General features: G+C 66.8%; 55 protein-coding genes (2 of these 55 only partly in view). 31 read left to right on the top strand and 24 right to left on the bottom strand.

The window, feature by feature from the left end; genetic code table 11:
• Positions 1-59, bottom strand: the 5' end (the start) of a protein-coding gene (locus AB4Z55_RS23565; protein ID WP_369520268.1) for an IS481 family transposase. The gene continues 961 nt to the left of window position 1, outside the view; only the first 59 of its 1,020 coding nucleotides appear in the window; it begins with the start codon at positions 57-59; its stop codon lies off the left edge, out of view.
• A 241-nt stretch (positions 60-300) separates the two neighbouring features.
• Between AB4Z55_RS23565 and AB4Z55_RS23560 the strand changes: the two genes are divergently transcribed.
• The 6 genes from AB4Z55_RS23560 (at position 301) to AB4Z55_RS23535 (ending at position 7,130) form a co-directional block, all read left to right on the top strand.
• Positions 301-1,440 (top strand): acyl-CoA dehydrogenase family protein, encoded by a 1,140-nt coding sequence (locus tag AB4Z55_RS23560; protein WP_369520689.1) that lies wholly within the window; start codon positions 301-303, stop codon positions 1,438-1,440.
• Positions 1,430-2,593, top strand: a complete 1,164-nt coding sequence (locus AB4Z55_RS23555) for an acyl-CoA dehydrogenase family protein (protein ID WP_369520688.1) — start codon at positions 1,430-1,432, stop codon at positions 2,591-2,593. The genes AB4Z55_RS23560 and AB4Z55_RS23555 overlap by 11 nt, the downstream gene beginning before the upstream one ends.
• Positions 2,590-3,654, top strand: coding sequence for a bifunctional MaoC family dehydratase N-terminal/OB-fold nucleic acid binding domain-containing protein (locus AB4Z55_RS23550; RefSeq protein WP_369520687.1), 1,065 nt, complete (start codon positions 2,590-2,592; stop codon positions 3,652-3,654). The genes AB4Z55_RS23555 and AB4Z55_RS23550 overlap by 4 nt, the downstream gene beginning before the upstream one ends.
• On the top strand, positions 3,651-4,124 hold the full coding sequence (locus AB4Z55_RS23545; RefSeq protein ID WP_369520686.1) for a MaoC family dehydratase: 474 nt from the start codon (positions 3,651-3,653) through the stop codon (positions 4,122-4,124). Before AB4Z55_RS23550 ends, AB4Z55_RS23545 begins: the two co-directional genes overlap by 4 nt.
• Positions 4,124-5,296 (top strand): lipid-transfer protein, encoded by a 1,173-nt coding sequence (locus AB4Z55_RS23540; protein ID WP_101820886.1) that lies wholly within the window; start codon positions 4,124-4,126, stop codon positions 5,294-5,296. The genes AB4Z55_RS23545 and AB4Z55_RS23540 overlap by 1 nt, the downstream gene beginning before the upstream one ends.
• Positions 5,297-5,495: 199 nt before the next feature.
• On the top strand, positions 5,496-7,130 hold the full coding sequence (locus AB4Z55_RS23535) for an acyl-CoA synthetase (RefSeq protein ID WP_369520685.1): 1,635 nt from the start codon (positions 5,496-5,498) through the stop codon (positions 7,128-7,130).
• Here AB4Z55_RS23535 and AB4Z55_RS23530 read toward each other — a convergent pair whose 3' ends face one another.
• The 3 genes from AB4Z55_RS23530 to AB4Z55_RS23520 form a co-directional block, all read right to left on the bottom strand.
• Entirely contained in the window at positions 7,131-7,772 is a 642-nt protein-coding gene (locus AB4Z55_RS23530; RefSeq protein ID WP_369520684.1) for a LysE family translocator, read from the bottom strand. It abuts the gene before it with no gap.
• A 158-nt stretch (positions 7,773-7,930) separates the two neighbouring features.
• Positions 7,931-9,235 carry an SLC13 family permease gene (locus AB4Z55_RS23525; RefSeq protein ID WP_369520683.1) on the bottom strand — a complete coding sequence of 435 codons (1,305 nt, stop codon included), beginning with the start codon at positions 9,233-9,235 and terminating at the stop codon, positions 7,931-7,933.
• Positions 9,236-9,248: 13 nt separating this feature from the next.
• Positions 9,249-10,910 (bottom strand): MFS transporter, encoded by a 1,662-nt coding sequence (locus tag AB4Z55_RS23520; protein WP_369520682.1) that lies wholly within the window; start codon positions 10,908-10,910, stop codon positions 9,249-9,251.
• A 213-nt stretch (positions 10,911-11,123) separates the two neighbouring features.
• On the opposite strand from AB4Z55_RS23520, the gene AB4Z55_RS23515 reads away from it, so the two are divergent.
• Positions 11,124-11,321, top strand: coding sequence for a hypothetical protein (locus AB4Z55_RS23515; RefSeq protein ID WP_004020703.1), 198 nt, complete (start codon positions 11,124-11,126; stop codon positions 11,319-11,321).
• A gap of 52 nt (positions 11,322-11,373) precedes the next feature.
• On the opposite strand, the gene AB4Z55_RS23510 is transcribed toward AB4Z55_RS23515, so the two are convergent.
• The 3 genes from AB4Z55_RS23510 to kstD all read right to left on the bottom strand — a co-directional run bounded on the left by AB4Z55_RS23510 (position 11,374) and on the right by kstD (position 14,528).
• Complete coding sequence (locus AB4Z55_RS23510; RefSeq protein WP_004020702.1) at positions 11,374-11,805, bottom strand: hypothetical protein; 432 nt, start codon at positions 11,803-11,805, stop codon at positions 11,374-11,376.
• A 122-nt stretch (positions 11,806-11,927) separates the two neighbouring features.
• Positions 11,928-12,791, bottom strand: coding sequence for a MaoC/PaaZ C-terminal domain-containing protein (locus AB4Z55_RS23505; protein ID WP_369520681.1), 864 nt, complete (start codon positions 12,789-12,791; stop codon positions 11,928-11,930).
• A gap of 3 nt (positions 12,792-12,794) precedes the next feature.
• Positions 12,795-14,528: a 3-oxosteroid 1-dehydrogenase gene (gene kstD / locus AB4Z55_RS23500; protein ID WP_369520680.1), complete on the bottom strand. Its 1,734-nt coding sequence runs from the start codon at positions 14,526-14,528 to the stop codon at positions 12,795-12,797.
• A gap of 327 nt (positions 14,529-14,855) precedes the next feature.
• On the opposite strand from kstD, the gene AB4Z55_RS23495 reads away from it, so the two are divergent.
• Positions 14,856-15,236: a nuclear transport factor 2 family protein gene (locus AB4Z55_RS23495; protein ID WP_354560750.1), complete on the top strand. Its 381-nt coding sequence runs from the start codon at positions 14,856-14,858 to the stop codon at positions 15,234-15,236.
• Between the two features lie 140 nt (positions 15,237-15,376).
• Here the strand turns inward: AB4Z55_RS23495 and AB4Z55_RS23490 are convergent, their stop codons facing one another.
• The 3 genes from AB4Z55_RS23490 to AB4Z55_RS23480 are packed head-to-tail and all read right to left on the bottom strand — an operon-like array spanning position 15,377 to position 18,081.
• Entirely contained in the window at positions 15,377-16,180 is an 804-nt protein-coding gene (locus tag AB4Z55_RS23490) for a MaoC/PaaZ C-terminal domain-containing protein (RefSeq protein ID WP_369520679.1), read from the bottom strand.
• Between the two features lie 56 nt (positions 16,181-16,236).
• Positions 16,237-16,689 carry a MaoC family dehydratase gene (locus AB4Z55_RS23485; RefSeq protein WP_369520678.1) on the bottom strand — a complete coding sequence of 151 codons (453 nt, stop codon included), beginning with the start codon at positions 16,687-16,689 and terminating at the stop codon, positions 16,237-16,239.
• A 36-nt stretch (positions 16,690-16,725) separates the two neighbouring features.
• Positions 16,726-18,081, bottom strand: a complete 1,356-nt coding sequence (locus AB4Z55_RS23480) for an MFS transporter (protein ID WP_354560745.1) — start codon at positions 18,079-18,081, stop codon at positions 16,726-16,728.
• 359 nt (positions 18,082-18,440) lie between these two features.
• Here AB4Z55_RS23480 and AB4Z55_RS23475 point away from each other — a divergent pair, with 359 nt between their 5' ends.
• From AB4Z55_RS23475 to AB4Z55_RS23450, 6 genes are all read left to right on the top strand, one after another.
• Positions 18,441-18,956 carry a nuclear transport factor 2 family protein gene (locus AB4Z55_RS23475; RefSeq protein ID WP_369520677.1) on the top strand — a complete coding sequence of 172 codons (516 nt, stop codon included), beginning with the start codon at positions 18,441-18,443 and terminating at the stop codon, positions 18,954-18,956.
• Between the two features lie 289 nt (positions 18,957-19,245).
• The gene (locus AB4Z55_RS23470; protein ID WP_369520676.1) at positions 19,246-20,193 is read left to right on the top strand and encodes an SMP-30/gluconolactonase/LRE family protein; all 948 of its coding nucleotides are present in this window, start codon (positions 19,246-19,248) and stop codon (positions 20,191-20,193) included.
• Between the two features lie 70 nt (positions 20,194-20,263).
• Positions 20,264-21,172, top strand: a complete 909-nt coding sequence (locus AB4Z55_RS23465) for an SDR family NAD(P)-dependent oxidoreductase (RefSeq protein WP_369520675.1) — start codon at positions 20,264-20,266, stop codon at positions 21,170-21,172.
• A 34-nt stretch (positions 21,173-21,206) separates the two neighbouring features.
• On the top strand, positions 21,207-22,457 hold the full coding sequence (locus AB4Z55_RS23460; protein ID WP_369520674.1) for a cytochrome P450: 1,251 nt from the start codon (positions 21,207-21,209) through the stop codon (positions 22,455-22,457).
• 9 nt (positions 22,458-22,466) lie between these two features.
• Positions 22,467-22,787: a 2Fe-2S iron-sulfur cluster-binding protein gene (locus AB4Z55_RS23455; protein ID WP_369520673.1), complete on the top strand. Its 321-nt coding sequence runs from the start codon at positions 22,467-22,469 to the stop codon at positions 22,785-22,787.
• 1 nt (position 22,788) lies between these two features.
• Positions 22,789-24,075: an NAD(P)/FAD-dependent oxidoreductase gene (locus AB4Z55_RS23450; RefSeq protein WP_369520672.1), complete on the top strand. Its 1,287-nt coding sequence runs from the start codon at positions 22,789-22,791 to the stop codon at positions 24,073-24,075.
• Between the two features lie 52 nt (positions 24,076-24,127).
• Here AB4Z55_RS23450 and AB4Z55_RS23445 read toward each other — a convergent pair whose 3' ends face one another.
• The 6 genes from AB4Z55_RS23445 to AB4Z55_RS23420 form a co-directional block, all read right to left on the bottom strand.
• Positions 24,128-25,099, bottom strand: a complete 972-nt coding sequence (locus AB4Z55_RS23445) for an alpha/beta hydrolase (protein ID WP_369520671.1) — start codon at positions 25,097-25,099, stop codon at positions 24,128-24,130.
• Positions 25,100-25,178: 79 nt separating this feature from the next.
• On the bottom strand, positions 25,179-25,889 hold the full coding sequence (locus tag AB4Z55_RS23440) for a GntR family transcriptional regulator (protein ID WP_369520670.1): 711 nt from the start codon (positions 25,887-25,889) through the stop codon (positions 25,179-25,181).
• A complete protein-coding gene (locus AB4Z55_RS23435) occupies positions 25,886-27,169 on the bottom strand; it encodes a CaiB/BaiF CoA transferase family protein (protein WP_369520669.1) in 1,284 nt (427 codons plus the stop codon). The genes AB4Z55_RS23440 and AB4Z55_RS23435 overlap by 4 nt, the downstream gene beginning before the upstream one ends.
• A complete protein-coding gene (locus AB4Z55_RS23430; RefSeq protein WP_369520668.1) occupies positions 27,166-28,266 on the bottom strand; it encodes an acyl-CoA dehydrogenase family protein in 1,101 nt (366 codons plus the stop codon). Before AB4Z55_RS23430 ends, AB4Z55_RS23435 begins: the two co-directional genes overlap by 4 nt.
• Entirely contained in the window at positions 28,263-29,420 is a 1,158-nt protein-coding gene (locus AB4Z55_RS23425) for an acyl-CoA dehydrogenase family protein (protein ID WP_369520667.1), read from the bottom strand. Before AB4Z55_RS23425 ends, AB4Z55_RS23430 begins: the two co-directional genes overlap by 4 nt.
• Positions 29,417-30,223, bottom strand: coding sequence for an enoyl-CoA hydratase-related protein (locus AB4Z55_RS23420; RefSeq protein ID WP_369520666.1), 807 nt, complete (start codon positions 30,221-30,223; stop codon positions 29,417-29,419). Before AB4Z55_RS23420 ends, AB4Z55_RS23425 begins: the two co-directional genes overlap by 4 nt.
• 198 nt (positions 30,224-30,421) lie before the next feature.
• Between AB4Z55_RS23420 and AB4Z55_RS23415 the strand changes: the two genes are divergently transcribed.
• From AB4Z55_RS23415 to AB4Z55_RS23405, 3 genes are all read left to right on the top strand, one after another.
• A complete protein-coding gene (locus AB4Z55_RS23415) occupies positions 30,422-31,180 on the top strand; it encodes an SDR family NAD(P)-dependent oxidoreductase (RefSeq protein WP_369520665.1) in 759 nt (252 codons plus the stop codon).
• Entirely contained in the window at positions 31,177-31,578 is a 402-nt protein-coding gene (locus tag AB4Z55_RS23410; RefSeq protein WP_369520664.1) for a VOC family protein, read from the top strand. The genes AB4Z55_RS23415 and AB4Z55_RS23410 overlap by 4 nt, the downstream gene beginning before the upstream one ends.
• Positions 31,579-31,728: 150 nt before the next feature.
• Entirely contained in the window at positions 31,729-33,300 is a 1,572-nt protein-coding gene (locus AB4Z55_RS23405; RefSeq protein WP_369520663.1) for an FAD-dependent oxidoreductase, read from the top strand.
• A gap of 110 nt (positions 33,301-33,410) precedes the next feature.
• Here the strand turns inward: AB4Z55_RS23405 and AB4Z55_RS23400 are convergent, their stop codons facing one another.
• Complete coding sequence (locus AB4Z55_RS23400) at positions 33,411-34,208, bottom strand: SDR family NAD(P)-dependent oxidoreductase (RefSeq protein WP_369520662.1); 798 nt, start codon at positions 34,206-34,208, stop codon at positions 33,411-33,413.
• A gap of 128 nt (positions 34,209-34,336) precedes the next feature.
• A complete protein-coding gene (locus AB4Z55_RS23395; protein WP_369520661.1) occupies positions 34,337-35,137 on the bottom strand; it encodes an IclR family transcriptional regulator in 801 nt (266 codons plus the stop codon).
• A gap of 247 nt (positions 35,138-35,384) precedes the next feature.
• Between AB4Z55_RS23395 and AB4Z55_RS23390 the strand changes: the two genes are divergently transcribed.
• The 10 genes from AB4Z55_RS23390 to AB4Z55_RS23345 all read left to right on the top strand — a co-directional run bounded on the left by AB4Z55_RS23390 (position 35,385) and on the right by AB4Z55_RS23345 (position 48,208).
• Complete coding sequence (locus tag AB4Z55_RS23390) at positions 35,385-36,482, top strand: 2Fe-2S iron-sulfur cluster-binding protein (RefSeq protein WP_369520660.1); 1,098 nt, start codon at positions 35,385-35,387, stop codon at positions 36,480-36,482.
• A 132-nt stretch (positions 36,483-36,614) separates the two neighbouring features.
• The gene (locus AB4Z55_RS23385) at positions 36,615-37,805 is read left to right on the top strand and encodes a Rieske 2Fe-2S domain-containing protein (protein ID WP_354560711.1); all 1,191 of its coding nucleotides are present in this window, start codon (positions 36,615-36,617) and stop codon (positions 37,803-37,805) included.
• A 38-nt stretch (positions 37,806-37,843) separates the two neighbouring features.
• Complete coding sequence (locus AB4Z55_RS23380) at positions 37,844-39,028, top strand: acyl-CoA dehydrogenase family protein (protein WP_369520659.1); 1,185 nt, start codon at positions 37,844-37,846, stop codon at positions 39,026-39,028.
• Between the two features lie 28 nt (positions 39,029-39,056).
• Entirely contained in the window at positions 39,057-40,016 is a 960-nt protein-coding gene (locus AB4Z55_RS23375; RefSeq protein WP_369520658.1) for a VOC family protein, read from the top strand.
• Complete coding sequence (locus AB4Z55_RS23370; protein WP_369520657.1) at positions 40,013-41,614, top strand: flavin-containing monooxygenase; 1,602 nt, start codon at positions 40,013-40,015, stop codon at positions 41,612-41,614. Before AB4Z55_RS23375 ends, AB4Z55_RS23370 begins: the two co-directional genes overlap by 4 nt.
• A gap of 18 nt (positions 41,615-41,632) precedes the next feature.
• Positions 41,633-42,610, top strand: coding sequence for an alpha/beta hydrolase (locus AB4Z55_RS23365; RefSeq protein WP_369520656.1), 978 nt, complete (start codon positions 41,633-41,635; stop codon positions 42,608-42,610).
• 87 nt (positions 42,611-42,697) lie between these two features.
• A complete protein-coding gene (locus AB4Z55_RS23360) occupies positions 42,698-43,600 on the top strand; it encodes an SDR family NAD(P)-dependent oxidoreductase (protein WP_369520655.1) in 903 nt (300 codons plus the stop codon).
• A 20-nt stretch (positions 43,601-43,620) separates the two neighbouring features.
• Positions 43,621-44,505 carry an SDR family NAD(P)-dependent oxidoreductase gene (locus AB4Z55_RS23355; RefSeq protein ID WP_369520654.1) on the top strand — a complete coding sequence of 295 codons (885 nt, stop codon included), beginning with the start codon at positions 43,621-43,623 and terminating at the stop codon, positions 44,503-44,505.
• Positions 44,502-46,508 carry a flavin-containing monooxygenase gene (locus AB4Z55_RS23350; RefSeq protein WP_369520653.1) on the top strand — a complete coding sequence of 669 codons (2,007 nt, stop codon included), beginning with the start codon at positions 44,502-44,504 and terminating at the stop codon, positions 46,506-46,508. Before AB4Z55_RS23355 ends, AB4Z55_RS23350 begins: the two co-directional genes overlap by 4 nt.
• A complete protein-coding gene (locus tag AB4Z55_RS23345) occupies positions 46,505-48,208 on the top strand; it encodes a 3-ketosteroid-delta-1-dehydrogenase (RefSeq protein WP_369520652.1) in 1,704 nt (567 codons plus the stop codon). The genes AB4Z55_RS23350 and AB4Z55_RS23345 overlap by 4 nt, the downstream gene beginning before the upstream one ends.
• 56 nt (positions 48,209-48,264) lie before the next feature.
• Here the strand turns inward: AB4Z55_RS23345 and AB4Z55_RS23340 are convergent, their stop codons facing one another.
• Positions 48,265-49,080: a mycofactocin-coupled SDR family oxidoreductase gene (locus AB4Z55_RS23340; protein WP_369520651.1), complete on the bottom strand. Its 816-nt coding sequence runs from the start codon at positions 49,078-49,080 to the stop codon at positions 48,265-48,267.
• A 292-nt stretch (positions 49,081-49,372) separates the two neighbouring features.
• On the opposite strand from AB4Z55_RS23340, the gene AB4Z55_RS23335 reads away from it, so the two are divergent.
• Together AB4Z55_RS23335 and AB4Z55_RS23330 are read left to right on the top strand one after the other, a co-directional pair.
• Complete coding sequence (locus tag AB4Z55_RS23335; RefSeq protein WP_369520650.1) at positions 49,373-49,921, top strand: flavin reductase family protein; 549 nt, start codon at positions 49,373-49,375, stop codon at positions 49,919-49,921.
• Between the two features lie 391 nt (positions 49,922-50,312).
• A complete protein-coding gene (locus tag AB4Z55_RS23330) occupies positions 50,313-51,191 on the top strand; it encodes an alpha/beta fold hydrolase (RefSeq protein ID WP_369520649.1) in 879 nt (292 codons plus the stop codon).
• Between the two features lie 66 nt (positions 51,192-51,257).
• Here AB4Z55_RS23330 and AB4Z55_RS23325 read toward each other — a convergent pair whose 3' ends face one another.
• A complete protein-coding gene (locus tag AB4Z55_RS23325) occupies positions 51,258-51,956 on the bottom strand; it encodes a Dabb family protein (RefSeq protein WP_369520648.1) in 699 nt (232 codons plus the stop codon).
• Positions 51,949-52,296: a hypothetical protein gene (locus AB4Z55_RS23320; RefSeq protein WP_369520647.1), complete on the bottom strand. Its 348-nt coding sequence runs from the start codon at positions 52,294-52,296 to the stop codon at positions 51,949-51,951. Before AB4Z55_RS23320 ends, AB4Z55_RS23325 begins: the two co-directional genes overlap by 8 nt.
• A gap of 196 nt (positions 52,297-52,492) precedes the next feature.
• Between AB4Z55_RS23320 and AB4Z55_RS23315 the strand changes: the two genes are divergently transcribed.
• The gene (locus tag AB4Z55_RS23315) at positions 52,493-53,110 is read left to right on the top strand and encodes a PadR family transcriptional regulator (protein WP_369521054.1); all 618 of its coding nucleotides are present in this window, start codon (positions 52,493-52,495) and stop codon (positions 53,108-53,110) included.
• Between the two features lie 27 nt (positions 53,111-53,137).
• Here the strand turns inward: AB4Z55_RS23315 and AB4Z55_RS23310 are convergent, their stop codons facing one another.
• From AB4Z55_RS23310 to AB4Z55_RS23300, 3 genes are all read right to left on the bottom strand, one after another.
• Positions 53,138-53,914 (bottom strand): IclR family transcriptional regulator, encoded by a 777-nt coding sequence (locus tag AB4Z55_RS23310; protein ID WP_369520646.1) that lies wholly within the window; start codon positions 53,912-53,914, stop codon positions 53,138-53,140.
• A 132-nt stretch (positions 53,915-54,046) separates the two neighbouring features.
• On the bottom strand, positions 54,047-55,255 hold the full coding sequence (locus AB4Z55_RS23305) for an NADH:flavin oxidoreductase (protein ID WP_354560689.1): 1,209 nt from the start codon (positions 55,253-55,255) through the stop codon (positions 54,047-54,049).
• 44 nt (positions 55,256-55,299) lie between these two features.
• Positions 55,300-55,938 carry a TetR/AcrR family transcriptional regulator gene (locus tag AB4Z55_RS23300; protein ID WP_354560687.1) on the bottom strand — a complete coding sequence of 213 codons (639 nt, stop codon included), beginning with the start codon at positions 55,936-55,938 and terminating at the stop codon, positions 55,300-55,302.
• 84 nt (positions 55,939-56,022) lie between these two features.
• Here AB4Z55_RS23300 and AB4Z55_RS23295 point away from each other — a divergent pair, with 84 nt between their 5' ends.
• Positions 56,023-56,386 carry the beginning of an SDR family oxidoreductase gene (locus AB4Z55_RS23295; RefSeq protein ID WP_354560685.1) on the top strand. It continues 506 nt past the right edge of the window, so the window shows 364 of its 870 coding nt (coding positions 1-364); it begins with the start codon at positions 56,023-56,025; its stop codon lies off the right edge, out of view.

Here is a 56,386-nt window from a genome sequence, read left to right as displayed (position 1 = left end):
ACGCACCGAGCCAGACGCAACCGACCAGTCGGGGACAACGGTGAATTACGGTGAGACACGAAGACCTCCGGGTTGAGGAGCGGTTCCTAGACAGCTCCACACCTCACTCGGAGGTCTTCCCTATGTCACGCCGACTCGCCGAACGCCGTACCTAACGTCCCGGGTCAGTACAGCTAGCCGACTGCGGCGAAAGTGCCGAAAGCGCAGATAAACGCCGATTCCGACACCCTTGCGCGCGGACTCTGATACAACTAGAACAGGTTCTAGTTCTTGACGGGTTCATGGTGAGGGAGGCACAGGGTGGACTTTGCCCTGGACGGCACGGCGATCGCGGTTCGCGACGTCGCCGAAGACGTGTTCGCGCGGCGACAGCCCGACTGGGAGTCGAGATTCGGTGGGCAAGATCCCGAGACGACCGGAGCGACCCGCGGCGGGTTCGAGGCCGACGGCTGGCAGGCCCTCGTGGACGCCGGACTGCTCGCGCTGCCGCTGCCGGCCGCGCTCGACGGTGACGAGGTCGACGAGTCGGGTCTGCTCCCGCTGTTCCGCCGGATGGGACGCGCCGCGGCCGTGACCCCCGCTCTCGGCTCGCTGACCGCGGCGCTCGTGTTCGCGAAGGCGGACCCCCAGACGGGCGAGGGATCGGTGTGGTCGCGGTTCGGGAGCTCGCTCACCGGCGGCAGCTGGGTCTCGATCGCGATCGGCGAGCACGGCGACGCTCTGACCGCCACCCCACGGACGTCCGTCCGCGACGGACGACTGACCGGGACGAAGGTCGGTGTGCTGCACGCCGACGGTGCCTCGCTGTTCCTCGTCACCGCCGATGCGGGCGTCGTCGCCGTGTCCCCCGACGCCGAGGGGGTCGCCATCGCGCGCACGCCGACCTCGAGCGGCTGGGGCGAGTACACGGTGACCTTCGACGACGTACCCGTCGACGATGCCGACATCGTGGTCCGCGACCTCGCGGTGCTCCGCGACCGGTATCGCCTGGCCCTGTGCGCCTACGCGGACGGCCTGGTCGCCGGCGCCACCCGCCTGACCGCCGACCACGTCTCGACGCGTGAACAGTTCGGCAAACCGATCGCCCTGTTCCAGGCGGTGGGTCAGCAACTGGCGGACATCTACGTCGTCGGCCGGTCGATGGAACTGGCGACCACCGCGGCGGCCTGGCGACTGTCCGAGGGGCTCGACGCCGCAACCGATCTCGCGATCGCCGCCTACTGGCTGGCCGAGGAGATCCCGCCGACCACGCGGACGATGACCCACCTGCACGGCGGCATCGGAGTCGACATCACCTATCCGCTGCACCGCTACTTCTCGCTCACCAAGGACCTGGCGCGCCTGGTGGGCGGAGCGCACGTGCGGCTCGACGAGCTCGCCGACATCACCGACGTCCCCGCCGACGACACCCGTATCGCAGAGGTGCCCGATGTTCATTGACCTGACCCCCGAACAGCGCGCGCTGCGCGCCGAACTGCGCGAGTACTTCGCCGATCTGGTCACCCCCGACGAGGCGGCGGTGATGCTCACCGAACGCCACGGACCGACCTACCGCAAGGTCATCAAGCGGATGGGCGACGACGGCTGGCTGGGCGTCGGCTGGCCGAAGGAGTTCGGCGGCAAAGGCTTCGGCGAGATCGAACAGCAGATCTTCACCAACGAGGCGGTGCGTGCCGACGTCCCGCTGCCGTCGGTGACGCTGCAGACCGTCGGGCCGACCCTCCAGGTGCACGGCACCGACGAGCAGAAGCAGAAGTTCCTGCCCGCGATCCTGGCCGGTGACGTGCACTTCGCGATCGGCTACACCGAGCCCGAGGCGGGCACCGACCTGGCCTCGCTGACCACCACCGCGGTCCGCGACGGCGACCACTACGTGGTCAACGGGCAGAAGATCTTCACCACGGGTGGGCACGACGCCGATTACATCTGGCTCGCTGTTCGCACCGACAAGGACGCGCCGAAGCACAAGGGGATCTCGATCCTCATCGTCGACACGTCCGATCCGGGCTTCACCTGGACGCCGATCATCACCGCCGACGGTGCGCATCACGTCAATGCCACCTACTACCAGGATGTTCGGGTTCCGGTGTCGATGCGCGTCGGCGACGAGGGCGGCGGCTGGAAACTGATCACCACCCAGCTCAATCACGAACGCGTCATGCTGGGCCCGGCCGGCCGGATCGACGGACTCGCCGCGCGGGTGCGTGCCTGGGCGCAGCGGCCCGGTCCGGACGGGACGGTCATCGCGAAGCATCCGGACGTCCGCCGCGCGCTCGCCACCATCGACGCGTACGGCCGTATCAACGAGTTGCTCAACTGGCAGGTGGCCGCGACGGGAGAGGCCATCTCGATGGCCGACGCGGCGGCCACCAAGGTGTTCTCGACCGAACGCATCCAGATCGTTTGCCGGATGGTCGACGAGATCGTCGGGCGCTACGGCGATTTCACCGATCCGGAGACCGCGGCGCTGGTGAACTGGCTCGACGTCCAGCAGAAGCGCCACGTGGTCATCACCTTCGGCGGTGGAGTCAACGAGGTCATGCGCGACATGATCGCGACCGCCGGTCTCGGACTACCGCGAGCCAAGCGATGAGCGCGCCCGAACTCGCCCGCGACGGCGTCACCGGCGACGAGGCGATCCGTGCCGCCGCGCAGGAGATCATCGACGCCGGCCCGAGCGCGCCGGTCACCGGTCGGGACCCGATCAACCAGCCCATGATCAACAACTGGGTCGAGGCGATGGGGGACACGAACCCCGTCTACACCGACGCCGACGCCGCTCGGGACGCCGGACATCCCGGCATCGTCGCGCCGCCCGCGATGGCGCAGGTGTGGACGATGCGCGGCCTCCACGGCGTGCGGACGGCAGATGACCCATTGGGCCGCGCGAGCGAACTCTTCGACGAGGCCGGCTTCACCTCGGTGGTGGCGACCAACTGCGACACCGTCTATCACCGCTACACCCGCCCGGGCGAAGAGGTCGCGCTGTCGGCCGAGCTCGTGGAGGTGGTGGGCCCGAAGAACACCGCCCTCGGTGAGGGCTGGTTCTTCACGACCAAGAACGTCTGGTCGGTCGGGGACGACAGCGGGACGCGGGAGGTCGTCGCCGAGATGCGGTTCCGCATCCTCAAATTCCGGCCCGCGGCCAGGACCACGGCGACCGAGCAGGCGCCGGTTGCCGACGTACCTGCCGACCTGGACCCGGCGCGATTGCTGAAGCCCAGCGCATCCCGGGACACCGCCTTCTTCTGGGAGGGGGTGGCCGCGCATGAGCTGCGGATCCAGCGTGACGGCGACGGCGTGCTGCGTCACCCGCCCGTGCCTGCGACCTGGAAACCGCGTGCAGCCGACGGAACGGTCCCGCCGACGGAGTACGTGGTCGCGGCCGGTACCGGAACCATCTACAGCTACGTCGTCCACCGCGCGCCGAAGGTCCCCGGACGGCAGCTGCCGTTCGTGGTGGCGCTCGTCGAACTCGACGAAGGGGTTCGCATGCTCGGCGAACTCCGGGGCGTCGAACCGGACGAGGTGTCGATCGGCATGCGCGTGCGGGCAACCTATCTGGACTTCCCGGCCGACGAGGAGACCGGGGCCGACCCGTGGACACTACACGCGTGGGAAGCGGCCACGACGACGGAAGGTGCTCCGGCATGACGAGCGTTGCAGCTTACCCCGCGGCGGTCGGAATGACGCTGCCGCCGTTGACGATCGAGGCGACGCCGACGTTCGTGGTGGCGACTGCGCTGGCCACGCGCGACTTCCAGGACGTGCACCACGATCGCGATCTCGCACAGGCCAAGGGGTCCAAGGACATCTTCGTCAACATCCTCACCGACACCGGACTGGTGGAACGGTTCATCACCGACTGGGCCGGTCCGTCCGCCCGGATCGGCTCGATCGCACTGAAACTCGGCGTCCCCTGGTATGCCTACGACACCGTCACCTTCACCGGCGAGGTCACCGCCGTCGACGACGGGGTGATCACGGTCGCCGTGACCGGCACCAATTCGCTGGGCAAGCACGTCATCTCGACGGTCACACTCACGATCGGCGCGGCCGAGCCCGCCGCCGTGGGTTCGGGGTCGGAGCATCGAGGCCCGGCCGGTCGAGGGGAGGAACTCTGATGGGGTCACTGTCCGGCCAGGCGGTGATCGCCGGAATCGGCGCCACCGAGTTCTCCAAGGATTCCGGTCGCAGCGAGCTGCGGCTCGCCGCGGAGGCGGTGTCGGCGGCGATCGCCGACGCCGGTCTCACACCCGCCGACGTCGACGGTCTCGTCACCTTCACGATGGACACCAACAGCGAGATCTCCGTCGCGCGAGCAGTGGGTATCGGAGACCTGACGTACTTCTCGCGGATCCACTACGGCGGTGGTGCCGCGTGTGCCACGGTCCAGCAGGCCGCGATGGCGGTGGCCACCGGCGTCGCCGACGTCGTGGTGGCCTACCGTGCCTTCAACGAGCGATCCGGTCTGCGCTTCGGACAGGTGAATTCGGCGGTGGCGAACCAGGAGAACTCCTCGGGTACCGAGAACGCCTTCACCTACCCGCACGGTCTGTCCACCCCGGCCGCCTTCGTCGCGATGATCGCGCAACGCTACATGCACGACTTCGGGGCCACCAGCGAGGATTTCGGGCGTATCGCCGTCGTCGACCGCAAGCATGCGGCGGTCAACCCGGACGCGTTCTTCTACGACAAGCCGATCACCCTGGAAGATCACCAGAACTCGCGGTACATCGCCGAACCCCTGCATCTGCTCGACTGCTGCCAGGAGTCCGACGGTGGCGTCGCACTCGTCATCGTGTCCCCGGAACGGGCGAAAGACCTGCCGCACAAGCCCGCCGTGATCGCCGCCGCCGCCGCCGGTAGCGCGGCCGATCAGTACATCATGACCAGCTACTACCGGGATGAGCTCGCCGGTCTGCCGGAGATGGGGCTCGTCGGCCGCCAGCTCTGGTCGCAGTCGGGGTTGCGTCCCGACGACATGGACATGGCGATCCTCTACGACCACTTCACCCCGTACACGCTCCTCCAACTCGAGGAGCTGGGGTTCTGCGGACGCGGCGAGGCCAAGGACTTCGTCCGCGAACCGGGGGCTCTCGAGGTCGGTGGCCGGTTGCCGTTGAACACGCACGGCGGCCAGCTGGGCGAGGCCTACATCCACGGGATGAACGGGATCGCCGAAGGGGTCCGACAGATCCGCGGGACCTCGGTCAACCAGGTCGAGAGCGCCGAGAAGGTCGTCGTCACGGCCGGGACCGGCGTTCCCACAAGCGGATTGGTGCTGACCGCATGACGCGCACCGATTCGAGAACCCCAGACGACCCTTCGAGGCTCGTCGCTATCGCTCCTCGCACCTCAGGGAGCAGATGGTCGACCGCTATCGCTCCTCGCACCTCAGGGAGCAGATGGTCGACCGCTATCGCTCCTCGCACCTCAGGGAGCAGATGGCGAACCCCCACCAACCCACTCCGTATGACCAAGGAGCGCGCACGATGAAGTTCAACCTCGCCGATGTCTTCGAGACCGTCGCCGACTCGGTGCCCGAGCGGATCGCGCTCAGCTACCAGGGCAGGCAGATCAGCTACGCCGAACTCGACACCCTGTCGAACCAGGTGGCACATCTGTTCGCCGGGTCGGGGATCGGTGCGTTCGACAACGTCGCCCTGTTCCTGAAGAACAGCATCGAACACGTGACGAGCCTGTTGGGTCTGCTCAAGGTGCGTGCGGTTCCGGTCAACGTGAACTACCGCTACACCAACGCCGAACTGCAGTACATCTTCGACAACTCCGACTCCCGCGCGATCATCGTCGAACTGCCCGAACACCAGCGCAGTGTCGCCGAACTCCTGGCCGAGATCCCCACCGTGCGAACGGTGTTCGTGATCGGTGAGATCGTCGAGGAGCTCGCGACGGCGGCCGCCGCACTCCCCGATGGACGCACCGTGGAGATCGTGTCCTTCGCCGACGCCGAGTCCAAGCCGGACGGCCGCGACTTCGAGCCGCGCAACGGCGAAGAGTTGTACCTGCTCTACACCGGCGGCACCACCGGGTACCCGAAGGGTGTCATGTGGCAGCACGACGACTTCTTCCGCAAGCCGCTTTCCGGCGGCAATCCGTACGGGGAGGCCCGTAAGGACCTCGACGAGATCGGCACGGCGGTCAAGGATTTCCCGCCCATCGCCTTCCTGCTCGCGGCGCCGCTCATGCACGGCGCGGCGTCGTACTCGCTGTTCACCTTCTTCACCCTCGGCGGGCGACTGGTCATCCAGCGGGACTTCGATCCCGAGGCCATCGTCACCGAGATCGAGAAGGAGAAGGTGAACATCGTCCTCATCGTCGGCGACGCCATGGGCATGCCACTCGTCGAAGAACTCGAGAAGCGCAAGGATGCCGTCGACCTGTCGTCGATGTTCTCGATCACCTCCGGCGGCGCGATCTGGTCCCAGCACGTGCGCGACCGAATGCTCGCGGTGAAGCCGGATCTGGTGCTGCGCGACAACTTCGGCGCGTCGGAGTCCGGCAACGACGGCGAGATCATGATGGATGACAACGGCAATCTGAAGGTGCCGCCGACCGACCGGATGATGGTGGTCGACGATCGGCACAACAAGATCGAGCCCGGCTCGGGGGAGGTCGGCTACATCGCGCGCATCGGCAACGTCCCGCTCGGTTACTACAAGGACGAGGAGAAGACGGCGAAGACCTTCCCGACGCTGGCCGACGGCACCCGGATCTCGATCCTGGGCGACATGGGCACCGTGGAGGCCGACGGGTCGATCGTGTTCCTCGGACGCGGTTCGCAGTGCATCAACACCGGCGGTGAGAAGGTCTACGCCGAGGAGGTCGAGGCGGTTCTGCATGCGCATCCGGCGATCGCCGACGCTCTCGTCGTCCCGGTTCCCGACGAGAAGTACGGGCAGCGTGTCGCCGCCGTGGTGAAGGTCGCCGACGGCGCCGTCGAACCGTCGCTCGAGACGATCCAGGACCACTGCCGCGAGACCCTGGCCCGCTACAAGGTCCCGCGGACCGTCGTCTTCGTCGACGAGGTCAAGCGCACCCCGGCGGGCAAGGCCGACTACCGCTGGGCCAAGGCCGCCGCCGCGGCCCAGGAGACCGCCCCGGTCTGATCAACCCTCGAGTGCGAGACGCACTCCGAACCCGATCAACGCGACTCCGCCGATCGCTTCGACGCGACGGCGGAGTCGTGTGTTCTGGAGCCAGCCCGCGATGCGGCCGGCGGCGCCCACCAACACGGTGAAGTACGCCGCGGTCAGCGCGATGTAGATGGCCCCCAGCCCGAGGGTCGTCCATCCCGTCGAGGACCCGTCCGGCACGAAGCCGGGCAGCAGGCTGATGAACAGGATGCCGATCTTCGGGTTGAGGATGTTGGTGAGCAGTCCGGCGACGAAGCCGGAGAACAGCATTCCGAGTTCACGACCCGCGGCCGGTTTGTCACCGTGTGCCGCGGCGAGATCGGGGCCGGCCCGAAGCAATGCGCGGACCGAACTGATGCCCATCCACACGAGGTAGCAGGCTCCGACGATCTTGAGGATCTCGTAGCCGGTCTCGCTGGCCTGCAGCAAGGCCGACAGTCCCAGCACGGCGGCGGTGACCCAGACCATCAGGCCGCACAGGATCCCGGCGGCGGTACGCAGGGCTTCCCCGCGTCCGCCGCGTACCACCGCGCGCAGGATCACCAGGGTGTCCGGACCCGGCAGCAGCACGATCAGTGTCGCGGTGACAACGAAGGACAACAGCGCGGCGAGCATGGGGTCATGGTAAGAACCAGCGCGCGGATGGGTGCGCCGGGGCGGCCACCGCCGGCCGAGCAGCGTCGACTGAGCGAAGCGAGGACGCCGCGTCCCCTGCTGGCCGAGCAGCGTCGACCGAGCGTAGCGAGGACGCCGCGTCCGTCGAGGTCACCATCTCAACCGGCCGAACTGAACTGCAGCACACCCCAGAGCGCGACCACCGCGACGACGAGAGTCGCCGGCACGGTGAGTGCGCCGAGGCGTAGGTACTCGCGGGAGGTCGGGGCGCTCGTGCCCTCACCGGAGCCGTCGCGGTGCATGATGTCGCGCCACAGCAGGTTGGCCAGCGACCCGAAGTAGGCGAGGTTGGGTCCGAGGTTGACGCCGAGGAGCATCGCCAGGACCAGGCCGGGTTCGTGGGCGACGAGCGGGATCAGCAGCAGGGTCGCGGGCAGGTTGTTGACCAGGTTGGCGAGGACGGCGGCCAGCGCCGCGACCGCGAGCAGCGCGAGGAGCGAGGACTCGTCCGGGATCAGCCCGCCGATCCAGTCGCCGATCGGGCCGGTTCGCACCGGGAGGATGACGACGCCCAGGACGGCGACGAACCCGAGGAACGGGATGTTCAGGGCGTGCAGCGTGTCCCGCAGGGTGGGCAGCGGGGCGTCGAGCAGCCGCGGCACCGTGAAGGCGGCCGCGCCCACGCCGGCCACCGCGGCCAGCGGGATGCCCAGCGGTTCGGTCACGACGAAGGCGACCAGCAGCAGGCCGAGCATCACCAGCATCAGGGTGGGGCGGGGTGGATCGTCGACCGGAGCCGGATCGCCGACCGTCGAACCGGCTGCGGGCGCGGTGCGCGCGAGCGAGTCGGCGAAGTACATCCGGAAGACCAGGTATTCGACGACGATCGCGGCCACCCACGGGGCCAGCATGACCCCGGTGAAACCGAGGAAGCTCAGTCCGGTCGCGGAGAACGCGAGCAGGTTGGTCAGGTTCGACACCGGCATGAGGGTCGACGCGGTGTTCGCCAGGTGTGCGTTCGCGAACGCGATCGGGGTCACCGGCGCCCCGATCCGCCGTGCGGTGGCGACGGCGACCGGTGTCAGCAAGACGATCGTGGTGTCGAGGCTGAGGACGGCGGTCGTCGTCGCCGCGGCCAGGAAGACGATGCGCAACAGACGATGTGGCGAGGCCCGACTCCAGCGGGCCAGGAGCGAACCGATCCAGGTGAAGACGCCCGCGCGGGCACAGGCGTCGGCGACCACCAGCATCGCGGCCAGGAAACCGATGGTCGGCGCCATCGTGGCGATCTCGTCAGCGGCCTGCCCGAGGTCGGCCAGGCCGAGCGCGATCAGCAGCGCGGCCACCGGCGCGGCCACGACAACGGCCGGAACACGCTGGGCGACAACGGTCGCGACGATCACCACGAGCAGGGCGGCGACTCCGACCAGGGTGCCGGCGACGCTGTCCGCGGTGAGTACCACCGGGACAGGCTACTCAGTCGCGGGCGTAGGTGTCGTCGCGGTCCTGATCGGGATCGGACGCGGCCTCGGTCGGTGGCACCTCGACGACGCGACGCGGGGTCAACCAGAGCAGCGCCACCGAGCTCGCGAGCATGATCCCGCCGAGCACGAGCGACGCCTGCTCGAACGGACCGTAGAAGGCCCCCCGGCTGCCCTCGGCGATGGTCTCGGCGAGATCGGCGGCCTGCCCGGAGAGTCGGTCGACGACCACCGTCGCCTCGGCGAGTGATCGCTCGATGAGCGTCCCGGCCTTCTCGGCCTCGGCGACCATGGCCTGCCCCCCAGCGGTGTCGCCGGCGGCGATTCGCTGCTGACCGGCCGCCGCCAGCTGCTCGCGCGCCAATTGCGCGGTCTCGCCGATCCGCGACTGGTATCCCGCCGCGACGATGCTGCCGGCGATCGCGATGCCGATCGCCGCGCCGATCTCACGTGCGGTGTCGTTCACCGCCGAGCCCACCCCCTGGTTGTCGAGCGGGGTGTTGGACATGATGGCCGTGGTCGCCGGAGCCGATGCGAGACCGATGCCCACGGCGATCACCGCGACCACCCCGGCCAGCGTCCAATAGGTCTCGTATCGGAACGAGCCGAGGAGGATCAGCCCGACACCCGACAGCAGGGCGCCGCCGGCGATCACGAACTTGAGCGAATCGAGCCGCACGGCAAGCCAGTTCGCGACCAGGGTGGTGAGGCCCACGCCGGCCACAAAGGGCATCAGGGCCAGGGCGGACTGCAGCGGGGTGTAGTCGAACACCAGCTGGAGCAGCTGCAGCAGCAGGAAGAACATGCCGAACGAGGCGAGGAACTGGACCGCGACCGACAGGGCCCCTGATCCGAAGGCACGGTTGCCGAGGAGCCTCACGTCGAACAGCGGCGACGTCGACCGCAGCTCGACGACGACGAAGGCTCCGGCGAGCAGCACGCCGCCCACGATGCAGATGAGGACGAGGGGATCGGCCCAGCCCCGGTGCGGGGCTTCCAGCAGTCCGAGGACGACGCCGGTGATGGCGAGGACCGAACACAGGGTTCCCGGGATGTCGAAGCGACCGGGGTCGCTGTCCTTCGACGTGCCGATGGTCAGGCAGAGGGCGGCAGCCACGGCCGACGACGCGGCGAAGGTGATGAAGATCGAATGCCACGAGAAGAACTCGAGCAGAAGGCCGGTCACCAGGAAGCCGGCGATGGCACCGCCGCCCGCGATCGCCGACCAGATGCTGATCCCGACCGCGCGTTGACCTTCCGGCATCCCGGAGGTGATGAGGGACAGGGTGGTCGGCATGATCAGGGCCGCGGCAGCACCGGCGAAACACCGGGCCAGGATCAGCTGGGTCGGGCCGTCCACCCAGATCGCCACCAGCGAGGCGAGGCCGAACAGGAGAAGGCCGGCGATCAGCACCTCGCGGCGTCCCAGGCGATCGCCGATCGCGCCCGCCGGGAGAAGGAGCGCCGCCAGCGCCAGGGTGTAACCGTCGACGATCCAGGTCATCTGTCCGGCGTCGGCGCCGGTGTCGATGGCGATGTCGGGCAGGGCCGTGTTGAGGGCCGCCATCGCGGCCACGACCATGCTGACCGACAGACAGGCGACGAGGACGAGCCAGGCAGATCGAGCGTCGAGGCGGATGGCGGACGGTAATCTCATTCGGCGTCCTGCGCTTTCGGGGTCTGCATGCGGCGACACGTGGTCGGCCGGCACCGACACTGTGTTGCGATTTCGTTATCGCGACACGCTATGTGGGCGCCGACGCTACACGAGTAACTTGTGACACATTTATCACTGCAGTATCGATACCGGGCGAACGCGAGACCGCGCCGGTCCCCGTTGGCCCCGGACAACCGAAAGTGGTGACAGGTCATGGCCTCACCCCGAATCGCACGAACCCCCGCCGCTGCTACTCCCGCCGTCGCGACCCCGGTCGCATCGCCCGACGTCGCCCCGAACGGGACCGAGATCTCGCCCGCCCGCGTCCATGTGTGGCGTGTGCTGTCGATGCTCGCCGCACTGATCGGCATCGTCGTGGCCCTCGTGGCCATCGCGTCGTCAGCGGTCTGACCCGACTCCGTCGGAGTGGCGTCCCGGCCGCCGACGACGCGCCTACCGATGCCTAGGCGGCGTGCCGCTCGATGGCGGCACCCAGACGCGGCAGTGCCGCGATCACGTACTTCTTTCCCTTGCCGCGCAGCGAGTTGTACGCCTTCGCGAGTGCGGGCTTGGCCGTCTCCGCCTGCTCGTCGGTGACCGAGAGCAAGGCCTCGGCCGCGGCATCGCTGTTGGCCGAGAGGTGATCGCCGAAGGCGACACCGGCGGGCTTGGAATCCCAGAACGGCGCCAGCGCCTTCAGGAAGTCCTCGGCCATCTGATCGGTGGCGCTGTGCACGACACCGGGCTTCACCTTCTGCACCGCGGAGTAGGCGGTCTTCACAGCAGCGCCGCTCAGACCCGACTGGTCGGCCACCTCGGCGTCGATGACACCGACGAGGTCGGTCACCAATGCGCTGCGGTTGTCGGCGAGTAGGGGCGTCAGCGAATCGCTCATGGGCGTCTCCTCGGGGATATGCGACGTGGAACCTGCGGGCCGCCTCGCGGTCCGCGTGTGTAGCGTACTGGCCCCTCGAGACATCGTCTCCGGGCCGCGGCCGAGCCGTCGCGACGCCGGGGCTATCGGCGACGTTCGCAGACCACATTGCCGAGGGCCTTCGCGCCGTCGCGTTCGACGACGGTCGCGGTGGCCAGCAGCCGGGAATCGTCCTCCCAGACCTCGACCGCGAGGGTCTCGCCCGGGAACACCACGCCGGCGAACGAAGCCGAGTAGTCGGCGACCGCGGCCACGTCGCCGCCGAGGACCTCGTCGACGATCGCTCGACAGACCGTGCCGTAGGTGCACAGGCCGTGCAGGATCGGCCGGGGAAAGCCCGCGCGGGAGGCGAATTCGGGGTCGGAGTGCAGCGGATTGCGGTCTCCGCACAACCGGTAGAGCAGTGCCTGCTGGGGGAGCGTCGCCACGGTCAGCCGATGATCGGGAGCGCGGTCGGGATACTCGACCTTGGCCGACGAGCCGCGCTCGCCCCCGAAACCGCCCTCGCCCTTGGCGAAGATGGACGAGCGAGAGGTCCACAGCGTCTGACCCTCGTCGTCGGCGGTCACCGACTCCTGCACGATGACGGCAGCCGAACCCTTGTCCTGGATCTCGGCGATCCGGGTGCGGGTGGTCGCCTTTCCGCTCGCCGGGAGCGGCCGGTACGCGGTCACCTGCTGGCTGCCGTGGACGACCTTCGCGAGGTCGATGTCGATGCCCGGGAACGAGACCTTCGGGGGTTCGGTGGTGTGGAACCCGGCGGCGACCGTGGCGAAGGTGGGCAGCACCTTCGGCGTGGCGTCGTGGATGTACTCGAGCCCGGTGGTGTCCATCGCATCCGATGCGGCACCCACCGCGAGGTTGTAGAGGGCGGCGTCCGACGCCGACCATTCGAAGCTCACCTCGGGCAGTTCGGCACCGAGGGCGACGGAGGGATCGATCGGCATGGGTCAGACTCCTGTGGTCGCGGTCGCCTTGGCGGCGATGTCGGCGGCGGCGAGATAACCGAAGACCATCGCGGGTCCGATGGTCGCTCCCGGGCCGGCGTAGGTGTGTCCCATGACCGGCGCGCTGGTGTTGCCTGCCGCGTACAGACCTTCGATGACCGAACCGTCCGCTCGCAGTGCCCGACCCGAGGCATCCGCGTTGATCCCGCCCTTGGTGCCGAGGTCGCCGGGCACCATCTTGACCGCGTAGAACGGGCCCTTGCTGACCTCGCCGAGGCTCGGGTTGGGCTTGTTGGTGATGTCGCCGTAGTAGTGGTCGTAACCGCTTGTGCCCCGGCCGAAGTCCTCATCGACGCCCTTGCGGGCGAAGCCGTTGAACCGCTCGGTGGTCGCGGTGAGCGCGTCGGCCGGGACGCCGATCTTCTCGGCGAGTTCCGCGATGCTGTCGGCCTTCACGACTACGCCCGACTCGAACCACTTCTTGGGCAACGGCTGTCGCGCGTTGATGCCCGCGAAGAGGTAGCGGTTGCGGCAGCGCTGATCGAAGACGAGCCACGACGGCACGTTCTCGCCGGGCCCCTCGCCCTGGCCGAACTCCCCGCCGTACATCTGGTGCACCGCTTCGACATACGGCAGGGACTCGTTCATGTAGCGCTGTCCGCGCGTGTTCACCATGAAGGTGCCCGGTACCGCTCGCTCCGACAGCGCGAACCATGGACCGCGCGGCAGCGGGATCGTCGGACCCCACCAGGCGTCGTCCATGAGTGACACCGCGGCGCCGATCTTGAGTCCGGCGTTGATGCCGTCACCGGTGTTGCTGGGGGCGCCGGTGGTCCACTCGGAACCGATGGGGTCGCGCTGGTACTTCTTGCGCATCTCGTCGTTGTGCTCGAACCCGCCGCAGGCGAGGATCACGCCGTGACGGGCCCGGATCTCGACGCGCTTGCCGTCGGATTCGGCGATCACGCCGACAACGCGGCCGTCTTCGGTGATGAGGTCGGCCAGGCCGGTGTTCAACCGCACCGGGACGCCCGCCTCGCGGACGCCGAGGAGGAGTTCCGCTGCGAGAGCTGCGCCCATGGCGATCAGCTTCTTGCCGCGGCTGCGCGCCCAGAAGAACCGGCTGCCGACCTTTGCCATCCGCAGCGGACCGCGCCAATGCCGCAGGCCGGTGTTCAGCCAGCGGTAGTCCGACTGCAGGACCACCATGTTCAGCGGCGCCTTGGTGTACTGCGGGTGCAGGGTCTTCAGGTCGTCCCCGAGCCGGCGCGCGTCGAACGGGCGCGGCTCGATCGACCGTCCGGCGAGCCGGCCGCCGGGTGCCTCCGGGTAGTAGTCGGAGTAGTTCTTCACCCACTCGAGATCGAGCGGGGAGTGCGCCATCAGGAAGTCCAGCGCCTCGGGGCCGCGGTCGATGTAGGCGTCGATGCGTTCGGCCGGCGCGTGTTCGCCGATGATCGCGTGCACGTACTCGCGCGCCTTGTCGGGGGTGTCGACCACGCCGTCGCGGCGCAGCACCGAGTTGTTCGGGATCCAGACCCCGCCACCCGACCGCGACGTCGAGCCGCCCCAGTACGGCGACTTCTCGATCAGGACCGTCGACAAGCCCTTCTGAGCTGCGGTGATCGCCGCGCTCAGGCCCGCACCGCCGGCCCCCACGACGACGACGTCGAACGTCTCGGGTGCCGGGGTCTCGGATCGGGTGCTGGTCTGTTCTGGTTCGGTCGAGCCGGCCATTGGGTCCCCTTCGTGCGCGCAGCTGGAACGTGTTCTACCTGAATTAGAACACGTTTCAGAAATGGGACGCCAGGGGTGGACCCGTTCCCGTTGACCGTGCACCCGTTCCCGTCGACTGTGCGCACGTTTTCGTCGACTGTGCGTCGGTTTGCCTCGACTGTGCGACGTAGATCATCCAGTGTGCGTTGGGAGGGGCCGGCGGTGATGTCCCGCCCAGCGGACGACGGTATGTCGTCGGGCCGAACCCGCTGATTCGATGACGTGAGCCCTTCCAAGGGGCCGCGCAGAGGCCGTAGTGGATGCGCGAGACTATTCGACAGGAGTTTCATGCCTCCCTCAACCAACCAGATCCGTGATGCTGTTGCCGGGTACATCACAACTGTCAGCACCGGTACGTCGGCCGAGATCGCCGCGTTGTATGCCGAGGATGCGACGCTCGAGGATCCGGTCGGTTCCGAGATCAAAGTCGGTCGAGCGCAGATCGAGAAGTTCTACAGCGCGCTGGACTCCATCGATTCGACCGCGGAGTTGCTGACCGTCCGGTCCGGCGGGTCGACCGCGGCCTTCCACTTCCGCGTCACCTCGCACCTGCCCGACCAGACGGTTGTCGTGGAGCCCATCGATGTCATGACGTTCGATGACGATCTCAAGATCACGAGCATGCGCGCGGTCTGGGCGCCCGAGGACGTCATCGCCAGCCAGCGGTGATGATCCCCGCTGGTCCGTTGCCGTGCATCGCCAGTGCCGACGCCAAGTCATGAGAAAGGCAGTTTCGAATGTCCAGTCCTGTTGAAACGCAGACCAGGCCATGAACACGGAAACGGGTTGCTGCCGGCCCAGCCGTCCGGTCAGCGCCCGAAGGTGGCGACCGCGTTGTCGATGACGACTCCCTGAGGCCCGGACACGACGAATCCGTCTGTCGGGGAGTCGGTCACGTCGATGCGAAGCTCGTCGCCCGGGAGGACAACCGACCGGAACCGTCCCGAGAGCGAGGCCAGATCGGCGGGATGAGCGCCGCGGTGCCGCGCCAGTGCCACAACCGAGGTGGAGAGGGTGGCCAGGCCGTGCAGGATCGGACGGTCCTGGCCGATCGCACGTGCGGCCGCCGGGTCGATGTGTATTGCGTGGCGATCTCCGCACAGACGGTAGAGCGCCGCTGCGTTCTCGGCGGTGCGCACCGAGGTTGCGGGCGAGAGCGCTTCGGCGGCGGCACCACTCGTGCCGCGGTCGCCGCCGAAGCCGCCGCAACCCGGGGCGAAGATGGACCACACGGCGGTGAAGTGGTCACAGCTCACGCTGACGTCGAAGATCGCCGCCGAACCCTTGTCCCACACGTTGTCGACTCGTGCGGAAAGCGTCGCCTGACCCGCGGGCGGCAGCTCGTCGTGGACGATGAGCTGCTGGGAGCCGTGAAGCGACGTCCCGACGGGAAACGCTCCCTGTGAGCCGAGCTCGTCCGGGGCCCACTGACCGAGGGTGAGTCCGAAGGTCGGGAGCACGCGGAGCTCCCGCTCGTACACGAGGTCGAGATCATCGGCGCGCGCACCGACAGCCAATGCGAACAAGATCGCGTCGCGTTCGTCCCAGTGCACGGTGCGCGAGCCCAGATCGCGACCTATCCAGTCGACTGCCGAGTGTGTCGAAGTTGTCATCACGGTCCCTTTTCGTTGTCCTGGAGCGCCATTCGCCCACGGTCTCGTCGATTCCCTCAGAAGATCAGGAGCCGCAGATTCTGGGCTACACAGGCCGGTTCGGTCTCACCCTCGATCTCAACCGTGGTGGTGATGATCAGTCGGACGCCCTTCGGTGTTTCCTCGACCGAGGTGAACACCGCGTTCGCGCGGACACGAGCACCCACTCTGACCGGGTTCGGAAACCGAAGGCTGTTGATTCCGTAATTCAGTGTCAGCCTCGGACCTTCGATCGCGAAGATGCCTCCGATCAGCGACGACAGCAACGACATGGTCAGATTGTCGTGTGCAATGGTGGACCCGAATGGGCCCGCCGCGGCCCTGTCCGGATCGACATGATTCCACTGGTGATCGCCGGTCGCGTTCGCGAACGCATCGATGCGTTCCTGCGAGATCTCCAGCCAGGCACTGGAACCGAGTTCTTCGCCGATGGCCGATCTCATCTCATCGAGGCTGGTGAAGGTTCGCATGGGCGGGTCCCCCTTCCGATACCGAGCTGTTGCTGGTCACCTGTCAGCGTGTTTCGAAGAGAGATCAGGGTGGGCCGCGCCCACCGGTCTCGGCAATGTCAGCGCCATCAGCAGCCCTGCTACCGCGACTGCGGCGATGACGAGGTAAACCGTGGTGAATCCGGACGAGTCGTAGAAACTCGCGCCCTCGGCTACCACAGCTATGTGAGAGTTGTTCAGTACCGCGAATACCACCACGGTGATGACGGCAGTGAACACTCCCTGGTTCACCGACATCACGCTCGCCGTTGTCGCCTGGTGTCTGGGTTCGACGAATTCGATGAGGAGATTCGGGACGGATGCGTATCCCATGCCCTGCCCGAATCCGCATAGCCCGGCGCCGATCACGATGGTCAGCAACGAGTGATGGTCGACGGCCAACAATCCGAATCCACACGCGCTGAGCGCGAGTCCGACAACAACAGTGAGGCGCGGACGAAGGCCGCGCGTCACCAGCCAGCCGACGAGTAGACCGCCCACGACGATCGCGATGACGACAGGAAGTTTGTAGATGCCGTAGGTCGTGGTGTCGTAACCCCAGCCATAGCCCAGTTGGAGGGACGGTGGAGTCATGATCAACAGCGGTAGCAACACGCCGGTGAGTCCGGAGACGCCATAAACCACTCCGGCGATCAGCGTCGTCAGCAGCACAGGTCGTCGCGCGAGCACGTATGTGTCGATCAGCGGTTCGGGTAGCACGCGGGAGAAGACGAACCATCCGCACAGAAGGGCGATTCCGCCGAGCAGGAACGCCAGCGTCGAGCCCGATGCCCAACCCCACGAGGGGCCGAAACTCACTGCAACGAGAACAGCCGCGATACCGGCGCCGAGCAGGGCGGCCCCAGTGGTGTCGACCCGAGCGTGCACGCGCACCGGAGATTCCGGGACCAGAAAGCGCACCAGGGCGGCGAACGGCACCATTGCGCACAACATGAACCAGAAGATGCTGCGAAAACCGAAGGTGTCTATCAGCCAACCGGTCAGAAACGGTGCGGGAATCGCTACGAGTCCCAGGCCGCTGGTGACAATACTGATGGCCAGCGGAACGGTGCGGGCCGGGAACACATCGCGGATGATTAGGTAGCTCAGGAACATGCACGGGACGAAGAAGCCGAAGAAGGTACGTCCGGCAACCATCATCGCGTAGTTTGCCGCCATCGCCGAAACCAGCGCGCCCAGCGCGGCGATCGCCACAGAGACAAGCAACATCAATCGTTTGCCATGGAGGTCCGCGAGTTTGGCCACGATGGGCGAGACAACTGCGCCGGCCAGCATGAACGCTGTCACCATCCACGCGGTTTGCGTGGTCTGGAAGCTGCGACTGATGGCGGGTAGGGCTGTCGAGACCATCATGTAAGAAATCGAGCAGACCTCGAGGAGTGCCACGATCGCGGCGAGCCCGAAGCAGACTCGGGGCGACCATCCCGGAGCTCGCCAGGAGTCAACGACTTCGGGTTGAATCTGACTGTTGTTGTCTGAGTGGGGAAGTGACGACACGGATTGGCCCTCTGCTGTTGTCGGATGAGGAGATTGACATCGTGTGAAGTCCACTGCATTCGATCGCGGAGGGCGGTCGGCGTCGAGCGACACTTCCGCTGACCGGGACAGGACTCGACGCCGAAGTCTGCGCTGCGAAAACGTCGTTCGAATTGCTCCCGGTGACCGGACACAGAGGCGGCGGCGAGCGGACCTCCGGAAATAGCGTCCGACGTATGACAAACACATGGACACGACAGGAACTCGAAGAGGCGTATCAGACGTGGTTCGCCACCATCAATCGTGCGGGTTCGGGGGAGGGGAGCTGGCGGGACTTCCTCGACCTGTTCACCGACGATGTCGTCTATCACGAGCAGATGGCGGGGGAACTGAAGGGCAAGGAGGGGATCTGGGCGTGGGCCGAACCGAGCCTCGCGACGTTCCCGGGTTCGCACACCGAAAGCTTCCCGGAGTACTGGCACGTCATCGACGAGACCAACGGGACGATCGTGGCACGGCTCGACAACGTGATGAGCGATCCCGGTGACGGAAGTCGATTCGGAGCCCCGCACATCAGCGTCCTCACCTACGCGGGAGACGGGAAGTTCTCGCAACAGCAAGATGTCTACGACGTCACGAGTTTCCTGGATCTGATCAAGGCCTGGGGTCGGCGGGCGATGGAACTCGGCACCTTCGACGACGAACAGCGAGCGTGGTTCGCGCAGGTCTACCCCGAGACCGTCCCCGACTGAACGGTTCCAGGCGGCGCGGGGCGGCGGTCGGCGTCCACTGAATGGGACGCCCCCGACCGCCCCGCCGCCAAGCACCTAGTGTTCGTCCCGTGCGCATCCCTGTGACCCAGTTCACGGTTTCCGGCGACAAGCCGGGCGGGGTATGGGCGTCGCGAACCGAACGTCGAGAGCAACCGGGGGCGGCGGAAACGGAGCACGCCGTGACGGCCCGCGCCGCCGACCGCTGGAACGCTCACACCGACTCTCGCACAACAGTTGTCAACAGTTCGACCCCACGGAAGGTTCACCGATGACCAGTCCCGTCGATACCGTCGCAGCGGCCGTTGCCGCCGCGGACGCGCCCACCTTCGAGGCCCGCAAGATCTCGACCGGCTACTCCTGGCCGGAATGCCCACGCTGGCACGACGGTGCCTTCTGGTTCTCGGACATGTACACCGGGACACTCAAGACCCTCGACGCCGACGGCAACGCGACCGTGGTCGTCGACGCCACCGGGCGGTCCGCGAACACCGACGTCCCCATCGTCCTGGGCGGATTCGGCTGGCTGCCCGACGGTCGTCTCATCGTGAACTCGATGCACGAACAGAAGGTCCTCGTCCACGGCGGCAACGGGCCGGCCGATCTCACCGAGTACGCCGACGTCAGCGAGTTCGCGATCAAGGCCGTCAACGACATGGTCGTCGACGCCGACGGCCGGGCGTACATCACCCAACTCGGCTTCGACATCTTCCAGGGGGAGACCCCGATCACCTCGCCGCTGATCGTAGTCGACCCCGACGGCACCGTCTCGAAACCAGCGGGTGTCCCGGAGATGAACTGCGGCAACGGTATCGCGATCAGCGCCGACGGCACCAAACTCTTCGTGGCCGAGGTGATGGCGCAGAAGATCACCGTGATCGACCGCACCTCCGACGGAACCCTCTCGAATGCGCGGGATTTCGCCACCTGCCCGTTCATGCCGGACGGCATCGGGCTCGACGAGGAAGGCGGGGTCTGGGCAGCCATGCCGGGTGGCGGTTACGTCGCCCGGTTCACCGAGGACGGTCTGACCGACGCAGTCCCGATGCCCCTCGAGGGGGGTATTGCGTCCGCGTGCCTGCTCGGCGGACCCGATCGCAGCACGCTCTACATGACGGTCGGGTACGAGGTCTTCGACTTCGAGAAGTCCGCCCGCGAAGCTCTCGGCGGGATCTTCGTCGCCGACGTCAAGAACCACGGCGGCCAGACGCGGCCCTGACCCGGCCGGACCGGGAATTCATCTCCTCGGATCGCACACCTCAACGTTCAACCCATTTCAAGGACGACAAATGACAGCACAACTCGACTTCACCGATCGCGTCGTGATCGTGACCGGCGCGGGCCGCGGCATCGGCCGCGCGCATGCGCTTCTGCTGGCCTCACGCGGCGCCTCGGTCGTGGTCGGCGACCTCGGCTCGACCACCGACGGCTCCGGGGTGGAATCGGGTGACCCGGCCGCCGACGTCGTCGCGGAGATCGCCGCAGCCGGCGGCAAGGCGGTCGCGGTGAACTCCGATATCACGACCGACGAGGGTGCAACCGCACTCGTCGACGCTGCGATCTCGAACTTCGGCCGGCTCGACGCCGTGATCAACAACGCGGGAATCGTGCGGGCGGCACCATTCCGTGACGTGCCCGACGAGGAGTACCAGCGGCACCTCGACGTGCACTACCTCGGGCCGATGCGGCTGCTGCGCGCCGCGTGGCCGCATCTGCTCGAGTCGCCGGCCCCGCGCGTGGTCAACACGATCTCGCAGGCGATGCTGGGAAATCCCGGAATGTCGCATTACGGCGGGTCGAAGGGCGCGTTGTTCGGCCTCACCCGCAACCTCGCGCTCGAGGGCCTCGAAGCGGGCGTCAAGGTGAATGCCATTGCCCCCGGCGCAGGTACCCGCATGGCCGAAGCCGCGGCCGACACGCTCTCGCCGGAGATCATGGAGTACATGCGAACTCAGCTGCTCCCGGAGCACGTCGCCCCGGTGGCCGCGTTTCTTGTCCACCCGTCGTGCGAGACGACCGGCGAGGTGTTCAACGTCGCCGGCGGCATCGTGAACCGGCTCGCCCTCGTGAACACCGTGGGCATCCACGATCCCTCGCTCACGGTCGAGACCGTCGCCGAGCAGTGGGAACAGATCATGGCCGTCACCCCCGACGCGATCCCGCAGGTCGTCGCGCCCGCCCAGATGCCGGTCTCCTGACCGTCCGAACAGCCCCGATTTCTGGAGTACCGACATGAGCACAACCGAAGCCACCCCGACGACGAACACCGAGTATCCGTTCGCCGCCGTTCCGCCGGACGAGGCCGCCGCGCGGTATCGGGCGATCGCCGCCGATCGTCCGATGACGAAGATGACGATGCCCTACGGCGGGGACGTCTGGGTCATCCACCGCAACGCAGCTGCCCGCGAGATGCTCGGTGACGGACGGTTCGTCCGCAAGCCGTTCCGTACCGGCGAGCGGGTGGTCCCGTACTTCGTCGAGTTCCCCGACTTCCTGAAGTCGACCCTTCAGTTCGAGGACCCGCCCCACCACACCAAGTTGCGAAAGCTGGTGCAGCGGTCCATCTCCCCGAAGCGGGTCAAGGCCATGCGGGATTCGGCGGTCGAGTATGCCAACCAGCTGATCGATGCGATGATCGACAAGAGGGGCGAGAACCTCGACCCCGTCAATCTCGTCTCCGAATACGCTGTCGCGCTCCCGATCCAGATGATCTCGAACCTGCTCGGGGTGCCGCCGGAGGACCGGGCGAAGTTCCAGAAGTGGAGTTCGGCGAGTTTGTCCACCTCGAACATGTCCGAGGACGAGGTCATGTCGAACATGGGCGAGCTGTTCGGATACATCGTCGAGCTGATCGAGAAACGCCGACAGGACCCGCGCGAGGATCTGATCAGCGACCTCGCGAATGCCCGTGACAAGGACGACAGCCTCACCGACGGTGAAATCCTGCCCATCGCGATGCTTCTCGTGATCGCTGGCTTCGACAACACCGCGAACTTCATCTGCTTGGGCGTGCTGACGTTGTTGCGTAACCCCGATCAGCTCAAGGTCTTCTTGGGTGACCCGGACGGTCTTGCACCCACGACCGTCGAAGAGGTGCTTCGTTTCGGTCGCTTCGCCATCGACGACAAGATCGCCGGGGGAAGCGGTTTGGTACCGTTCGTCGCCACCGAGGATGTGGAGATCGACGGGCACCTCATCGCCGAAGGCGAGGCCGTCCTGGTCGACCCGGCATCCACTAATCACGATGGGATCGTGATCGAGAGTGATGCTGAGCCCTTCGACGTCACCCGTCCCAACAATCCGCATCTGACCCTGAGTTACGGACTGCACCACTGCCTCGGCGCGCCGCTGGCACGGATGGAGATGCAGGTGGGTCTCGCCGAACTGTTCAAGCGCTTCCCGGAGTTGAGACTTGCCGGCGAGGTCGTCGTCGACGACACCAACCTCACCCAGCCGGTCACCAACCTCCCTGTCACCTGGTAGGAGGACCTCGTGCCCAAGGTGTTCTACACACAACCAGACGGCGCCGAGAAGATCATCGACGCATCGGTTGGTGACTCGGTGATGGCGACAGCAGTCCGTCACGGTGTGACCGGGATCGTCGGCCAGTGCGGCGGGACGCTGTCGTGCGCGACCTGTCACGTCTATCTCGACCCGGCCGAGATGGACAACTTCGGCGCACCGAGTGAGGACGAGGACGACATGCTCGAGTGCACGGCCTCCGACCGGGAGGACAACTCGAGGCTTTCCTGTCAGCTCACCCTGTCCGAGGGCGTCGATGTCCACGTCACCATTCCGGACGAGCAGGTCTGACGTGACCGTCGGACCCGACCGCCTCACCGGTTCGCAGGCGCCGACCCCGCGCAGTGTCGCGGTGGTCGGTGCCTCGCACGCCGCCGTCCACTTCGCCGACCGGCTGCGCGCGATCGGGTATACCGGTGACCTCACGCTGATCTCGCACGAGACCCACCTCCCGTACCAGCGTCCGCCGCTGTCCAAGGCGATGCTCAAGGGGGAGGCCTCTGCGGACTCGGTGCTGCTGCGCGACCCCGCGTACTACAGCGACAACGGCATCGAGCTCCGCATCGGGACCGACGTCGTCGGGGTCACGCGCACCGATGGGCGGTACACGCTCGAGATGATTCGTGAGAACCGTGCGGAGACACTCTCCGTCGATCGACTGGTCCTGGCGACCGGGGCGCGCGCACGAACCCTCGACCTGCCGGGGGCGGACCATCCCGATGTCCTGGTGCTCCGCGAGATGGACGACGCGCACCGCCTCCTGTCCCGGGTGGCACGGGGTCCGGTCGCGGTGATCGGCGGAGGTTTCATCGGGCTCGAGGTCGCCGCCACCGCACGCGGTCTCGGTGCCGACGTCACGGTGATCGAGGCAGGCGATCGCCTGCTCGCACGGGCGGTCGGTCCGTCGACGGCCGAGACCCTGCTGTCCGCTCACCGGGCGATGGCGACCGAGGTCGAACTGGGCGCCGTGCCGGTCGAGATCATTGCCGATGGCGAACGTCTCGTCGGAGTTCGCCTCGACGACGGACGGCTGATCACGGCCGCAACGGTTCTGGTCGGCGTAGGCGCGAGTCCGCGTACCGAGCTCGCCGAACAGCTGGGTCTCGACACCGACGGGGGTGTCGTCGTCGACGGCAACTGCCTTGCGTCGGACGGAGAGACACTCGCCATCGGCGACTGCACCATCCATGTCGCCGAGAGCGGTCGGCGGTTCCGGTTGGAATCGGTCGACAACGCCACCGAGCAGGCGACCGTCGCGGCAAGCGTCATCGCCGGCACGGAGGTCCCGCCGCGCGGGACGCCGTGGTTCTGGTCGGATCAGGGCGATCAGAAGCTGCAGATCGTAGGACTCATCGGCGGGCTCACGTCGGTGCTCGTCCGGGTCGATCCCGAACGTCCCCGTCGCCGCGTCGCGCTGTACTTTGCCGACGACGCGCTCGTCGCGGCCGAGTGTCTGAACTCGCCTGCCGACTTCGTCGCGCTCCGGTCGGCCCTTGCTCGGGGGTTCCGTCCGTCCGCGGCGATGCTGGCCGATACGTCGGTGCCACTCAAGAAGCTGCTGGCGCCGGTTCGGGCCTGACCCTCCTCGCTGCCGCCGGCTCTGCGCGCGGCAACCGATTCGCCTCCCGACGTCAGGACGTCTGGGAGGCGAATCTCGCAGCGACCAGTGCGCCGACCTCGGTCATCGCCAGGCGCGCCCGCGCCACCGACGCGGTCTGCATCGCAAACCCGTGTCCGACACCGGGATACCGCAGCTGCGCGACCTGGACTCCCGCATCGCGCAGGCGGTCACCGTACAGCTCGACGCTGTCGCGGATCGGGTCCCCTTGTCCGACGGCGATGATCGCCGGCGGGAGACCGGCCAGGTTCTCGGCGATCGCCGGTGTGCCGTACTCGTCGTCGAGGGACGGGTCCTCACCCAGGTACATGTTCTTCATCCAGTCGATGTCCTCAGCGGTGAGGAACACGCTGTCACCGAACTCCCGCATCGACGCGGTGTCGTCGCGGCGTGCGATACCCGGATAGAACATCACCTGCTGGGCGATTCGCGGGCCACCGGTGTTCCGGCTGCGTAGCGCGGTGGACGCGGCGAGCCCGCCTCCGGCGCTGTCGCCGCCGACTCCGATCCGCGTCGGATCGACACCGAGGTCGTCTGCGCGGTGGTGTGTCCACTCGAGTGCGGCGTAGGCGTCGTCATTGCCTGCGGGATAACGATGTTCGGGGGCGAGGCGATAGTCGACGTTGATCAACACCGCACCGGTGGTATGGGCCACATCGCGCGCGAGTCGGTCGAAGGAGTCGAGCGAACCCATGATCATGCCGCCGCCGTGATACCAGACGAGCGCGGGCGCGCCGACGGTAGGCGCGACGTGGGGGCGATAGATCCGCAACGGAATCGGCCCGTGTGGGCCGTCGGCAGTCGCGTCTTCCACCGAGGCCATGTCCGGGCCCGGTGGCCGCACTATCGATTCGAGCATCTCCCGGGTCGTCTCGACGCCGCGCTGCCATGAGGCGGGGGCGCGTGCCGCGATCATCCGGTCGACGATCACGGCGACGTCCGGATCCCAGGGCGGGCCGGCGTCGTGCGGTGTACTCGCGGTCATCTCTGGTGTCACCTCGGTCATGTTGTGCAGTACGTCGTCCGGCGACTGCGCGGGTTCGGGTGGCGTCGTCTGCGGGGCGTCACATTTCGGGTCGCTCGCCTGTGGTTCTCGGTGACGCGGCGCCCAGCATCACACCCGTGCTCGTCTCGCCGCCCTGACGGTGCACGTTCATCAACTCGATCAGACGGTGGTTGTCGCCGGCGACGAGCGCATCGACCATGGCGTCGTGTTCCGCGCACACCTTGCGGCGTACGTCGGCGTCGTACAGATAGGCGGCGTGATAGGGCATGGCCAGGTTCCAGAGTCGCCGCAGCTCCGCGACGACCAGGGACAGGGGCGACCGCTCGAAGACGGCGAAGTGGAACGTCTGGTTGCGCAGCCGCATCTCGAGGATGTCGGCGGCCTCGGCCGCTTCCGCGACGAGGTCGCGGAGTTCGCTGATTTCGTCGAGCGCGGCTTCGTCGAGTCTCGGCAGCACGGCGAGGACCTCCCGCTCGAGAGCGGCTCGCATGAGATAGATCTGGTCGAACTCCGACTGGTTGAGCCGCGCGACGGTGTAACCGACGTTGTGCTCGTGTTGGACAAGCCCCTCGGAGGTGAGCTGGCGGAGCCCTTCACGGATGGGTAGCCGACTGACACCGAGGCGTTCGGCCATCAGCTCCTGCCGGATCGGCTGTCCGGGAAGCAGTTCGCCGGTGACGATCATCCGCTCGAGTTCGGCGACGACGCGAGTGGCCGCACGTGACACCGCGGGCTTGCCCGAACCGCCGCCCATCGCAACTCCGGTCATGCGTCGCCGAACACCCCCGCAGTGCGCAGCATCGCCAACCGCTCGGCGTCGTATCCCATGGCTTCGAGGACCTCACCGGTGTGCGCGCCCCTGGCCGCTGCCGGACGTGGTGACCGGTGACCTGCGTCGCTCAACGAGATCGGCACGCCGACACCGCGATAGTCGTCGGTCTCGAGGAACAGGCCACGGTGCCGGACCTGTGCCGAGGTGAGGGCTTCGTCGATGGTGTTCACCGAACTGGCGGGTACCCCGGCGGCTTCGAGGCGGGCCGCGAGGTCGGCGCGATCGTGTTCGGCGATACGTTCTCCCAGTGTGGCAGCGAGGATCTCGCGGTGGGCGTAGCGGTCCTTGTTCGAGGCGAAGCGGGGATCGTCGGCGAGGTGTGCGATGCCGAGTGTTTCGACCAGGGAACGGAACTGGCGGTCGTTGGCGGCGCTGACGAAGAAGTCGCCATCGCGGGCGGGAAATACCTGGTACGGCACGACGGTCGGGTGGAAGTCCCCGGTGCGCTGCGGGACTCCGCCGCCGGCAATCCAGTTCGCCGCATGGGGATGGAGAAGCGAGATGACCGAGTCGAGCAGGGTCATGTCGACCAGTTGTCCGCGTCCGCTGCGTTCGCGCGCGAGGAGAGCCAGCAGGATGCCGCTCACCGCCATGTTCGCCGCGACGATGTCGACGATGGGAACTCCGACGCGCAACGGGCTGCCGTCGGGGTAGCCGTTGATGCTCATCAGACCGCCGAACGACTGGAGTACCGCATCGTAGCCTGGGAGCCCGCCCATCGGTCCGTCCACACCGAAGCCGGTGATGCGGCAATACACCAGCCCGGGATGCCGCTCGGCGAGGACCGTCTCGTAATCGAAGCCCCAGCGGGCCATCGTGCCCGCCTTGAAGTTCTCGATCACCACGTCGGCTCCCGCGAGAAGGTCGGCGAGGACCGCGCGTCCTTCCTCGGTCCGCAGATCCAGGCAGATGTTCTCTTTGCTGTGGTTCAGGCTGTTGTAGTACGCGCTGCTGGTGTCGTCGTCGACGAACGGCGGTCCCCAGCCCCGGGTCTCGTCGCCGCTCGGGGCCTCGACCTTGATCACCTCGGCACCGTGGTCAGCGAGCGTCTGTGCGCAGTAGGGCCCGGCGAGCACCCGGCTCAGATCGAGGACGCGGACGCCGGTCAGTACGCCGTTGCCCTCCGCGTTGTCGGCGGCCCGCCAGGCGGCCCGCGGGTTCACCGCGGGCGTCGGCCCGGGTGCGGTGTCGTCACCGACCGAAATCGTCGTGCTCACTGCGAAGTCCGTTCTGTCGATGTGGGATCGATGCCCGAAGTCGTTGCGGTGCCGGTGATCAGGGCCCACGGGTCGGAATCGTCGTCGAGGATCTGTGCGGCGATCACGTCCGCCCACTCGTGCTCGGTGCCGTAGCGGTCGCGCCACGCCCACAACGCGGTGGTCGAGCGTCCGAGCGGGTGCTCGGAGGTGAAGCCGATGGCACCGTGGATCTGATGACCCGCCGCAGCGACCTCGTGGCTGTATAGCGATGTGACGACTTTCGCTGCCGCAGTGGCACTTCGCGCGGGTCGCGGATCACTCGACGCCACCGCGGCGGCCCGGCGACACGCGATCTCCATCATGGTCGTCGATGCGGCCATCGAAGCGAGTCGTTGCTGGATCGCCTGGAACTTGGTCAGCGGCCTGCCGAACTGGGTCCGCTCGGAGGCGTAGTGCACGGTCCGGTCGCGGACCGTTCCGGCAGCTGCCGCCATCGCGGCGGCATAGACGAGCGCACCGCGCTGTCTCAGGTCGGCGGCGGTGACCGGGCAGTCCGCAGTGGTCGCCGGGACAGAGTCCAGGGTGACGGTGCCGATCGAGGCGCCCAGGAGGTCGCTCCCTCCGGTCACCGACACGCCGTCGTGGGCCAGCGAGATGGTCGCCACGCGAGCGCCGGAGTTCTCGGTCTCGGGGACAAGGATGACGAGCGATGACGCCGGGGACACGTGGACGACGTCGCGGACGGTGCCGGTCACGCGCAGTGGCTCGAAGGATTCGTCGACGACGAATCCGGCGTCGGCCACCCCGATCGTCGCGGTGCCCTGACCGAGTTCATGTCCGGTCGTTCCGGACAACCACGCGGCGAGCATCGCATGATCGATGAACGGGACGAGCGCGCCGCTCCCGATCACCGTGGACAGCACCGCGATCGCGTCGGCGGTGTCGCATCCGTGACCGCCGGCCTCGGTCGGGACGTCCACCGAGGTGAAGCCCGCCTCGACGAGCGCAGCCCATAGTGCGTCCGACACCCCCCGAGCGGGGGTCTCGGTGTCGATGTCGATGCGGTCCAGCATCGAGCGGGTCGCCGCGATCAATTCATCGGCCAGGTCGCTCATCGAATCCCCAATCCACGCGCGACGATCCCGCGCAAGATCTCGTTCGTTCCGCCCCGCAGGGTGAACGCCGGTGTGTGTAGGACACTCTGCGCGAGCAGGCGCTCGAACGGGGTGCCTCCGTCGCGGCGGGCGATGGTCCCGGAGGAGCTGCGGATCGCATTGACCAGATCACCCTCGAAGGTGGAGCCCAGGTCCTTGACCATCGCGGCGAGGACATCCGGCTTGCCCCCCGCGGACAGCTCATCGGCCACCTGCAGCGACATTCCGCGCAGTGCCCACGCCACGGCGGTGAGCGTTCCGAGTGTCGTGCGTTGCTCGGGTGTCGCGCCATGTGCACGCAGATGGCCGGCCCAGGCGCGGAGCAGGGGCATCGTGCTCAGGTACCGCTCCGGTCCGGAACGCTCGAAGGCGAGTTCGCCCATGACCTGGGCCCAGCCGCGGCCGCGTTCGCCGAGCAGCGCCGACTTGTCGACGACCGCGTCGTGGAAGATGACCTCGTTGAAATGCGCCTGCCCGTCGATGCTCCGGATGGGCCGGATCTCGATGTCCGGGTGGGGGAGGTCGACAACGAGTTGGGACAGCCCCTGTTGACGGTCATCGGGGACGCCGTCGGTGCGTGCCAGCAGCACCATCGCGTGCGCGAGGTGGGCGCCGGTGGTCCAGACCTTGGTGCCGCTGACCGTCCACGAGTCACCATTGTCGACGGCGCGCGTGCGAACGGCAGCCAGGTCGGAACCGGCGTCCGGCTCACTCATGCCGATGGCGAAAAAGATCGTGCCGGAGGCGATCCCGGGCAGGTACCGTCGCTTCTGCTCCTCGGTTCCGTTCGCGAGGATGCCCGGTGCCATCTGGCGGTCGGCGATCCAGTGGGCGGCCACGGGGGCGCCGTGTGCGAGCAGCTCCTCGGTGACCACGAAACGTTCGACCGGCGTGCGGCCGTGGCCGCCGTACTCGGTCGGCACGGTCATACCGACCCACCCACGCTCGCCCAGGCGGCTACTGAAGCCGGGATCGAATCCGGTCATCCAGCTGTCGACATCGGGGACGAAACCGCCACTATCGATCTCGTCGCGGAGGAATGCGCGAACCTCGGACCGGAGTGGTTCGAGGTCGTCGGTGGTCACCGAGCGCCGCGGCGAGGAGGTGGTCGTCACTGCTTCGGGCCCCGCGACGACCAGGCCTGCTGCCCCTTTCGGGACATCGACCACATCTGCACTCCGCGTTCAATTTCCAGGGCCGACGACCAGCTGACCGCCGGCGGACCGAGTTCGAGTCGGGCGCTGGTCATGATCCGACGGGTCAGTTCTGGATCGCGTGCGGCCGGCCCGGTCAGCCCGTCGACGAGTGCGGGCAGTTCCTCGGCGGGGACGGCGGCGTGTGCGAGACCCTTCGCGACCGCCTCGGCGCCGGTGAGGCTCTGTCCGCAGGCGGCAATGGCGATCGTCGCCGACCAGCCCACCGCTCGCCCGAGCAGGGACAGGTGTCCGCCACCGGGATGGATGCTGCGCGCGAGGAACCCACTGTCGAGAACCGAGTCTGGGGTGGTGACGAGGATGTCGGTGGCCAGCGCGAGGTTCAGGCCGGCCCCGACGGCACCGCCGACGACCACCGAGATGGTGGGTACCGGCAAAGAGCCGACCCGCACGAACGCGCCGTAGACCGCCGACGTGCGTGAGACCGCCTCGGGCGAGGCGGGATCTGATGAAGAGGTCGCCAGATCGCGGGTGTCTGCGCCGCTGCAGAAGTACTGGCCCGCCGCGTCGACGACCACGGCTCCGATCGTCGGATCGTCGGTCACCCGGTCGCAGAACTCGTCGATCGCCGCTGCCATCGTGAGACTGATCGCGTTCTTGCGTCGCGGGTTGTTGAGGGTCAGACGCGCGACGCCATCGGTCACCGAGGTGAGAACCGGCGGAGCATCGGTATCGGGCTGGGTACTGATTCCTTCTGACGTCATGTCGCCGACCCTAACAAGATGGGATCAGAAATTGTATCCAATCACAGGGGTCTGCTCATTGTCCCCGGTAGGGCGTGTTCGGGTCGCCCGCTCAATGGGACGGACCGACCGGCAGAGGTCGGGAACGGCACTACTGTGCGGCGAACGACGTGGCTCAGCGCAGGTGGGCCATCGAGTGGCGACAGAAGGAGCAATCAGGTGTTCGATTTGACCGGACGGACCGCGTTCGTGAGCGGCGCGGGACAGAGTGTCGGCGAGGGAATCGCGAGAGTTCTCGCCAGGCAAGGAGCTTCGGTGATCGTCAACGACCTGCACGGTGATCGCGCGGAGAAGGTCGCCGCGGCGATCGTCGAGGAGGGCAACCGCGCCGTAGCCGCACCCTTCGACGTCGTCGACTACGGCGCCACCGTCGACAGCATCCGTGCCGCCGAAGCCGAGCTCGGCGGGCAGGTGAACATCGTGGTGAACAATGCCGGCGTTGCGGAAGGCCGAATGATCAAGCCTTTCCGTGACCTGGCGCCCGAGGAATGGCGAGCCCCCATCGACCTCAACATCTTCGGCGCGATGAACTGCATCAAGGCCGCGATCGATGGAATGTGCGACGCCGGGTGGGGGCGGATCGTCCAGATCTCGTCCGGCTCGGCGCGCACCGGTCAGAACATCAACCAGACGATGTACGCGACTGGGAAGAGCGGTATCGAGGGGTTCATTCGGCATCTGGCCGCCGAAACCGGCCAGTACGGCATCACCGCCAACATCGTGGCGCTGGGTCATCAGAAGAACCTCGAGGAGAAGATGCCGCCGGAGATGATCGAAGCAATCCTGAAGACCATTCCGATCGGCAGGCTGGGTGACCCGATCGAGGTCGGGGCGTTCTGTGCGTACCTCGCCTCCGACGAGGCAGGCGGCATCACCGGCCAGACCCTCGACTTCAACGGTGGGTCGCAGACGCGATGAGCGGCGGCGCGGTCACTCTCTCGCTCACCGCGATCCGGGTCGGCGATCTGACGAGGTCGGTCGAGTTCTACACGAAAGGTTGCGGTTTCGAGATGGAGCGCGAGTTCACGACGCCCTCGTTCACCGCGGCGATCGTCCGCGCCGGCTCGGCGGGGATCGAACTCATCCTGCCCGCCGACGCCACGGCCTCCGCACCCGCCGATCACGGTGACATGCTGCGCAAGTTCGTCCTCAACACCGACGACCCGGCGGCGGTCATGAGCCAGGCCTGCGGGCTCGGTGGCAGGGTGATCACCGAGGCCACCGAGTACCCCGAGTACGGCATGACGATCGGAGTGATCGCCGACCCGGACGGATACCAGCTGGAATTCGTCGGGCCGGTGCAGCCCGCAGGGTGACGAGGACCACTGAGCGGGAACGACGCGGTATGGGTCACCGTGAGGCCATTAGCGTGGCCGCTGCCGGTGGCGATCAGGAGCGCGCCGGCATGAGATCGACATCCGCGCACGCCGGGACGGCCGGTGCGGCGCGAGAACACGGAGTGCGCAATGACTTGGAACAGCAGTTTCGACGTGGTCGTCATCGGTTCGGGCGGGGCCGCACTGGCCGGCGCTCTCGCGGCGACCTCGCGCGGGCTGACGGTGTGTGTGGTGGAGAAGTCGGACCGGTTCGGCGGGACCTCGGCCTACTCGGGCGGCAGCGTGTGGTTGCCCGGCAACCACGTCCTCGCGCGCGACGGCGTCGAGGACTCGGTGGAGACCGGGCTCACCTACTTCCGAGGCACCGTCGGCGACCGAACCGATCCCGACGTGCAGCGCACGTTCATCGAGACCGGTCCGGTGGTTGCCGAGTTCCTCGAGAACGAGATCGGGATCCCGCTCGAACACCGGCCGTTCCCCGACTACTACGCGGCGCCGGGCCGAAAGGACCACGGGCGGAGCATTTTCGCCAAACCGATCACCGCCGACGAGGTGGGGGCTCGAGTCCACGACATCCGCCCAATGGTTCCGGCCGATCAGTTCGGCATCGAGATGGACCGTACTGTGCTCGACGGTGGGCAGGCCTGGATCGCGCGGATGCTGTTGGCCCTCGACGAATCCGGACGCGCAGAGCTTCACACGGAGACCGCCGCCGAGTCCCTGATCTCTGACGAGTCAGGTCGGGTCACCGGCGTCGTGGTCCGCAGTGCGAACGGCGAACGCAGGATTCAGGCGCGGGGCGGGGTCCTGCTCGCGGCCGGTGGCTTCGAACGCAACGCCGAGCTGCGACACGACCTTCAGCAGATGCCCTCGTCGGAGTGGACCTCCTCGCACCCGGACACGGGATCGGGCGACGCCCTCGCGATGCTCCGGAGCGTCGCCGCGGCACTGGATCTGCTCGACCAGTCGTGGTGGTGCCCGGCAACCCTCTTCCCGAACGGCCACGCGGTGTTCACGCTCGGTTTGCGGGCGGGGATCATCGTCGACGAGACGGGCAGCCGCTTCGCGAACGAACTGCTCCCGTACGACCAGATGGGTCGCGCGATGCGCGAACGGATGCTGGCCGGAAAGGGCGATGGGTTCTGGTACATCTTCGACGACCGATCCGGCGACGACCTCCCGGCGATCTGTGCGCCGTCCCCGGACCGAGCGGAGATGACCGCGGCCGGCTTGTGGCACACCGCATCATCGATCGACGACCTGGCGTCCGCGATCAGGATCGACGCCGCGGCGCTCACCGCAACGGTGGATCGCTTCAACCAGATGGCCGCGCAGGGCAGCGATGACGACTTCCAGCGTGGCGAGGACCCATATGGCCGGTTCTTCCTCGGTGCCCAGACGGCCGCCCAATGCCTGGTCGCTCTTGACGGATCGCGCTTCCACGCGGTCCGGATGGTGCTCGGTGATCTCGGCACGAAGGGCGGGGCGGTGATCACCGGCGACGGTGCGGTGCTCCGGTCCGACGGTAACGGCGTGGTGCCCGGACTGTATGCGGCCGGCAACTCCACGGCTTCGATCTCGGGAGAGGTCTATCCGGGTCCGGGGACACCGCTCGGTTCCGGGATGGTCATGGCCTACCGTGCCGTTGCGGACATGGCGGCGCAACTCGCCGGCGCGAAAACCGCGGCCGGACCAGCCTGACGTCGGAGGGGCGAGAGAGTCGGGGACCCTGGTCTGATGAGACCTCCGGGCCGTGGTGCAGGCAGCGAACGCGCACCACGGCCCGGAGTCGTGTCTAGGGGCTTGGCAACTCACATGTGAGCGCCGCCGTCGACGCGGATCTCGGTGCCGCTGATGTACGCCCCGTCATCGGAAGCGACCATTGCGATGACGCCGGCGACCCGGTCAGGGCCTGCCATTCCGGGGATGCGTACCGGGTCGGAGTCCGACGGGGCCACCGCGACCACCGGTTGGAGCTTCGCGAACAACGACGGGTCCGAGTCCTCCGGAAGGCCGGGCGCCGCCGTCATACTCGTCGAGATGCCGCCGGGAGTGATCGAGACAGCACGGACGCCCTGCTTGGCGAACTCGAGCGCGATGGTGTGCGTCATCGACTGGATGCCGCCCTTGCTGGCCGCATAGGCGGCCATGTAGGGGTGCGCGAAGCTGGCCGAGGTGGAACTGAAGTTGACGATCACGCCGCGGCCGCATTCGATCAGCGCCGGCAGCGACTCCCGGATCATCAGAAAGGTGCCGGTCAGGTTGATGCGGATGATCTGATCCCACTCCTGCAGCGTGACCTGCTCGGTGTGTCCACTGCGGAGAATTCCGGCGGCGTTCACCAGTACGTCGAGTCCGCCGAGGTGTTCGGTGGCGAAAGCGACGCCGTCCCGCACCGAATCCTCGTCACCGATGTCGATGGCGCGCGAGACGAACTGGTCCGGTTTCGCGACGTCGGCTGCGGCCTGCGCGGTTGCGGCGAGCCCGTCGCTCGAGACGTCGGCCCCGACCACGTTCGCGCCCTCGGACAGCAGTCGCAGCACCGTGGCCTTGCCGATCCCCGAACCCGCGCCCGTGACCAGGACACGTCGGCCGTCGAATCGATTCATCCGTTCCTCCTTCTCGTCGCCCCGTCCGGTACACGAGGGGCTGTGGGCCTCGATCGTGCCTCGGTACGGAGGGTCGCGTCGCCCACATCTCCCGCTAGGTGGGCGGTGGCGACAAAGGGAACCTCGAATCAGTGATCGGCGAGATCGGCTGCGACGCACCGGTCCCAGATCTCGCGCGCTGCGATCCGGACCGGGCCGAGTAGTTTGCGATGATCGATGGCTCCCACCGGACCGCAGATGGAGAGGCCGGCCATGTTGCCGTAGATGTGGTCGGGGGGCCCGATCGACACACCGACGCAGGCGATCCCCGGGAAAGCCTCTCCCCGATCGAACGCGCCACCACGATCACGGATCTGCGCGAGCTCGCTGTCGAATCGCGACGCCGTTGTGATGCTGAGCGCGGTGCGCCGGACGAGTGCACCGTCCTCGTCTGTATGCAGACCTCGAGGTGAGATGCGTCGCGGCGAGATCTCCGCGTAGGCGAGTACCACCTTCCCGAGCGCAGTCAGGTGCGCTGGGATGCGATGACCCACGGCGGTCGGGGTAGGGCCCGACAGTCGCCCGTTGACTTTTGCGAGGTAGACCGTGTCAGCGCCGTCGACGACGCCGAGTTGCATGGTGTAGCCGGTGCGCTGCGCGAACGCGTGCATCACCGGCCGGGCCCCTCTGAGCAAGCGGTTCTGGTTGAGTGCGGCCTGCCCGAGTTCGTAGGCCTTGACCCCCAGCTCGTAGGTCTGGTCGGGTGACCGCGCCAGCCAGCCCGCCTGGGCGAGCTGCTCGAGTAGACGATGGACCGACGACCGCGGCAGCTTTGTGCGGGCGGTCACCTGGGCCAGAGTCATGGGCCCTGCTCCGTTGAACGCCTCGAGCACCGTCGACACCCGATCCACCACGGAGATGGGGGTGTCACCCGTCTGTGTCGTCCTCACCTGACCTCCTCGATGTGACACTGATCACGATACCCCCGCGCCGGCGGACGCCCTCCGCCACCGCTGTTCAGCGACACCGACCGTCTCAGGCGAGGCGACCTCCTGTCGCCTCGTGCTCCCGGCCAGCGGAACGAGCCCCGATCGAAGCGTATCCGCCTGCTTATCCTTCGCGGAATGTCCGCGTGGTCGCGGACGGTCCGCGCGAGAATGCGGCCGCGATCCCGCACGAGAACCGATGAGGAGGCTCATGTCCAGCGACGCGATCGCCGACGCCGATGTGGTGACGCTGCCGGCAGTCGGAGCGACCGCCGAAGGAGGTCGTGGCCGACGTGTCCGCGTGGTCGGTGTCATCGACGAGACCGCCGACGCCCGGTCGATCGTGGTGAGTCCCCGGCCCGAGGACGCCGCCGAATTCGAGTATGCCCCCGGTCAATTCCTGACGGTCCGGGTACCCGACGTCGGTACGGGCAGTGCGCGGTGTTACTCGCTGGCGAGTTCACCGCACGCGGACACCGACGTGAAATTCACGGTGAAGCGGGTCCTGGGCGGGCACGGCTCGAACTGGATCTGTGACACCGTCGGAGTGGGGGACGAGCTCGAGGTCCTTCCGCCCGCAGGCACCTTCGGTCCGCGCTCGCTGACTGGACCGGTGGTGCTGGTCGCCGGCGGCAGCGGCATCACGCCGGTCATCTCCATTGCCAAGTCGCTGCTCGTCAGCGGTTCCGGTCACGTCTTCCTCGTCTACGCGAATCGCGACGAGGAGTCGGTGATCTTCGCTGCCGAACTCCGCTCGCTGAGCGAGCGGTTCGCCACGCGACTGACCGTGGTCCACATTCTGGAGTCGGTCCAGGGATACCCGACCCGGGAGGGGCTGTCGGCGTTGTTGCGGCCGATGGCCGATCGCAGCGTCTACGTCTGTGGACCCACGCCGCTGATGGATCTCACCGTGGACGTGTGCGCGGAGGTCGGCTTCCCACACGACCACGTCCACACCGAACGATTCCTGTCGTTGCACGGCAATCCGTTCGACAACGTCGAGTCGACGGAGACCACTGGCGCCGGCACCGGCGAGGTTGTCTGCACGGTCGAGGTGGAACTCGACGGCGAACGGCGCACCGTCGAATGGAAGGCACGGCAGAAGCTGCTCGACGCGCTGCTCGAGGCCGGCCTCGATGCGCCCTACTCCTGCCGGGAGGGCGCCTGCAGCGCCTGTGTCTGCGTCCTGAAAACGGGCGAGGTGACCATGGCGCACAACGAGATCCTGGCCGAGGAAGACGTGGCGGAGGGGTACATCCTCGCCTGTCAGGCCGAGCCGGTCAGCGACGCCATCGAGATCGAGTACTGAAACCGGCCGCCCGGGTTCTGAACCGGCTTCCCATTCGATGGGAGACGCACGTCACAAGTGGACCTTCCATTGCCAAGCTGAGCACACGCGATGCAGCGACGGAATGTCGCGAGAATCCGATCAGGAGGCCCAGTGAGTTCCACCACCGAAATCAACGACGAGGTAAGGGTCATCGATGCCGGAGCACCGCCGGAGCGATTCGCGCGCGGCTGGCACTGCCTCGGGTTGGTGCGTGACTTCGCCGACGGCCAGCCTCACCAGGTCTCCGCCTTCGGTACCGAACTCGTCGTGTTCGCAGGCGAAGACGGCACGATCAATGTCCTCGACGCGTTCTGCCGGCATATGGGTGGAAACCTGGCGCAGGGCACCATCAAGGGCAATACCATCGCCTGCCCGTTCCACGACTGGCGGTGGCGCGGCGACGGCAAGTGTGCGGCCATCCCGTACGCCAAGCGAGTCCCGCCGATCGCCCGGACCCGGTCCTGGCACACCTCGGAGGTCAGCGGACAGCTGTTCGTCTGGCACGATCCACAGAACAGCAAGCCACCGGCCGAGCTCGCGATTCCCGAGATCCCGACCTACGGCGATCCGGGGTGGACGGACTGGGTCTGGAACTCGATCGAGGTCACCGGGTCGCACTGTCGGGAGATCGTCGACAACGTCGTCGACATGGCCCACTTCTTCTATGTCCACTACGGAATGCCGACGTACTTCCGGAATGTCTTCGAGGGACACACGGCGACGCAGTCGATGCGGACACGGCCCCGACCGGATGCGGCGGGGGTCAGTCAGAGCACGAACTACAGCACCGAAAGCCAGTCGGACGCGACCTATTACGGTCCGTCGTACATGATCGACAAGCTGTGGAGCGGTGGCCGGGACCACGAGGATGGGCCGAACATCTACCTCATCAACTGTCACTACCCGATCTCGGCGACCTCGTTCCGGCTCCAGTACGGCGTCATCGTCGAGAAGCCCGCCGGGCTCGCCGACGAGCAGGCGGAGCAGATCGCCCAGGCGGTGGCCAAGGGTGTCGCCATCGGTTTCGAGCAGGACGTGCACATCTGGAAGAACAAGTCGCGCATCGACAATCCGCTCCTCTGCGAGGAGGACGGTCCGGTCTACCAGCTCCGCCGCTGGTACGAGCAGTTCTATGTCGACGTCGACGACGTGGCCCCGGAGATGGTCAACCGCTTCGAGTACGAGATCGACACCGAGCGCGCGCTGCAGTCGTGGCAGGCAGAGGTCGACGACAACCTCGCGGCCGGGCGCAGCGCGTTCGCGCCGAACCTGACGTCCGCCTCGGCCGAGTCGACATCCTGACCGCCTGCGGTCGACAAGACACCCACCAGGAGAACATCATGAGCTACGAAGTCCTCGACAAGATCGTCGACGGATCTGACGAACTGCGTTCCGGCGCCGAGGAATCGGACAAACTCGGCCGCCTGTCCGACGATGTCGCCAAGGGCCTCAAGCGGTCCGGAATCATCCGGCTCCTGCAGCGCAAGAAGTACGACGGGTACGAAGCCCACCCGAGAGAGTTCGCCGAGACCGTGATGAAGACGGGGAGCATCTACGGTTCGGCCGGCTGGGTCGGCGGCATCGTCGGAGTCCACCCCTGGCAGTTGGCCTTCGCCGACCCGAAGGTCCAGGACGAGGTCCTCGGCGGCGATTCCGACACCTGGCAGGCGTCTCCGTACATGCCCGGTGGCGTCGCGATCCCGGTCGAGGGTGGGTACCGCATGACCGGCCGGTGGCAGTTCTCGTCGGGAACCGACCACTGTGACTGGATCTTCCTGGGCGCCATGGTGGGTGGTGACGACGGCAAACCCCTGATGCCCCCGACCGGGCTGCATGTCATCCTGCCGCGGTCGGACTACGAGATCATCGACGACTCGTGGGACGTTGTCGGCCTGCGCGGGACCGGCAGCAAGGACATCGTGGTGACCGATGCCTTCATCCCGGACTACCGGGTGATGAGGTCGCAGGAAGTCATCGACGGCACCGCGGCCAAGGAATACGGCGTCACCGAGACCCTGTACAAGATGCCGTGGTCGACGATGTTCCCACTCGGTATCACCTCGGCGACCATCGGTATCTGCGAGGGCGTGCTCGCCGCCGGAGTCGACTACCAGCGCGAGCGAGTGAACGCAAACGGCACCAAGATCAAAGATGACCCCTACGTCCTGCACGCATTGGGTGAAGCCGCCGCGGAGATCGATGCAGCCCGGCAACAGCTGTTGAGCAACGTCGATCGGGTCTGGGACCTCGTCGATTCCGGGCGGAACGTCGACTTCGAGACCCGGGCAGCCGTGCGCCGCAACCAGGTTCGCTCGGCATGGCGTGCCGTGCGGGCCGCCGATGACGTGTTCGATCGTTCCGGCGGAAACGCTCTTCGGATGGACAATCCGCTACAGCGTTTCTGGCGCGACGCCCACGCTGGTCTGCACCATGCGATTCATGTGACGAGCACGACGTATCACGCATCGGCGTTGTCGTCGCTCGGAGTCGAGGTCCCTGCCGGACCGCTTCGAGTTCTGATCTGAGCCGGCGAATCCGAAGGAGCACAACGACATGACAGAGATCAAAGGTCTCGGCTATGTACGGGTTCTGGCCACCGACATGGACCGCTGGCGGGAACTCGGCTACGAAGTACTCGGTTTCGCGCCGGGTTCGGGCCCGGAAGAGGACGCGCTGCACTTCCGGATGGACGAGCGGCCGTCGCGGATCACCGTCGAGCACGCCGATGTCAACCGTGTCAGTGCGGTGGGTTGGGAGGTCCGTGACCACCTCTCCCTGCAGCGGTTGATGTCCACGCTCGACGCAGAGGGCATCGAGTACGCGCCGATGTCGCAGGACCTCTGTGACGCCCGCAAGATCGAAGCCGGCATCTCGCTGAAGGATCCAGGCGGCACGCCGCTGGAGATGTTCCACGGGCCGGCTCTCGATCACAGCCCGGTGATCACGAAATACGGTCAGAAATTCGTGACGGGCCAGCAGGGTCTGGGGCACGTGGTCATGCCGACCACGAACTTCGACGAGTCCTACCTCTTCTACACCGAGACGCTGGGTTTCCTTCCGCGCGGAGCTTTCCGGATGCCGTCGCCTCCTGGCGCCGGCCCGTTGCGCATTCGCTTCCTCGGCATCAATCAGCGCCATCACAGCCTGGCGATCATGCCGAGCCTCGAGGGCCGTGATCCCGGTCTGATCCACGTCATGGTGGAGGTCGACGAACTCGACGCCGTCGGGCGCGCCTACGACCAGGTGATGTCGCGCGACTTCCCGGTGTCCTCGACGCTCGGGCGGCACACCAACGACAAGATGGTGTCCTTCTACGTCCGCGTTCCGGGTGGTTGGGACATCGAGTACGGCACCGGCGGGAAGCTCGTCGACGAGAGTTACTACACCGCAGAAGAGATCACCGCCGACAGCTACTGGGGTCATGAGTGGATGTGGGCGCGCGAGGCGAAGGCGGCGGCACGCAGAGCGACCCAGGACGAAGAAGTGGCCCAAGAGGAGGAAGTGGCATCGTGACGATCAGGGACTTCGATCACGATGTGGTGGTCATCGGCGCGGGACTCTCCGGTCTCTACGCGGTGTACAAGCTCCGCGCACAGGGCCTGACCGTCCACGGGTTCGAGTCCGCCGAGGGCGTGGGCGGGACGTGGTATCACAATCGCTATCCGGGCGCGCGGTGTGATGTCGAGAGCATCGATTATTCGTACTCGTTCGACGACGATCTGCAGCAGGAGTGGACCTGGTCGGAACGATTCGCCACGCAGTCCGAGATCCTGGCGTACCTCGAACACGTCGCCGACCGGTTCGATCTGCGCAAGCACTACGACTTCCTCACCCGGGTCAACTCGACCGTGTACGACGAGGACTCCGCCCGGTGGACGATCTCCACCGACACCGGGCTGACTACGAGGGCGCGCTTCGTCGTCATGGCGACCGGGGTGCTCTCCGCGACCAACCGGCCCGACATCCCCGGACGAGACCTCTTCGAGGGCGAGAACTACCACACCGGCGAATGGCCGCACCACGAAGTCGTTTTCACCGGCAAACGTGTCGGGGTCATCGGCACCGGGTCGTCGGGTATCCAGTCGATCCCGGTGATCGCCGAGACGGCGGAGCAGGTGGTGGTCTTCCAGCGCAGCCCGAACTATTCGATCCCGGCCGGCAATCGGCCACTCACCGACGACATGATCGCCGAGGTCAAGGCGAATTACTCCGAGCGCAGGCGGTTGTCCCGGGAGAGTGGCGGCGGCACCCCGAACGCCCCGTACCCAAAGGGCGCGATGGAGGTCGACGACGCCGAACGCAAACGCGTCTACGACGAGTGGTGGCATCGCGGCGGTTATCTGTTCGCCAAGGCGTTCCCGGACCAGACGATCAGCCGGGAGGCCAACGACACCGCCCGTGAGTACGTCGAGGCGAAGATCCGGGAGATCGTCAAGGACCCGGCGGTCGCCGACCTGCTCATCCCCACCGATCACCCCATCGGAACCAAACGGATCGTCACCGACAGCGGCTACTTCGAGACCTACAACCGCGACAACGTGACCCTGGTGAACCTGCGAGCCACCCCGATCGAGGAGATCACCCCCGGCGGGGTGCGTACGACCGAGCAGGAGTACCCGCTCGACATGCTCGTCTACGCCACCGGATTCGACGCGATGACCGGTTCTCTGTCCCGCATCGACATTCGCGGTCGGGCCGGTCGGACCATGGTCGAGGAGTGGTCGGCCGGACCGCGCACCTACCTCGGTCTTGCCGTCAACGGGTTCCCGAACATGTTCTTCGTGACCGGTGCCGGAAGCCCGAGCGTGCTGGCGAACATGGTGCTCGGCGCCGAGCAACACATCGACTGGATCGCAGCGTGTATCGCCCATGTCGACGGACACAACGCGGCGACGATCGAGGCGGAGAAGGAAGCCGTCGACAGTTGGGTCGCGGAGTGTAACGCAAAGGCTGCCGGGACGCTCTTCCCCACCGCGAACTCGTGGTACATGGGGGCGAACATCGAGGGCAAGCCGCGCGTGTTCATGCCATACATCGGTGGATTCGGCAACTACGGGAAAATCTGCGCCGAAGTCGAGGAGGCCGGTTACAAGGGCTTCGCGATCTCGTGAATACGAAAGGGCTGCAGCATGTCTGAACGCAGGACCGATCTACATCCCGATGTCGAGGCGATGCTGTCGGCGCTGGAGGCCGGGTTCCCGGACGTGACCGAACACGATCCCGCCGAACTGCGTGAGATCATCGTGTCCCGGCGGGCGCCGTTGTCACGACAACCCGACATGGCGGTCGCCCGTGACGTCGCGATCGACGGACCCGATGGCGACGGTCTCGGAGTGCGAATCTACGTCCCGCACGGTCATTCCGACGATCGTCGAGGTGATGTCCGGCCGGTCGTGGTGTTCGCGCATGGCGGTGGCTTCGTGTTCTGCGATCTCGACAGCCACGACGAGTTCTGCCGGGTGATGGCGGCCGAGATGGACGCCGTCGTGGTGTCGGTCGATTACCGTCTGGCGCCGGAGAACCCGGCGCCGGCGGCGATGGAGGACATGTACCGGGCGATCTGCTGGACGGCCGAGAACATAGCCGGCTACGGAGGAGATCCTGCCCGGATCGCGGTCGCCGGCGACAGCGCCGGCGGCAACCTGGCCGCCACCGCGAGCATCGCTGCGCGCGACCGGGGCGGCCCGGCGATCATCGCTCAGGTCCTGCTCTACCCGGTCATCGACGACGACCTCGACACCGAGTCGTATCGGCGCTACGGAGTCGGTTACTACAACAGCACGAAAGCGATGCGATGGTACTGGGATCAGTACGCGCCGAACGGGCGTGACAGCGCCCGGATCATTCCCACGTGCGCGGCGTCGCTCGCCGGGCTACCGGCGGCGGTGGTGGCGACGGCCGAACTCGATCCGCCGTGCTCGGCCGGAGAGGACTATGCGCATCGCCTGCGCGAGGCTGGTGTCCCGGTCATCGAGCACCGGTTCGACGGATTGTTCCACGGGTTCTTGACCTTTCCGCAGCTGTCGCTGACACCGCCTGCGCGGGAGAAGGTCTGGCAGATGATGCGCGACGTCCTCGCGCAGACGGTGAACCAGCTCTCCCATTGAGTGGACCGGTACGGCCCACCGCCGCGGCACCGGGCCGAGCATAGGGCGAGATGTGAAGTCGAACACAGAAGGTGCGTAGAGGTGGTCATGACACAAGAGGTGGCGGGCCGGCGGTTGACGGGCAAGGTCGCTCTGGTCACCGGCAGCAGTCGCGGGATCGGCCGCGGAATCGCCCGCCGGCTGGCATCGGAAGGTGCGACGGTGGTCGTCACAGCTCGGTCGGCCAAGCCGTCACCGTCGGTGCGCAACGGTGAGAACCACGTGCTCGCCGGGTCGCTGGCCGAGACCGTCCAGGCGATCGAGGAAGCGGGCGGCACCGCCATCGCGATCCCGGCCGACCTGGAGAACCCGGTGGACCGTGACGGCCTCGTCGATGCTGTGGCAGAGGCCGCCGGCGGCATCGACATCCTGGTGAACAATGCGGGGTTCGCCGACTACAGCAGCATCGAGAACATGAGCGAGGAGACCTTCGACCGCACCGTCGAGCACTATCTGAAGGTTCCTTTCCTGCTGTCGCAGAGGGCGATACCGCACATGCGGAAGAACGGCGCCGGCTGGATCGTCAACATCGGGTCGTCCACCGGCTTGAGCCCGATCCGACCCTTCCGTGAATACAACAAGACCTCCGGCGACGTCATCTACGCCGCGACGAAGGCTGCGCAGCACCGGTTCACCCAGGGGCTTGCCGCGGAACTGCTCGACGACAACATCGCGGTCAACGCGGTCGGTCCATCGACCGCCATCCGGACGCCCGGCGCGGCGGCACTGCTCCCCGAGGGTTACGAGACCGAACCCGTTGAGTATCTCGCCCAGACCGTGCTGGAGATGTGCACGGCACCGGCGGTCGAACGTACCGGATTGATCGCGTTCAGTCTCCACTATCCGTGGGAGACCGACACTGTCGTCCGCACGCTGGACGGGCGCGGCGAGCTGCCGCGCCGCGAGCCGCCGTCGTGGAGCAATCCCAACATCCGCCCCACCGGGCTCTGACACGAGGAGTGAGCACCACGATGGGTGCTGTTGCACAACAGCGGTTCTCGACCGGTACGGCGGTGGTCACCGGGGCGGCCGCAGGCATCGGAGAGGGCCTCGCGCGCCGACTGGCATCTCTCGGGATGACGGTCGTGGTCGCCGACATCGACGCCGATCGCGCTGCCGCGGTGGCCGCCGACATCTCTTCGGGAGGAGGGCGGGCCGAAGGGCAGGGAGTCGACGTCAGCCGCGCCGATGAGGTCGAGGCACTGGCCGAGTCGGTGTTCGAGCGACACGGCAGCGTCGAACTGCTCATCAACAACGCGGGGATCGAATCGGCTGGTCTGCTCTGGGAGATCGACGAAACACGGTGGCGACGCCTCATGCAGATCAACGTCGACGGGGTGTTCTACTGCCTCCGGTCCTTCGTACCCCGGATGATCGAGGCGGGATCACCGGCGTGTGTCGCCAACATGTCGTCGGTCGGTGGGCTCAATGCGGTTGCGGTGCAGGGTCCGTACATCGTGAGCAAGCATGCGGTGCTCGCGATGACCGAGTGTCTTCATCAGGACCTGTCGATCGTGGGAGCCCCCATCCAGGTCAGTGCGATCATCCCCCACTCGGTTCGCAGCCAGATCTTCCTCGCTGCTCAGCGGGAGGCACCGACCGACAACCCGACCGCCAACGCGGTCTTCGACGCCATGCAGCGCGACAACGTGACCAAGGGGCTCGATCCGCTCGACGCCGCCGAGCACATGATCGAGCAGATCGCCGAAGGCGAGTTCTGGATTCACTCAGACGACGAGATGTGCACGGCCGCCGCGCATCGGCGTGGCCGGCAGCTCCTTGACCTTCTCCCACCATCAGACCCACGAGACATGCTCACCCGCATGGGTGTGCCGCTCCCGGAAGGCAGACCATGACCGAGACCATCTCCGCAGGAATTCAATCCGACGGAACCGAATCCGACGGGGCCCGTGTCGATCCGGACGCTCTCCGCGAGATCCTCACCGAATGCGACCCCGCGCCGCTGCTCATGTCACTCGTCCATCTCACCGGGGACACCGCACTTCTCGACGAGTTCGGAGCCAGGCTCGAGTACTCCCGTCCCGGAACGCACTACGGCACCCCGACGCCGGGCGCCCTACCTGCCGGGCAGTATCCGCAGGATGTGGCCGACGACGTCCGGGCCCGGGCGCTGGAGGTCCTCTCCGGCTCCGATCTCGTTGCGCAGCTGGAAGTACCTGCACCCGACCTCTTCAGCGCGATGGCCCGGGTGGCCACCTCGCAGGAGGTCGACGAGGAGTTCATCCCGCTGCTGCGCGAACAGGCCGGTTTCGTCACCGACGAGCGGTATGTGCCGGTGACCGCGACGCCGCCGACCGACTTCGAGGTGATCGTCGTCGGCGCCGGTATCACCGGTATCAACGCCGCGATCAAGTTGGGCCAGGCGGGCTTCTCGTACACGGTCTTCGAATCCCGAGACGAGATCGGCGGCACCTGGACCCGCAACACCTACCCGGGCGCGGCCGTCGACACGCCGAGCCACTACTACTCCTATTCGTTCGAGCTGAACCCGAACTGGTCCCGGTACTACCCGACGGGCCCCGAATACCAGCAGTACCTGCTCGACGTGGTCGCCAAGCATGAGCTCCGCGAGCATATTCGGCTGGAGACCTCGGTGCAGTCCATGACGTGGTCTGAGGAGGATCAGGTCTGGGAGGTCGTGACCCGCGACCGCTCCGGCGCCGTCGAGCATCACCGGGCCAAGGCCGTGATCTCGGCGCTGGGGATGCTGAACTCTGCCAACATCCCTGACGTCCCGGGCCTGGACACTTTCGACGGTCGTGTCGTTCACACCGCCGAGTGGGACGCCGACCTCGATGTCACCGGCAAGCGAGTCATCGTCCTGGGAACCGGTTGCACGTCGGTCCAGGTCGTGGCGAGCATCGTCGACAAGGTGTCGGCCCTCGACGTGGTCGTCCGCACCCCGCACTGGATCGTCCCCGAGCGCACCGTCGTCCACGACGTGCCTGCCGGACAGCGCTGGGCGCTCGAACACCTCCCGTTCTACAACCAGTGGTTCCGCCTGCGTTCCTACTGGTTCGCCTCGGACAATCTCTACCGCTTGCCGCGCGTCGACCCCGAGTGGGCGGCGAGCCATTTCTCCGCGTCGGCCGAGAACGACATGGTCCTGAAGAACGCCCAGAAGTATCTGCGGGACAGCTTCCCGGACCGTCCCGACCTCATCGAGAAGTTGACGCCGGACTTCCGCCCCTACGCCAAGCGGATCGTCAAGGATCCCGGCTTCTACGCAGCACTGAAGCGCGACCATGTCTCGTTGCATCGCGCCTCGTTCGAGCGGGTGACCCCCGACGGTGTGCACACCACCGCGGGCGAGTTCATCCCGGCCGATGTGATCATCCTGGCCACCGGTTTCACGCTCGACTTCACGACGAAGATCGACATCGTCGGGCGGAACGGTGAGAAGCTGGCCGACGTCTGGAAGGGCGGCGAGGATCCGCGCGCGTACAAGGGCGTCCAGGTGTCCGGCTTTCCGAACCTCTTCGTGACCTCGGGTCCGAACTCGGCGCCGAATCACGGGGCCGGACACAACATCACGAGCGAGGAGCAGGTCCACTACGTGGTGGAGTGCCTCCAGTATCTGCTGGAGCACGACTACGCCTCCATGGATGTGCGGCCGGAAGTGCTCGAGGAGTACAACGCCGAGGTCGACAAAGCCCTCGACGAGACGGTCTGGGTGCACACCGGTGGACCGGTCAACAGCTACTACCGCAACAGCAGCGGACGTGCCATCGTGCCGTGTCCGTGGCGTCTGGTCGACTACTGGACCATGATGCGCGAACCCAATCCCGCGGACATGACGTTCGTGGCCGATCGAAAGTCTCTGGTGACAGTACGATGACCACCCCGAAGGAAGCAGTGCGGACGGTAGACCTGTTGGTCGTGGGCGCAGGCACCGGGCTGGCGGCGGCACTCGCCGCGAACGAGCTCGGGTTGTCGACCCTGGTGGTCGAGAAGTCGGAATACGTGGGCGGTTCTACTGCCCGGTCAGGTGGCGCGTTCTGGATACCCGGTAATCCCGTACTGACGCACGAGCAGCCGGAGGACACGACCGAGGTGGCCGCGACCTATGTGAGATCGGTCGTCGGAGACACAGCGCCACCGGAACGCGGTGCCGCCTTCCTGGATCACGGATCGGCGACGGTCGAAATGCTCTCGCGCACGACACCGATGAAATTCATGTGGGCGACGGGCTACTCGGACTACCACCCGGAGTTGCCGGGCGGCTCCGCGGTCGGTCGGACCTGCGAGTGCAAGCCGTTCGATGCGGCTCAGCTCGGACCCGAACGCGCGCGTTTGCGTCCGGGCCTGATGGAGGCGTCGCTACCCATGCCCGTCACCGGTGCCGATTACAAATGGCTGAATCTGCTGACCAGTGTCCCGCGAAAGGCGTTGTGGCGTGCTGTGAAAGCGCTGTCCATCGGGCTCGGCGGACTCGCTCTCAAGAAGGAGTACGTGGCCGGCGGCCAAGCTCTGGCCGCGGGCCTGTTCGCCGGAGTCGTGCGTGCCGGGATTCCGGTGTGGACCGACACGCCGTTGCTACAGCTGCTCTCCGACGAGGGCCGGGTGACGGGTGCGGTGGTGTCCCACAACGGCGTCGAGACGGTCGTGCACGCGCGCAAGGGTGTTGTCCTCGCCGCCGGTGGATTCGATCACGACATGGAGATGCGCCACAAGTTCCAGTCCGAACAGTTGATCGACGGGATCAGCTTCGGGGCCACGACGAATACCGGCGACGCCATCAAGATCGGCCAGGAGCTCGGAGCCGGACTCGCGTCGATGGACCAGGCGTGGTGGTTTCCCGCGGTGGCGGCGGCCCCGGGTGGGTCACCGTCGGTCCTGCTTGCCGAGAGGTCCCTGCCGGGTTCGTTCATCGTGGACGCCTCGGGCCGCCGGTTCATCAACGAAGCCGTGGACTACATGAGTTTCGGTCAGCGCGTACTCGAACGCGAGCGTGCCGGGGATCCGGTCGGCGAGATGTGGCTCGTCTTCGATCAGAAGTACCGGAACAGCTATGTCATGGCGGGCGGTTTGTTCCCGCGGCAACCGCTGCCCCAGAATTGGTATGACGAGGGTATCGCGGTCGCTGCGGACGATCCGCGCGATCTGGCGGTGCGTATGGGGGTCGACGAGTCCCGCTTCGTGGACACCTTCGATTCGTTCAACGCCGCCGCCGAGGTGGGTGTCGACCACGCCTTCGGCCGGGGTGCTAGTGCCTATGACCGCTACTACGGCGACCCGACAGTCACACCGAACCCCAATTTGCGCTCCCTGCATCGTGATTCGTTGTACGCGGTCCGCGTCGTGTTGAGCGATCTAGGGACCTGCGGCGGCTTGCGTGCCGACGATCGGGCGCGTGTGCTGCGCGAGGACGGTTCGGTGATTGACGGTCTGTACGCCATCGGCAACTCGGCCGCCAACGCATTCGGCGCCACCTATCCCGGTGCGGGCGCGACGATCGGCCAGGGACTCGTCTACGGGTACATCGCCGCCCTCGCGGCCGCCGGGCGTCTGCCGGAGCCGGCGGAAGCCGCTCACTGACAACTGAACACGAGAAGGGCCCCGATGGTCATCGGGGCCCTTCTCGTTGACGAATGTCAGCGCGCGTTGAAGCCCGCGTCGACGGGGAAGGTCACACCGGTGATGTACTTGCCGGCGTCGCTGACCAGGAAGGCGATCGCGTTGGACACGTCGATCGGATCGATGAACGGCACCGGCATGATGTTGCGGACAGCGTCGAAGTCGGCGTTCGGATCGCTGTAGAACTGTTCGATGATCGGATTCTGGATCATCGGCGTGGCGACACCCGTGGGGTGGATGGTGTTGACCCGGATGTTCTGCGGGCCCAGCCAATTGGCGTAGTTGCGCATCAGGCCGACCACGCCGTGCTTGGCGGCGGTGTAGGCCGCGTTCACCCCACCCATGCCGCCGGTGCCCTTGAGGCCTTGGCTGGAGCTGGTGATCACGATCGACCCGCCCTGGTTCTCGAGGAGGCTGGGCACAGCTGCCGCGACCGTGTTGTGGACGCCGTTGAGGTTGACGTCGATGACATCGAGAAATGCCTCATGGGTGTTCACGTTGACGCCCAGCGGCATGATGCCCGCGTTCGCGAGCACGATGTCGACGCGTCGTCCGAGGGTCTCCTCGCCGCGTGCGAGTGCCGACGAGACCGCTTCCGGGTCACGGACGTCGCCCTGCGAGGCCACGATCTTGCCGCCGGCCGCCTCGACCTCCTTGATCGTGATGTCCAGATCGTCCGGCGTCGACATCGCGTACTCGACAGTGGAGATCTGCGCGCAGAGGTCGATCGCGATGATGTCGGCGCCCTCGCTCGCGAGTTTGATCGCGTGACTGCGGCCCTGACCTCGTGCAGCGCCGGTGATGAAGGCTACTTTGCCATCGAGCGTTCCCATTGTTTCCTCTCGGTCCCGACCCCGTGACTACTCATTCGCTGTTGTTGTTCCCCTGGTACGCAGTGCATCTGCTGACCAAGGGCCGGTCCTCCGCAGCGGAGGATTCCGGGTGAACGCTACGAGGGCGAAAATGCCGGGCCAAGACGAGTTCCTGATCAGTGGAACGACGCGGACGTCGAGCGATATCGACGAGTCGCTTGTCCATCCCGGCCAACGGGAATCCCGGCGCGCGTGACGATACGGGGAACTATGGTCGCCATCACATCGGTGTCTACGCGAGGAGATGGGTGTGATGACATCAGGTCCGGATCGGGCAGTGCGCACGGGCGCTGACGGCGGTGCCGGCTTGCCGGAGGTCGACGGACAGCTCATGCGTCGAGTGCTCGGTCACTTCGCGACCGGTGTGGTTGCGGTGACCGGTGTGGACCCCGGCACCGGGGAACCGACCGGTCTGGCCGCCAACTCGTTCACCTCGGTGTCGTTGGACCCGCCGCTGGTCGCGTTCTGTGTCGCGCAGACGAGTTCGTCGTGGCCCCTTGTCCGCGCGTCAGGGCGGTTCACCATCAACATTCTCGCGGAGGCGCAGGAGCACATCTGTCGGCAGTTGGCCGCGCGTGGCCGGGAGAAGTTCCGGGGCCTGGGCTGGGCCCCGTCGCCGTCCGGTGCGCCGGTACTGACCGGGACCCTGGCCTGGATCGAAGCGGAGATCGAGGACGAACACGAGGCCGGTGACCACACGATCGTGGTGGCCAGGGTTCGTCATCTACACGCCTCTGATCAGGCCCCGTTGCTGTTCTTCCGTGGCCAGTACGGACGCTTGTCCGCGGTACGAGCGGGTTGAGCGAGAAGAGGGGAGAACACCGTGACGATGACTCCGTTGGACTGCAGGGGTTGCGGTCGGATTGTGCGCGTCGAGAAGTTCAGCGCGGCACACACATCCATCGAGTGGACCTTCGACGCGCGTGAATGCCCGTTCATCGCCGCGTTGGCGGATTCCGATGCCTTTGGATCGCACTCGCGTAAGTGTGAACAGTTGCGAAGGACGATCGATCAAGCCGTCGCCGATCACGAACTGACCGAGTCCGTGCTGGAATTGCCCGCGGCAGAACAGCTCCCGAGGTTGCACTGAATTCCGTCATCGTCTTCGACGCGGCTGCCGCGACCGGCCCCGCGTGTGCCGGTGAACGGGAACGGCGATCGTCGTGTCGACACGACGGTGGCACGCTCGACTGATGACGATCAACGGCGATACCCGAACCCCAGACCAGACCGCCCCCGAGCTCCGCGAGTTGACCACCGAGCACGGCGTTTTGCGCTACCGCGAGGCGGGTGACGGTCCACCCCTGGTGCTGCTCCACGGATCGGGCCCCGGAGTCACCGGCTGGCGGAACTTTCGCGGAAACCTACCCGCGCTTGCCGCGCACTTCCGCACATACGTGCTGGAGTTCCCGGGCTTCGGGGTCAGCGACAGCTTCGGGGCTCCCCATCCGATGATGTCCGCGCAGACCGCGGTCACGGCCTTCCTCGACGGACTGGGTCTCGACCGCGTGCGCATGATCGGCAACTCCATGGGCGGGTTCATCGCCACCGACTTCGCGCTGAACGCGCCGGATCGCGTCGAGCGTCTGGTGACCGTCGGCGGCGCCGGAACCAATCTCTACGGCCCGCAACCGGGCGAGGGTATCATCCGTCTCAGCGAGTTCGTCGAGAACCCGACCCGCGAATCATTGGTCGCCTGGCTCAATTCGATGGTCTACGACCGCTCGCTGATCACCGAGGAGATGGTCGAGGAGCGGTGGGAGCAGGCGACGGACCCGGACACGCTGGCGAGTTCGCGCGCGATGTACGGCTCGGCAGCCTTGCAACGAATGTCCGATGCCATGCGGACCTCCGAGGCGACACCCGGTTGGGCAAACCTGCGCAAGCTCCAGGTGCCAACCCTGATCACCTGGGGTCGTGACGACCGGGTCAGCCCAGTGGACATGTCGATAATCCCGATGCGGACTCTTCCCCACGGCGAGGTCCACATCTTCCCGAACTGCGGCCACTGGGTCATGATCGAGCAGCAGAAGGCATGGGAGTCGGTGGTTCTCGCGTTCTTGACGCGCTGACGGCTCTCGGTGGCGGACTGCGAGCGCCCACGGGACATCCCGTGGGCGCTCGCACGTCTCGGTGTTCTACCGCGCGGAATCCACCGAGTCGGCCAGCTCGACAGAGGGCACCACAGTGTCGTCGGCGGAGCAAAAACTGTGGCAGACACGCTCTCTCACGATGCACCGTGGGTTCTCGGGGTCGAAGAACGCGTCCACCGACGCCCAGTGGATCGGGTGGTCCATGTATTCGCCGAGCAGCCCGTCGACGTCGGAGAACTCTTGTTCCCAGACGTGCGTCCACCGTGAGTCACCGCCCGCCTCGGCCACGTGGCTGAGCTGCCACGCCCGCATCGAGGTGACATACCGCGGCATCCGCAGGAGCGTGCGCTCGAACTCGTCGATCTGTCGGTCGGATGCCGTCTCGTCAACCCGCAGGAGCAGAGTGCGATAGACGGTCCCGTCCCCGGTGTGCTGCCGCCGGCCGGAATCCCCGGGTAGGCGGGTGTTCCCACCGTGATACTCGACCGAGTTGACGCGAGCGACCGATGCCCCCGAGGTCGCCCAATCGACATCGGGGCGGCCCCGCCGCCACTCCTCCTCGGAATCGAACTGTAGGTGGACGATTAGGTCTCCGCCGTTGCGGACACCGGCCAGTGTCGGCGACACAAGGGTCCTGCGCGCTTCTGTCGCCGAGGCGGCCATCGTCACGCGGTCGACCACCGCGTCCAGTGCCCGTGGATCGTCGGGGTCGGTCAGGTGGATCAGCCGGGTGATTTCATACATCGCAGAGTCCTTCCACGTCGCCTACATCGGCCGCCATGGAACGGAAGCGCTCGACGATCATCGGCGCCTTGTCGGTCCACCATTGTGCGGGAGCGGGGTCGTGCCGGGCGGCGACCATGGTCTGCCACCAATTGCGTGGTCCCTGCACCGACCAGGTCGCGGTCACGGTGTTGCTGGCGTCGTCGAGCCAGACCGGTGGGCTGACGACGATCCGGTCCAAGGTCAACCCCCGGCGCGTGGCGGCAGGTGCGTATTCATCCAGATAGGCGTCGACGAAGTCGCGTGCCGCACCCGGTTTGAGGACGACCTGATCGACAACGAAGATGATTCGGTCGCTCATGGACGATCACGGTATCCGGCCGGTGAACGACCTGCTGGTCGATCTCCCGGTAGCCGGGAGGTGAGCGGATCGGCGCAGTGCGCTCCCGGTGGCCGGGAAAACAGACGTCTGATCACGGCCGGCTCGTTGATAGTGTCGCCTGGTGAGCGACGATCCACATCCGAACCTACCGGCGACGAGCTGGGCGGTGCTGGGCATGTTGTCGTTCGGCGAGGAACTGACCGGCAACGATCTCAAGAAGTGGGCGGACTGGAGTATCAGCTTCTTCTATTGGAGTCCGTCGGTGAGTCAGGTCTACGCCGAACTGAAGAAGCTCGAGGACCAGGCGCTGGTCGTGTCTCGGAAGGTATCTGACGAGGGGGTCCGGGGACGGCGCGTCTACGGCATCACTGATACAGGTCTCGACGCGTTGCGTAGCTGGTCTCGTTCGGCCGACGTCGAGATCCCCGTACTGAAGCACGGGGTGATGTTACGTCTGTACATGGGGCATCTGCAGACGCCTGGGGAACTCAAACGTGTTGTGCGTGCGCACATTGCCAACCTTCGAGAGGCCGCCGATCGGGCTGCGCTGCACGCCGAACACTCCGAGGCCGAGCCCGGCTGGGCCTTCTCCCAGATGAGCCTGCGGTGGGCGCAGCGCTATTACCGGTCCGAGATCGAGCTCGCGCAGGAGTTGTTGGACGAGATCGATTCTGCTGCCGAGCGATTCGAATCGGCCGCCGACCACGACGATCGTGGGCTGCCGATTCCGCGGAATCCCGGGGTCTGGCGCGATGTCCCGGCCGATTCGAGCGACCCCGCGCAGCCGGGCTGACCAAGCGGCGCGGGCGGCAAGGGGGGATCAGCCCTCGGCGAGCACTCGCGCCGCCGTGGGCATCGACCGCATCAGGTTGCGCCGCTGAAGAGTCGGGGTGACCCGGGTTCCGTCGCACATGCTGCGCCAGATGGCGCCGGCGGTCAGGCGTACCGGGGTGATCATCGTCGAATCGAAAACCAGGTCGCGTAGGGGCCCACACACCGAGACCGCTGTGGTCGCCTCGCCGATCGGTCCGATCGGCGCGGCGATACAACCGAAACCGGCGACGGATTCGTTGCGCTCGACGGCGATTCCATGCTCGAGAATCAGATCGGCGCCGGGCATCCGGTGTCCGGAGTAGGCGAGCAATGCCCGCCCCAGCGCCGATCGGCGTGCGTCCCTACGACCCCCGATCCGGGTGGGCACGAGGGGCGCCAGCCGGCCGCCGATCTTGTCCAGGTAGACGACATCGTCACCGTCCAGGACGGCCAGGTGCACAACCATGCCGGTCGTCCGATAGAGCTGATGCAGGTGTTCGGTCGACGCGGCGTGCACACGGTCCTGGTGAACGGCCAGCGATCCCAGTTCGACGAGCCGGATACCGAGGCTGTAGCTGCGGCCGTCTCGGCTCAGCCACCGCAGGGCGACGAGCCGCTCGAGCATCCGGTGCGCCGAGGATCGCGGCAGGCCGGTCCGGAGCACGATCTCGGCGAGACTCAGCCGGTCCCGGCCGTCGAAGGCGTCGAGGACGAGCGACAACCGATCGAGAATTGCGCTCGGCGCTGACGGGGCGTCGTCGGCGATCTCGTTCGAGATGGACATACCGTCGCTCCTTGTTCCGGGCAGCATCGCCCTGACGTGGCTATTTCTATTAGGAAGTGTGCCACACAGCGTAACCGATGTGAAACAGCTCACGAAAGTCCTGCACAGAATCGGCGCCGGACGCGGCCGGGTTCAGGCCCCCGCGTCGACCACCAGCGGACATCTGGTGCCGGTGAAGATGCTCGCCGCGCACAGGTTGCAGTGGATGCACAGCGAGGTCGTCGCCAGATCCTTCTGGATGCGGTTGATCAGGTCGGGCTCGCGCAACAGTGCGCGCGCCATGGCCACGAACTCGAAGCCGTCGCGCATCGCGGTGGTCATGCCGTCATGATCGGTGACCCCGCCGAGGAGCACGAGAGGCATGGTCAGTGCCTCGCGGAACTGCCGCGCGTGGTCGCGGAAGTAGAGCGGTTGATACGGGTACTGTTTGAAGACGAACCGGCCGAACATCTTCATGCCGAGTTTGACGATGCCCGACTGTGTCTCGGCCATCGCATGGATCGGCACGTCGCCCCGGAAGAGATACATCGGGTCCAGCAGAGACGATCCGCCGGTCAATTCGATCGCGTCGAGATGTCCATCCGCCTCGAGCATCTGGGCGAACCGGAGTGATTCGTCGAGCCACAGCCCGCCCGGTACGCCGTCGGCCATGTTCATCTTGGCGATGACGGCGACCTCCCCGGCGGCCGCCTCGCCGACCTCGGCGACGATGCGGCGGGCGAACTGGGCGCGATTGGACAGCGAGCCACCCCAAGAATCCCTGCGGCGGTTGATGTTCGGGCTGAGAAACGAACTCGCGAGGTAGTTGTGACCGAGATGGATCTCGACCGCGTCGAAGCCGACGTCCTTGGCCATGCGTGCGGCATCCCCGTGTGCCTTGATGACCCGGACGATATCGTCCTCGGTGGCGGCACGGTCGAATCCCATCGCCAGCGGGTTCGGCCGGGCCGACGGTGCGATGGACGGCAGTCCGTTGGACCGCGAGTTGGCCACCGGTCCCGCGTGCCCGATCTGGGCCGACACCTTGGCGCCGGTGGCGTGCACCGCCTCGGTCAGCCGTCGCAGACCCGGCAGCGCCTCCGGCCGCCAGTAGATCTGGTCGCGCTCGGTACGTCCTTCCGGTGCGACGGCGAGGTAGGCGACGGTGGTCATGCCGACACCGCCCCGTCCGACGGCGACGTGGAAGTCGATGAGTTCGTCTGTCACCAGTGCATCGCGGGTGACGCCTTCAAAGGTTGCGGACTTGATGATGCGGTTGCGCATCGACACCGGACCCAGGCGGGCCGGGGCCAGTGGATCCGGTGTGGTCGTCGCGGGAACGGGGGACGCGATGTCGGGCATCGGGATTTCCTTGTGTCGGTTGGACTGGGACTGGGGCTGAGGCCTCACGCGCCGCTCGGGTTCTCCGGGATGCGGATGTCGATCCAGCCGAGCATCGCGTCGACCGCGTCCGCGGAGTCCCCGTTCGCGCCGGAATCGGCCCATTCGGTGAGAGCGGCGAACGCGGCGGCCTGGTACGTCGACGCCAGTGCGCGGCAGATCGCGGGCGGAGCGTGCGGCACTCGCCGGCCGATGAAGGCGGCGAGTTCGTCGATCCAGGGGCGATAGGCGCGGGGTGCCATCGCGAGGAGCTCCGGCTCGTCGGCGATCAGCCGTAACCAGGCCGGATTGACGCGCTGCACGCGGGGGTGATGCGACACCGAACTGACGACGCCGGTGCGGATCGCATCGGCGAGGGAGTCTGCGGCCGAGGTCTTCTCGAGAGCCCCTCGCAGCCGTTCGGTGGCGTATGCGACGCCGATCCAGGCGATGTCGGCCTTGGTGTGGAAGTGGCGCAGCAGCGTTCGCGCGCTCACCCCGGTGGCCTCGGCCAGGTCGGCCCAGCTCGTTTCGGCGAACCCCCGCTCACGCCACAGCTTGAACGCTGCTTCCGCGACGGCTCCCGAGTCGATCACCGACGGCCGCCCGCGGCCGCGCCGGCCGCCCGAGGAGGGCGGCGAGGGCGGATCGTCGAGGGGGAACACCCACCGAGCAGACCATTTTTGTCTTAGTGTGTCAAATATAGGTGGTGGCGCGATGTCGTCGTCATCGAGACGGAGGAACAAGCGATGGGAGAACGAGCGGTGAAGTGTTACGTGGTGACCGGTTCGGCGTCGGGAATGGGCCGTGCTGTCACGGAAAAGCTGCGCGCACAGGGGCATACGGTCATCGGTGTCGACCGCGTCGACGCCGATGTGATCGCGGATCTGTCCACCGCGGATGGGCGGCACACGGCGATCGCCGACGTCTTGGCGGCAGCAGATGGACGGCTCGACGGCGCCGTACTCTCCGCGGGTCTGGGGCCGACGCCCGGCAAAGAACGGCTCCGTCTGATTGCGGAGGTCAACTACCTCGGCGTCGTAGAACTTCTCGAAGGTTGGCGGTCCGCGCTGGCCGCCGCAGATGAGGCGAAAGTCGTGGTGTTCTCGAGCA

It is taken from the genome of Gordonia sp. ABKF26, from assembly GCF_041103195.1.
Classification (GTDB): Bacteria; Actinomycetota; Actinomycetes; order Mycobacteriales; family Mycobacteriaceae; genus Gordonia; species Gordonia terrae.
The sequence above is the reverse complement of the archived record's forward strand: the minus strand, read 5'-3'. Positions and strand labels throughout refer to the sequence as shown.

Excerpts from the sequence above, each read along its gene's own strand:
- AB4Z55_RS23555 (WP_369520688.1), top strand. The coding sequence starts at position 1,430 with ATGTTCATTGACCTGACCCCCGAACAGCGCGCGCTGCGCGCCGAACTG.
- AB4Z55_RS23550 (WP_369520687.1), top strand. The coding sequence starts at position 2,590 with ATGAGCGCGCCCGAACTCGCCCGCGACGGCGTCACCGGCGACGAGGCG.
- AB4Z55_RS23545 (WP_369520686.1), top strand. The coding sequence starts at position 3,651 with ATGACGAGCGTTGCAGCTTACCCCGCGGCGGTCGGAATGACGCTGCCG.
- AB4Z55_RS23540 (WP_101820886.1), top strand. The coding sequence starts at position 4,124 with ATGGGGTCACTGTCCGGCCAGGCGGTGATCGCCGGAATCGGCGCCACC.
- AB4Z55_RS23535 (WP_369520685.1), top strand. The coding sequence starts at position 5,496 with ATGAAGTTCAACCTCGCCGATGTCTTCGAGACCGTCGCCGACTCGGTG.
- AB4Z55_RS23530 (WP_369520684.1), bottom strand. The coding sequence starts at position 7,772 with ATGCTCGCCGCGCTGTTGTCCTTCGTTGTCACCGCGACACTGATCGTG.
- AB4Z55_RS23520 (WP_369520682.1), bottom strand. The coding sequence starts at position 10,910 with ATGAGATTACCGTCCGCCATCCGCCTCGACGCTCGATCTGCCTGGCTC.
- AB4Z55_RS23515 (WP_004020703.1), top strand. The coding sequence starts at position 11,124 with ATGGCCTCACCCCGAATCGCACGAACCCCCGCCGCTGCTACTCCCGCC.
- AB4Z55_RS23510 (WP_004020702.1), bottom strand. The coding sequence starts at position 11,805 with ATGAGCGATTCGCTGACGCCCCTACTCGCCGACAACCGCAGCGCATTG.
- AB4Z55_RS23505 (WP_369520681.1), bottom strand. The coding sequence starts at position 12,791 with ATGCCGATCGATCCCTCCGTCGCCCTCGGTGCCGAACTGCCCGAGGTG.
- kstD (WP_369520680.1), bottom strand. The coding sequence starts at position 14,528 with ATGGCCGGCTCGACCGAACCAGAACAGACCAGCACCCGATCCGAGACC.
- AB4Z55_RS23495 (WP_354560750.1), top strand. The coding sequence starts at position 14,856 with ATGCCTCCCTCAACCAACCAGATCCGTGATGCTGTTGCCGGGTACATC.
- AB4Z55_RS23490 (WP_369520679.1), bottom strand. The coding sequence starts at position 16,180 with ATGACAACTTCGACACACTCGGCAGTCGACTGGATAGGTCGCGATCTG.
- AB4Z55_RS23485 (WP_369520678.1), bottom strand. The coding sequence starts at position 16,689 with ATGCGAACCTTCACCAGCCTCGATGAGATGAGATCGGCCATCGGCGAA.
- AB4Z55_RS23480 (WP_354560745.1), bottom strand. The coding sequence starts at position 18,081 with ATGATGGTCTCGACAGCCCTACCCGCCATCAGTCGCAGCTTCCAGACC.
- AB4Z55_RS23475 (WP_369520677.1), top strand. The coding sequence starts at position 18,441 with ATGACAAACACATGGACACGACAGGAACTCGAAGAGGCGTATCAGACG.
- AB4Z55_RS23470 (WP_369520676.1), top strand. The coding sequence starts at position 19,246 with ATGACCAGTCCCGTCGATACCGTCGCAGCGGCCGTTGCCGCCGCGGAC.
- AB4Z55_RS23465 (WP_369520675.1), top strand. The coding sequence starts at position 20,264 with ATGACAGCACAACTCGACTTCACCGATCGCGTCGTGATCGTGACCGGC.
- AB4Z55_RS23460 (WP_369520674.1), top strand. The coding sequence starts at position 21,207 with ATGAGCACAACCGAAGCCACCCCGACGACGAACACCGAGTATCCGTTC.
- AB4Z55_RS23445 (WP_369520671.1), bottom strand. The coding sequence starts at position 25,099 with ATGACCGCGAGTACACCGCACGACGCCGGCCCGCCCTGGGATCCGGAC.
- AB4Z55_RS23440 (WP_369520670.1), bottom strand. The coding sequence starts at position 25,889 with ATGACCGGAGTTGCGATGGGCGGCGGTTCGGGCAAGCCCGCGGTGTCA.
- AB4Z55_RS23430 (WP_369520668.1), bottom strand. The coding sequence starts at position 28,266 with ATGAGCGACCTGGCCGATGAATTGATCGCGGCGACCCGCTCGATGCTG.
- AB4Z55_RS23420 (WP_369520666.1), bottom strand. The coding sequence starts at position 30,223 with ATGACGTCAGAAGGAATCAGTACCCAGCCCGATACCGATGCTCCGCCG.
- AB4Z55_RS23410 (WP_369520664.1), top strand. The coding sequence starts at position 31,177 with ATGAGCGGCGGCGCGGTCACTCTCTCGCTCACCGCGATCCGGGTCGGC.
- AB4Z55_RS23405 (WP_369520663.1), top strand. The coding sequence starts at position 31,729 with ATGACTTGGAACAGCAGTTTCGACGTGGTCGTCATCGGTTCGGGCGGG.
- AB4Z55_RS23400 (WP_369520662.1), bottom strand. The coding sequence starts at position 34,208 with ATGAATCGATTCGACGGCCGACGTGTCCTGGTCACGGGCGCGGGTTCG.
- AB4Z55_RS23390 (WP_369520660.1), top strand. The coding sequence starts at position 35,385 with ATGTCCAGCGACGCGATCGCCGACGCCGATGTGGTGACGCTGCCGGCA.
- AB4Z55_RS23380 (WP_369520659.1), top strand. The coding sequence starts at position 37,844 with ATGAGCTACGAAGTCCTCGACAAGATCGTCGACGGATCTGACGAACTG.
- AB4Z55_RS23375 (WP_369520658.1), top strand. The coding sequence starts at position 39,057 with ATGACAGAGATCAAAGGTCTCGGCTATGTACGGGTTCTGGCCACCGAC.
- AB4Z55_RS23365 (WP_369520656.1), top strand. The coding sequence starts at position 41,633 with ATGTCTGAACGCAGGACCGATCTACATCCCGATGTCGAGGCGATGCTG.
- AB4Z55_RS23360 (WP_369520655.1), top strand. The coding sequence starts at position 42,698 with ATGACACAAGAGGTGGCGGGCCGGCGGTTGACGGGCAAGGTCGCTCTG.
- AB4Z55_RS23355 (WP_369520654.1), top strand. The coding sequence starts at position 43,621 with ATGGGTGCTGTTGCACAACAGCGGTTCTCGACCGGTACGGCGGTGGTC.
- AB4Z55_RS23350 (WP_369520653.1), top strand. The coding sequence starts at position 44,502 with ATGACCGAGACCATCTCCGCAGGAATTCAATCCGACGGAACCGAATCC.
- AB4Z55_RS23345 (WP_369520652.1), top strand. The coding sequence starts at position 46,505 with ATGACCACCCCGAAGGAAGCAGTGCGGACGGTAGACCTGTTGGTCGTG.
- AB4Z55_RS23340 (WP_369520651.1), bottom strand. The coding sequence starts at position 49,080 with ATGGGAACGCTCGATGGCAAAGTAGCCTTCATCACCGGCGCTGCACGA.
- AB4Z55_RS23335 (WP_369520650.1), top strand. The coding sequence starts at position 49,373 with ATGACATCAGGTCCGGATCGGGCAGTGCGCACGGGCGCTGACGGCGGT.
- AB4Z55_RS23330 (WP_369520649.1), top strand. The coding sequence starts at position 50,313 with ATGACGATCAACGGCGATACCCGAACCCCAGACCAGACCGCCCCCGAG.
- AB4Z55_RS23325 (WP_369520648.1), bottom strand. The coding sequence starts at position 51,956 with ATGTATGAAATCACCCGGCTGATCCACCTGACCGACCCCGACGATCCA.
- AB4Z55_RS23320 (WP_369520647.1), bottom strand. The coding sequence starts at position 52,296 with ATGAGCGACCGAATCATCTTCGTTGTCGATCAGGTCGTCCTCAAACCG.
- AB4Z55_RS23315 (WP_369521054.1), top strand. The coding sequence starts at position 52,493 with ATGTTGTCGTTCGGCGAGGAACTGACCGGCAACGATCTCAAGAAGTGG.
- AB4Z55_RS23310 (WP_369520646.1), bottom strand. The coding sequence starts at position 53,914 with ATGTCCATCTCGAACGAGATCGCCGACGACGCCCCGTCAGCGCCGAGC.
- AB4Z55_RS23305 (WP_354560689.1), bottom strand. The coding sequence starts at position 55,255 with ATGCCCGACATCGCGTCCCCCGTTCCCGCGACGACCACACCGGATCCA.